Raw genomic sequence first — 57,671 nt, 5'->3', positions numbered from 1 at the left:
TAGCCATCATAATGCAGGATCTGCGGATCTTCGTGAAACCCCGCCCCGATGCCATGGCCACAGAAATCGCGTACCACCGAGTAGCCGTTGGCCTCGGCGTGCTGTTCGATGATCTTGGCGAGTTCCGATAGGCGCACGCCGGGGCGAACCAGGGCGATACTCTTGTACAGGCACTCCTGGGTGACGCGACACAGGCGCATTCCCTGGATGGTCTCGCCGATCACGAACATCATGCTGGTATCGCCGTGGTAGCCGTCCGCGGTCTTCACGGTGATGTCGATGTTCATGATGTCGCCCTTCTTCAGCTTCTTGTCGAAGTCGGGAATACCATGGCACACCACGTGATTGAGCGAGGTGCAGATCGACTTGGGAAAGCCGTGATAGTTGAGTGGCGCCGGCTGCGACCCCAGTTCGTGGACGATATATTCATGGCAGAGGCGATCGAGTTCGCCGGTGGAGACGCCGGCCTGCACATGGGGAATCAGCATTTCCAGTACGGAAGCTGCCTGACGACCGGCCTCGCGCATCTTGTCGATTTCTTCGGGCGTTTTGATGGGAACGTTCATGGAGTCTCGTATCAAGGAATGGGATGTGTCGCCAGCGGGGATCGGGCGTGCAAAACAATGGCGGCGACTTCATCTTGGCATCATTCTATGGTATAAAGCCGCGCGCTTTCCTGCAATCCGCGTTGTTGGCCCGAAAGGCTGGCCAGCAAATCATTGTCGAAAGCACAAGCTAGCGTAATGCCTTGAAAACACACATGCACCGGCACATGGTCCCGGGTGCCGCGAATCAGGTCGCTTCGGCGCATCGCGGTCGGATCCATGGGGTGTATGGAGGCCTAACCCGATATACCAGGAGTCATCCATGGCACAAGTCAACATGCGTGACCTGCTGAAGGCAGGCGCCCACTTCGGTCACCAGACCAAGTACTGGAACCCGAAGATGAGCAAGTACATCTTCGGTGCCCGCAACAAGATTCACATCATCAACCTCGAGCACACCCTGCCGGCACTGAACGACGCCGTTGCCGTGGTCGAGAAGATGGCGGCTTCCAACAACAAGATCATGTTCGTCGGTACCAAGCGTTCCGCCAGCAAGATCATCAAGGAAGAGGCCAGCCGCGCGGGTCAGCCGTTCGTCAACCATCGATGGTTGGGCGGCATGCTGACCAACTACAAGACCATCCGCCAGTCGATCAAGCGTCTGCGTGATCTCGAGACCATGCGTGAAGATGGTACCTTCGAGAAGCTGACCAAGAAAGAAGTCCTGATGGCGACTCGCGAGCAGGACAAGCTCGAGCGTTCCATCGGCGGTATCAAGGACATGGGCGGCCTGCCTGATGCCCTGTTCGTGGTTGACGTCGACCATGAGCGCATCGCCATCAACGAGGCCAACAAGCTGGGCATTCCGGTCATCGGTGTGGTCGATACCAACTCCGACCCCGATGGCGTCGACTACGTCATCCCCGGCAACGACGACTCGATTCGTGCCATCCAGATCTATGTCAGCGCAATTGCCGATGCCTGCGCCAAGGCGAAGGAAGGACGCCCCGACGAATTCGTCGAAGTGACCGAGAGCAACGAAGTCGCCGAGTGATTCCGGCATGCCTATCCTGGCTGTCATGTTTCTCGCCCACACTGGCGAGGGTGACGGTCGGGAGTTGGGCAAAGGGGGCCGCGGCCCCCTTTGTCACGCTGTGACGGTCACGCAGGAAGATCCCGTTTTCCGTATATCCGACGTCGAACATACCTAGAGGTTAACTATCATGGCAGCTATCAGCGCATCTCTGGTCAAGGAACTGCGCGAGCGCACCGGGCTCGGCATGATGGAGTGCAAGAAGGCACTCACCGAAGCCGATGGTGACATCGAGAAAGCCATCGAGGACCTACGCAAGAATTCTGGCCTCAAGGCCGCCAAGAAGGCCGGCCGTACCGCCGCCGAAGGCGCCGTCGTGACGCGTGTTGCCGAGAATGGCAGCTACGGTGTCATGCTCGAGGTCAACTCCGAGACCGATTTCGTGGCCCGTGACGACAACTTCAAGGCATTTGCCGAGAAGGTCCTGGCCAAGGTCTTCGAGAGCAAGTCCGAAGACATCGCCGCCATCATGGAAGGCGAGATGGAAGAGACCCGCCAGCAGCTGGTCCAGAAGATCGGTGAAAACATTTCCGTGCGTCGCGCTGTTGTCGTCGATGCACCGGAAGGTGGCGTGGTCGGCGAGTACGTCCACGGTGGTCGCATCGGTGTGCTGACCCTGCTCAAGGGTGGCAATGCCGACGTCGCCAAGGACGTTGCCATGCACGTCGCGGCAATCAATCCGGCCGTGGCACGCCCCGAGCACATGCCGCAGGAGCAGCTCGACAAGGAAAAGAGCATCATCCTGGCGCAGCCGGACATGGCCGGCAAGCCGGCGGAGATCGCCGAGAAGATGGTTCAGGGCCGTCTCAAGAAGTACCTGGCCGAGAACAGCCTGACCGAGCAGCCCTTCGTCAAGGACCCCAACACCTCCGTGGCCGACTACGTCAAGGCCAATGGCGGTGAGGTGGTCAGCTTCACCCGTTTTGAAGTGGGCGAAGGCATCGAGAAGGAAGAAGTCGATTTCGCCAAGGAAGTGATGGAACAGGCTCGTCGTAGCTGAGGTCCTAGCTTCTGGCTTTCGAGATGGCGTGCGCGAGAGCGCACGCCATCGTGTATCTGGCCATCGGCCACGCTCGTCAATTCCGCCGCCATCAGGAGATTACGCATGTCTGCCAATCCCGACCGTAATGCCAAGTCGAAGTACAAGCGCATCCTGCTCAAGCTTTCGGGGGAAGCGCTGATGGGAGACGGAGACTTCGGTATCGACCCCAAGGTGCTCGACCGCATGGCGCTGGAAATCGGCCAGTTGGTCGGTATCGGTGTCCAGGTGGGCATCGTCATCGGAGGCGGTAACCTGTTTCGTGGCGCGGCACTGCATGCCGCCGGCATGGAGCGCGTGACCGGCGACCATATGGGGATGTTGGCCACCGTCATGAACGCCTTGGCAATGCGCGATGCATTGGAGCGTTCGAATATCCGTTCGCGTGTCATGTCGGCAATTCCGATGAGCGGCGTGGTCGAGCATTACGATCGCCGTACGGCGATTCGCTACCTGACCTCTGGCGACGTGGTAATCTTTTCGGCCGGTACCGGCAATCCGTTCTTTACCACCGACTCGGCGGCCTGCCTGCGCGGCATCGAGATCGATGCCGACGTGATCATCAAGGCCACGAAGGTGGATGGGGTCTACGACAAGGACCCCGTCAAGCATCCCGAAGCCATCAAGTACGAGCAGTTGGGCTATGACGAGGTACTCGACCAAAAGCTGGGCGTAATGGATTTGACCGCCATCTGCCTGGTACGGGACCATGACATGCCGGTACGCGTATTCGACATGACCAAGCCGGGTGCGCTACTCAACCTGGTCGTGGGCGGAAAGGAAGGCACGCTGATAGACAGAGGGTAATACCGTGATCAACGACATCAAGAAAGACGCCGAAACGCGCATGAAGAAGAGCCTGGAGTCTTTACAGGCCAACTTCCACAAGATTCGTACCGGGCGTGCCCACCCCAGCATTCTGGATGCGGTCACCGTGGAATATTACGGCGCTCAGATGCCGCTCAACCAGGTCGCCAGCGTCAATGTCGAGGACGCTCGCACCCTGGCCGTGGTGCCTTGGGAAAAGCCCATGGTGCCCAAGATCGAGAAGGCTATCATGACGTCCGACCTGGGACTCAATCCGGCGACTGCAGGCACGGTGATTCGTGTTCCCATGCCGCCGCTGACCGAGGAGACGCGCCGCAACTACATCAAGCAGGCACGTGCCGAGGCCGAAAACGCTCGCGTTGCGGTGCGTAACGTGCGTCGTGATGCCAACAGCGACATCAAGGCGCTGCTCAAGGAAAAAGAAATCACCGAAGATGAAGAGCACCGCGCCGAGGACGATATCCAGAAGCTGACCGACAAGCATGTCGCCGAGATCGACAAGCTGCTGGAGTCCAAGGAGCACGACCTGATGCAGGTCTGAGCTGGAAACGGGCGGCATAGATGGCCGCCCGAATTGACTCATCCTCGCGAGTTAACATGACGTCACCGCAGTCTTCCCAAGTGCCGCGTCACGTGGCCATCATCATGGACGGCAACAACCGCTGGGCCCGGGCGCATGGAATGTCCGGCATCCGCGGTCACCACGCGGGTGTCGAGTCTGTCCGTGCCGTCATTCGCCGTGCCGTGGAGCGCGGCGTCGAAACCCTTACGCTGTTCGCTTTTTCCAGCGAGAACTGGAAGCGTCCGGCAGGCGAAGTCAGGGCGCTCATGGAGCTGTTCCTGATGGCGCTCAAGCGCGAAGTCAGAAAGCTGCACGAGCATGACATTCGCCTTACCATCGTCGGCGAGCGGGACGCGTTTTCCAAATCGATTCAGCAGCATATCCAAAGGGCCGAGGCGCTGACGCAGGACAATCGTGGTCTGCATCTGATTGTCGCTGCCAACTACGGCGGGCAGTGGGACATTGCCATGGCTGCCCGGCGGCTGGCAGCGCGGGTCGAGAGTGGAGAAATGCACGCCGCCGATATCGACGAGGCGGCCCTCGACCGGGAGATCATCACTAACAGTGCCCCGCCCGTGGACCTGTGCATTCGTACCAGTGGCGAGCAGCGAATCTCCAACTTCCTGCTCTGGCAACTGGCGTATTCCGAACTTTTCTTCTCGCCCCGGTTGTGGCCGGATTTCGACGCCGACGCCTTCGACGAGGCCATCGACGCCTTTGCCGGTCGTCAGCGTCGCTTCGGCAAGACCCAGGAACAGATCGAGGCTCAAGGTGCTTAAGCAACGCATATTGACGGCGTTGGTGCTCGCACCGCTGGCGCTGGTAGGCCTGTTCGGCCTTGTCGAAGGAGGCTTTGCCCTGTTCACAGGAGCCGTCGTGCTCTGGGGTGGCTGGGAATGGGCCAACCTCTCGGGGCTGGCCCGTCCTGTGCAGCGCCTGGCCTATGTCGTCGGTCTGGCCGTGCTGATGCTACTTGCCTGGTTGCTGGGTGTGGTGCAGTCGGCCTGGCCGCTGTGGCTGGGCGCAATCGGCTGGCTGACCAGCGGTTACTGGGTGGTGAGCTACCCCCGGACCAGTCAGCAGTGGCGTGCCCCTGCCACTCGCCTGGCCATGGGGGCATGGGTCCTGCTGCCTTGCTGGATTGGCTTCATCCACCTGCGTGCCATCGGTGGCGAGTGGCTGCTTTACGTGTTGCTGCTGGTCTGGGTCGCCGATATCGGCGCCTATTTTGCCGGGCGTCGTTTCGGTCGCCGCAAGCTGGCCCCGCGTGTCAGTCCGGGCAAGTCCTGGGAGGGCGTGTACGGCGGCATGGTCGCGACGGCGTTGCTCGCCATGCTCTTTTCGGCCTGGCTTGGCCTCGGGACGGCGCAAGCCATATGGCTGGTCGTCGCCACGCTGGTCGTGACGCTCGTATCGGTGCTGGGCGACCTGCTGGAAAGCATGCTCAAGCGGTTGCGCGGCATCAAGGACTCAGGCCGCCTGTTGCCCGGTCATGGCGGGATACTCGATCGTATCGATAGCCTGACTGCGGCCATTCCGTTGTTTGCGCTGTTCAGGCTATGGGTCTGAGGAAAGGTGATGCTGGATAACGACACATCGCATGTCCGCCAGTCGGTTACCGTCCTGGGAGCCACCGGATCGATCGGCACCAGTACGCTGGATGTCCTGGCGCGCCACCCCGAGCGTTACCGGGTCCATGCACTGACGGCTTGTACCCGTCGCGAAGCGCTGCGCGATCAGTGCCTGACCCATTGTCCGGCGGTCGCCGTGCTGGCGCATGAGCACGATGCAGCCTGGTTGCGTGACGAGCTTGGTCGTGCCGGCCTGGCGACCGAGGTGCGGTCCGGGGAGGGCGCCCTGCAGGATGTTGCCGGAGCGAGCGAGGTAGATGTGGTCATGGCGGCCATTGTCGGCGCCGCTGGCCTGTTGCCGACGCTGGCCGCAGTGCGCGCAGGCAAGCGCGTGCTGCTGGCCAACAAGGAGGCGCTGGTCATGTCCGGGGCGCTGTTCATGGACGAGGTGGAGCGCCATGGTGCCGTGCTGCTGCCCATCGATTCTGAACATAATGCCATCTACCAGTGTCTACCTCCCGGGCATCGTGGAGGTTTGGGCAGGTTCGGCGTATCCCAACTACTGTTGACTGCCTCGGGCGGCCCTTTTCGAGGTTGGGACGCCGTCCGGCTACAGGCAGTGACGCCGGAGCAGGCCTGTGCCCATCCCAACTGGGCGATGGGACGAAAGATCTCGGTAGATAGCGCCACGCTGATGAACAAGGGGCTCGAGTTGATCGAGGCCTGCTGGCTGTTCGATGCGCGTCCCGAGCAGATTCAGGTCGTCGTGCATCCGCAGAGCGTAATCCATTCGATGGTCGCCTACAGCGATGGCTCGGTCATTGCCCAGTTGGGTAACCCCGATATGCGTACGCCGATTGCCTATGGCCTGGCCTGGCCCGAGCGGATTGCCGCGGGTGTCGAGCATCTCGACCTGTTCAGTGTGGCCAGGCTCGACTTCGAGGCACCCGATGAAACCGCGTTTCCCTGCCTGCGCCTGGCGCGCGAGGCCATGGCGGCGGGAGGCACGGCACCAGCGCTATTGAATGCCGCCAATGAAGTCGCGGTCGAGGCCTTTCTGGCCGGCGGGGTGGGCTTTACACAGATTCCCGACGTCATCGAGGCCGTCATGCATACCTGTGACGTCAAGGCCGCCGATGAACTGGACGTCATACTTGCCGAGGACGCGCGCGCCCGCCGCGTTGCCGTGCGGCATCTGGCACGCTAAGCCGGGAGGTTAACGCAATGGGCGCACTACAGAATGTGCTGGCGGTCATCGTCGTTCTTGGCCTGTTGATCACGTTTCATGAATTCGGGCATTTCTGGGTCGCGCGGCGCTGTGGCGTCAAGGTGCTGCGTTTCTCCGTGGGCTTTGGCAAACCACTCTGGTCGCGCTTCGATCGTCACGGGACCGAGTTCGCCGTGGCAGCGATTCCCCTGGGCGGGTACGTCAAGATGCTCGACGAGCGTGAAGGGCCGGTCGCTCCCGAGGAACAGGATCGTGCGTTCAACCGCAAGAGCGTGTGGGCGCGGATTGCCATCGTCGTGGCTGGTCCGCTGGCCAACTTTCTGCTGGCCATGGTTGCCTACTGGCTGCTTTTCGTCGCTGGCACGTCGACGGTGGCCCCGGTCATCGGTAACGTGGCCCCCGGTTCACCCGCGGCGCAGGCTGGTCTGGCATCGGGACAGGAGGTCATGGCTATCCAGGGGGATAAAACCCGCTCCTGGGAGGACGTCAATCTCGAGCTGATCTCGCGGATCGGGCTCAGCGGCAGCCTGGACGTCAGCGTACGCGAGGGTCAGAGTACCGAGCCGCGGGTGCATCACGTCAGTGTGGACAACTGGCTGGCGCATCAGGACCCGCCCCAGCCCTTGCAGACGTTGGGTGTCACGCCATGGCGTCCCGAGATCCCGGCCGTGCTCGGCCAGGTGCTCGAAGGCGAGGCGGCCGCCCAGGCCGGGCTCGAGCCGGGAGACCGCATCGTGGCGGTCGATGGCACGCCCATCAAGGATTGGTTGGACTTCGTCGAGCGGATTCGCAATCGGCCGGGCGAGACACTGGCGTTGCGCGTCGAGCGTGACGGAGAGTTTCGCGACATGGGCCTGATGCCAGGCAGCCGGGAGGCTGAAGGCGAGACGATCGGCTACATCGGGGCCGGCGTCGAGCCGGTCAGTTGGCCGGAAGAGTATCGGCGCGAGATTCGCTACGGTCCCCTGGCGGCGGTCGGGCAGTCTGTGTCGCGCACCGTGGAAATGACCGTGCTGACCCTCGACTCGATCCGCAAGATGCTGGTCGGGCTGATCTCGCCGTCCAACCTGTCGGGCCCGATCACCATTGCCCGGGTGGCCGGCGATACGGCGCGCAGCGGCATGGAAAGCTTCATCAGTTTCATGGCGTATCTGTCGATCAGTCTCGGTGTGCTCAACCTGCTGCCGATTCCGGTACTCGATGGGGGGCACCTGGCCTACTACCTCATCGAAGCGATCCGCGGCCGCCCCGTTTCCGAGGCTGTCCAGGCCGTGGGGCTGCGGATCGGCCTGGCGCTGGTCGGGACGCTGATGCTGATGGCGCTGTACTTTGACCTGATGCGATTGTGACGCGATGCGGCTGCAAAAAACATGACGTTGCGTTGAAACTATCCGGCGCCTAAGGCGCCCCTCGGCCCGGAGCGGCATGGCCGGCAAGCGCCACGCTTGGCCTTGTCAGTCACCCCGGGAAATGTATAAGGTGCCTGTTCGGCGAGCGAGCAGAACAGATCGGGCGAAACGACTGCATGAAACTAAAGACCCTCGGATTGGTGGTAGTGCTGGCAACCAGCACCCAAGCGGCCATGGCGGCCGATTTCACGGTTTCGGACATTCGCGTGGAAGGGCTGCAGCGCGTTTCTGCCGCTTCGGTATTCAACGCCTTCCCGGTAAGCGCCAATGAAAGTGTAGACGATCGCGAACTGGCGCAAGCCGCCAAGCAGCTCTTCGCGACGGGCTTGTTCGAAGACGTTCGCCTGGCCCGGGACGGGGACGTCCTGGTGATCCATGTGGTCGAGCGGCCCTCGATCTCGCGCATCGAGATCGAGGGCAATTCGCAGATTGCCGAAGAGGATCTGCGCAAGGGCATGGCCGAGACCGGCCTGGCCGAGGGCCAGGTGTTGCAGCGTGCCTCGCTCGATGAAGTGGAGCGCCAGCTCGAACAGCTCTATCACTCGCAGGGGCGATACAGCGCAAGTATCGAGACGTCGGTGGAGCCGGTCGATCGCAACCGCGTTCAGGTCAACATCGACGTCAACGAGGGCGCTGTCGCCAAGATTCGCCAGATCAACGTCGTCGGCAACGAGGCGTTCGACGACGATACCCTGCGTGATCTCATCCAGCTCGAGGATCGCCCGGGCTGGTTCTTCGGCTGGTTTTCCGACGATGAATACTCGCGCGAGAAGCTCGCCGGCGATCTCGAAACCCTGCGCTCGTACTATCTCGATCGGGGCTACGTGAACTTCGCGATCACCTCGACGCAGGTGGCCATCAGTCCCGACAAGTCGAAGATCTATGTCACGATCAATGTTGACGAGGGGCGCCGTTACCGCATCGACGACATCCGTTTTGCGGGTGATCTGACCCTGCCCGAGAGCCAGGCACGATCGCTGGTCACGGCGGAGTCGGGCGATATCTATTCGCGCAGCGCACTGACTGAATCCGCCGAGGCCCTGCGCCAGGCGCTGGGGGCGGAAGGATTCGCCTTCGCCAACGTCGAAAGCGTGCCCGAGGTCGATGAAGGCGGCGATACCGTCGATGTCATCTTCCGGGTCGATCCCGGTCGTCGTGCCTACGTGCGACGGATCAACTTCGAGGGCAATACCACCACGCAAGACGAGGTGCTGCGTCGCGAAATGATCCAGATGGAAGGCGCGCCGGCCTCCACCGACAAGATCAGCCAGTCCAAGCAGCGGCTCGAGCGCCTGGGCTTCTTCCGCCAGGTCGATGTCGAGACCCGGCCCGTGGCCGGCGAGCCCGACCAGGTCGATGTCACCTACAATGTCGAGGAACAGCCATCCGGCTCGATCTCGGCCAGTATCGGCTACTCGCAGTCCGCAGGGGTCATCTATGGGGCCTCGCTGTCACAGAAGAACTTCCTGGGGACGGGCAACCGGGTCAATGTCGGCGCCCAGCGCAGCGACACCTACACCAACCTGAACTTCGGCTTCACTGACCCCTACTGGACCCTCGACGGGGTCTCGCGCGGCTATAACCTGTTCTATCGCGAGACCGACTACGAGGATTCCGATATCTCGACGTATTCCACCGATTCGTACGGTGGCAGCATCGATTTCGGCTACCCGATCAACGACCTCAGCCGCCTGAACTTCGGGGTCGGGCTCGAGGATCTGTCCATCGAGACCTATAACGATACGCCGGCCGAAATCATCGGATACGTCGACAGCCAGGGCAACGACGCGATGAGCTACAAGCTCACCGCCAGTTGGACGCGCAACAATCTCAACCGTGGCATCATGCCGACCGATGGCAGCTACCAGCGTGTGGCCCTGGAGACCGCCGTGCCGGGCTCCGATGCCGAGTACTACAAGCTGCGCTACAACGCCAGGAAGCTGTTCGAGTTCCGTCCTGACTGGTCGCTCAAGTTCAGTACCTCGCTGGGCTATGCCGATACCATCGGCAACGACCCGTATCCGTTCTATGAGAACTTCTACTCCGGTGGCCTGGGGTCGGTGCGTGGCTTTGCCGGCAATACGCTGGGGCCGGCCACCACGCCTCGCGGCGATGGTGACGACGATACCCTGGGCGGCAACGTGCTGGTCGAAGGCTCGGTCGAGCTGATCTATCCCTTCCCCTGGGTCGAGGACCGCCGCTCCCTGCAGACCTCGGTCTTCGTGGATGCCGGCAACAGCTATCTCACTGAATGCTACGACGTGTCCGATGTGTCCGGGGCGCCTGATTCCAATTGCGAAAGCGGTGTCGACCTGGGCGAGCTTCGCTACAGCGTGGGCCTTGGGCTGTCCTGGCTGACCCCGGTGGGGCCGCTGACCTTCAGTGTGGCCAAGCCGCTCAACGAGCAGGAAGGTGACGATACCCAGACCTTCCAGTTCTCCCTCGGCCAGACATTCTGACGATGCAGCCAGGGCAACGTGACAAGGAGAATTCGATGCGCAAGATGACAGGTGTCCTGTGCCTGCTTGGTATACTGTCGGTACCTGCCCATGCCACGGAAGTGGCCGTGCTCGACTGGCGTGAGGCGCTGATAAGTTCCGAGGCGGCGCAGCGCTCCATGAACGAGTTGCGCAACCAGACCGGCGAGCAGCGCCAGCGTGCCGATAGCCTGGGGCAGGAACTTCAGCAATTGCAGCAGCGGTTGCAGCAGGATGGCGACATCATGTCAGACGCCGAGCGCAGCAAGGTGCGCCAGGAACTGCGTCAGAAAGGCGGCGAGTTCCAGCAGTTGCGTGCCGAGATCCAGCGGGCCCAGCAGCAGGCTGAGCAAAAGTTCCTGCAGGCCGCCAAGCCGCAACTGGATCGCGCTATCGATCAGGTGGTGGCCGAGCACGACGTACAGTTGTTGGTCGACCGTGACTCTGTGGTACATATGGCCGACGGTCTCGACCTGACTCAGGAAGTGACCGATATTCTCAACGACAAGTGATCGTTCGGTGCGTCCACCCGGGCGCCCGCTCGCCGATGCCATGAAAATGACGACACCCTTTACGTGCTCCCTCGCCGAGCTGGCCCAGCGGCTGGGGGCGACCCTCGTCGGCGACGGTGAGCGCCGCGTGACCGGGCTGGCAACGCTCAGCGATGCCGGCCCGCAGGATATCAGCTTTCTGGCCAACAAGGCCTATCTCAAGTACCTCACCGAGACACGGGCAGCCGCTGTGCTCATCCACCCCGCGCATGCCGCCGACTGCCCCACGGCTCGCCTCGAACTCGATAATCCCTATCTGGGATATGCCCAGCTATCGCGGCTGTTCGATCCTTTCAATGCCCAGGTCACGGCCGGTATCCACGAGACGGCCTGGGTGGCCGAAGGCGTCTCGATAGGGCGCAACGTGAGCGTCGGGCCCCAGGCCGTCATCGAGGCGGGCGTGACGCTGGGCGACGATGTGGTCATCGGTGCAGGTAGCGTGGTGGGGTGTGATGCGGTGATCGGCAGTGGCTCGCTACTGCACGCCAACGTTACTGTCTACCACGGCGTGATCGTCGGTGCGCGAGCCATTCTCCACAGTGGCTGCGTCATTGGCGCCGACGGTTTCGGCTTTGCGCATGACGGCCAGGCCTGGCACAAGATCGCCCAGTTGGGTGGCGTGGTGCTGGGCGACGACGTCGAAGTGGGTAGCTGTTCCAGCATCGATCGCGGTGCCCTTGGCGATACGGTGATCGGCAATGATGTCAAGATCGATAGTCAGGTGCAGATCGCACACAATGTGCAGATCGGCGACCATACGGCACTGGCCGGTTGCGTGGGGATCGCCGGGTCGACCCGGGTAGGTCGCCACTGCATGCTGGGCGGTGGCGTCGGGTTGGCCGGTCACCTGACGATTGGCGACGGGGTCCAGGTGACCGGCATGAGCCTGGTCACCAACTCCATCACCGAGCCGGGCGTGTACTCGTCGGGGACCGGGGCCATGAACAACGCCCTATGGCGCAAGAATGCCGTGCGCTTCAAGCAACTCGACGACATCGCCAAGCGCCTGGCGCGACTCGAGCGTGACAATCGGGACGCGTGAACGGCTGTCAGCGCCGTAGCGTGACGCTATAATCCACCGCCAAGCCAAGTCAGCGGATATCCGCTCCAGAATGCCCACCCTGTCCGGTGGGCATTACGCACTTTCAGAGGTCGTATCGATGGTAATGGACATCAACGAGATTCGTGAGTATCTGCCGCACCGCTATCCGTTCCTGCTGGTGGATCGTGTGGTGGATATCACGTTGGGTGAGCGCATCGTCGCCTACAAGAACGTGAGCATCAATGAGCCGTTCTTCAATGGCCACTTTCCGCATCACCCGATCATGCCGGGTGTCCTGATCATTGAAGCCATGGCCCAGGCTTGCGGTATTCTGGGGTTCAAGACGGTCAACAAGCTGCCGCGCGACGGTTATGTCTATTACCTTGTGGGTAGCGACAACGTCCGCTTCAAGCGCCCGGTCATGCCTGGCGACCAGTTGTGCCTGGAAGCGCAAGTGGTGCGTGAGAAGCGCGGTATCTGGAAATTCGCCTGCCGCGCCACCGTCGCCAACGAACTGGCCTGTGAGGCTGAGATCATCTGTGCCGAGAGGAAGGTTGCTTGATTCATCCTACCGCCATCGTCGATTCTTCTGCCCGCCTGGCCGATGACGTCGAGGTCGGCCCGTTCAGCGTGATCGGACCGGATGTCGAGATCGGGGCCGGTAGTGTGGTGGGCCCGCATGTGGTGGTCAAGGGCCCGACACGCCTGGGCGAGCGCAATCGCATCTTTCAGTTCGCCTCGGTGGGCGAGGACTGCCAGGACAAGAAATATGCCGGCGAGCCGACACGCCTCGAGGTCGGCGACGACAATGTCATCCGCGAAGGCGTCACCCTGCACCGGGGAACCGTGCAGGATCGTGGTGTGACGTCGATCGGCAGCCGTAACCTGCTCATGGCCTACGCTCATGTGGGGCACGACTGCGTGATCGGCGACGACTGCATTCTCGCCAACCAGGCCACGCTGGGCGGACATGTCACCCTCGGTAACCATGCCATTCTTGGCGGGCTCTCCGCCGTACATCAGTTTTGCCATGTGGGCACCCATGCCATGTGCGGTGGGGGCTCGATCGTCACCAAGGACATTCCGGCCTACCTCATGGTCAATGGTAATCCCGCGCAGGCCCATGGCCTGAACTTGGTCGGCCTGAAACGTCGGGGATTTTCCCGGGAGGCGCTCAAGGCGCTCGCCGAAGCGTACAAGGTCGTCTACCGGCAGGGCCAGACACTGGAGCAGGCGCTGGAAACCCTGACAGCCCGCTACGCCGATATGCCCGAAGTCGAGGTCTTCATCGCCTCGTTGCGCAATTCGACCCGCGGCATTACCCGCTGAGAGTGACAGGACATGCGTGTCTACCTGGTGGCTGGTGAGCTGTCCGGCGATATTCTGGGCGCCGGGCTGATGCGCGCCCTCAAGTCGCGCCATCCCGATATCGAGTTCCGTGGTATCGGGGGGCCGCGCATGATCGCCGAAGGCTTCGTCAGCCTCTATCCGCTGGAAACCCTATCGGTGATGGGGCTGGTCGAGGTGGTCAAGCATCTGCCGGGGCTGATCCGTGTACGCCGGCATCTGCGCCGCGATGCGCTGGCCTGGCAACCCGACGTGATGGTCGGCATCGATGCACCGGATTTCACCCTGGGGCTGGAGCGTCAGTTACGCGATAGCGGCATCCCGACGGCACATTACGTCAGCCCTTCCGTCTGGGCCTGGCGGCAGGGGCGGGTCAAGGGCATTGCCCGCTCGGTGAATGTCATGATGACGTTTCTGCCTTTCGAAGCAGCATTCTACGAGCGCCATCAGGTGCCGGTGGCCTTCGTTGGACACCCTTTGGCCGATGAACTGCCGTTGGTCAATGACCGCCGCGCGGCGCGCCAGACGTTGGACCTGGCGGGCGACGGGCCGGTACTGGCCATGCTGCCAGGTTCGCGGGCCAACGAGATTCGCTTCCTGGGCCGCACCTTCCTCGATAGTGCCGTTAGGCTGATCGAGCGCATCGAGGGCTTGCAGGTCGTGATCCCGGCGGCGACCCCTCAGCGCCATGAGGAACTGGCTGCGCTGCTGAAGGAGTATCCGGCGTTGACGTCTCGGGTCAGGCTGGTGAATGGCCAGTCCCGTGAGGCGATGGTCGCCAGCGATGCCGTGCTGCTGGCATCGGGGACCGCTGCACTCGAGGCCATGCTCTGCCACCGGCCCATGGTCGTCGCCTACCGGATGGCACCGGCGACGCACTGGCTGGCGCAACGCCTGGTCAAGACCGAGTGGATTTCGCTGCCCAACCTGATCGCGCGCGAGACGCTGGTGCCTGAGTTGATCCAGGACGCGGCCACGCCCGAGGCGATCGCCGAACGGCTGGTGACCTGGCTTGGCGATTTTCAGGCCCGCCAGGCGATCGAGTCGCGCTTTGCAGCCATGCATGCGCAGTTGCAGCGCTGTGCCAGCGAGCGAGCCGCCGACACGGTGCTTGCCCTGGCCCAACGGCGATCATTGCCGCAGCAAGTGGCCCCTGGTGAGTTCGAGAAAGCGCCATGACCTTGACCAGCATTGATAGAAAGAGGGTAGGCAGGAAAACGGGAAAAAGGCCTTTGGGCGGCTTTCCCGAGCTGGTCATCGAGTACACCGGTGAGCGTCTGGCGGGGGTCGACGAGGTCGGCCGTGGACCGCTGGCGGGAGCCGTGGTTGCTGCGGCGGTGATTCTCGACCCGTGCCGTCCCGTCGAGGGGTTGGGCGATTCCAAGGCGCTGAGCGAAAAGCGCCGGCTGGAACTCGATGCTCTGATTCGTGAGCGCGCCCTGGCGTTTGCCGTGGCGCAAGCCTCACCGGCCGAGATCGATGAGTTGAACATCTATCATGCCACTCACCTGGCGATGCGACGTGCCATCGATGCGCTCGCGGTGGCTGCCGAATACCTGCTGGTGGACGGCAATTGCCTGCCGAGGCATCATCTCCCCGGTCAGGCGGTGGTGAAGGGCGATGCCCGCCATCCGGCGATCGGCGCCGCCTCGATCCTCGCCAAGGTCGCGCGGGATGCACAAATGGTGGCGCTCGATGCACGCTATCCCGAGTATGGCTTTGCCCGCCACAAGGGGTATCCCACGCCCGAACACCTGGCGGCGCTGGCTCGGCTGGGGCCGCTGGCCGAACATCGCCGGTCCTTTGCGCCGGTCAAGAAACAACTCGAGCTGTTCTGAGAAACGCCCAGCAGAATCGACTGTATTCCACCGCTCTCTGATACGCTGCGAGAGATGTCCCTCCGCAGCCGCCATTGCCCGAACAACTGCGAGTCCGATATGACCACGCCCTTCGTCCACCTTCGTGTGCATAGCGAATATTCCCTCGTCGACGGCCTGGTGCGCCTCAAGCCGCTGGTCCAGGCCACGGCCGAGGCCGGCATGCCGGCCGTCTCGGTCACCGACGAGGCCAACCTGTTCGGCCTGGTCAAGGTCTACAAGGCCGCCCAGGGGGCCGGTCTCAAGCCGGTCATCGGTGCCGACCTGTGGCTCGAGAACCCCTTCGACGAGGGGCACCCCTACCGGCTGACGCTGCTGGCCATGAACAACGATGGCTACCGCAATCTCACCGAGCTGATCTCACGTGGCTGGGTCGATGGCCAGCGCCAGGGTATTTCCGTACTCAAGAAAGCGTGGGTCTTCGCACAGAGCGACGGCCTGATCGCGTTGTCGGGCGGACGCGAAGGCGAAATCGGACGCTTTCTGCTTGCCGATCATCATGAGGAAGCCCGCGAACTGCTGGCCGAATGGCAACGCCACTTCCCGGAGCGTTTCTACCTCGAATTGACGCGCACTGGCCGCCAGCACGAAGAGGAGTGCGTTCATCTGTCGGTTCAGCTTGCCGCCGATACCGGTACCCCGGTGGTGGCGACCAACGATGTTCGCTTCCTGACCCGGGAGGATTTCTGGGCCCACGAAACGCGGGTATCCATCGGCGAGGGCAAGGCGCTCGACGACCCGCGCCGTGAGCGCCGCTACAGCGAGGAGCAATACCTCAAGAGTCCCGCAGAAATGGCCGAGCTGTTTGCCGATATTCCCGAGGCGCTCGAGAACAGCGTGATGATCGCTGCCCGTTGCAGCGTCGACGTGCGTCTCGGTGAGTACTTCTTGCCCGAGTTCCCGATTCCCGAGGGCATGACCCTCAACGAATATTTCCGCAAGGTCTCCCATGACGGGCTGACCGAGCGCCTCGAGCAGCTCTTCGACGGGCCCGACGCCATCTATGCCGGCCGCTCGCGCGCAGAGCACGAGCCAGCCTACCGCAAGCGCCTGGATTTCGAACTCGACATCATCATCCAGATGGGGTTCCCCGGTTACTTCCTGATCGTCATGGACTTCATCCAGTGGGCCAAGGACAACGATATCCCGGTAGGACCGGGGCGTGGCTCCGGGGCTGGCTCGCTGGTCGCCTATGCGCAGAAGATCACCGATCTCGACCCGCTGGAATACGACCTGCTGTTCGAGCGTTTCCTTAACCCCGAGCGTGTCTCGATGCCCGACTTCGACGTCGACTTCTGCATGGAGAAACGCGACCGGGTGATCGACTACGTGGCAGAGCGCTACGGGCGTAACGCCGTCTCGCAGATCGTCACCTTCGGCACCATGGCGGCCAAGGCGGTGGTACGCGATGTGGCCCGCGCCCAGGGCAAGCCCTATTCGCTGGGTGACAAGCTGTCCAAGCTGATCCCGTTCGAGGTCGGCATGACCCTGGCCAAGGCCCACGAGCAGGAAGAGGCGCTGCGCGACTTCCTCGCCAACGACGAGGAGGCCCAGGAAATCTGGGACATGGCGGTCAAGCTCGAAGGGATTACCCGCGGTACCGGCAAGCACGCCGGTGGCGTGGTCATCGCGCCGACCAAGCTTACTGACTTCTCGCCGCTATTGTGCGATGAGGACGGCAATGGCCTGGTGGTGCAGTTCGACAAGAACGATGTCGAGGAAGCCGGGCTGGTCAAGTTCGACTTCCTCGGCTTGCGCACGTTGACCATCATCGACTGGGCGCTGGAGATGGTCGATGCGGTGCGTGCACGCAGCGGCGAGGGTCCGCTGGACATCGCCAGCATTCCGCTCGACGACGTGCCGACCTTCGACATGCTCAAGAAGGCCGAGACCACGGCGGTGTTCCAGCTCGAATCGCGCGGTATGAAGGAGCTCATCAAGCGCCTGCAGCCCGACTCGCTGGAAGACATGATCGCTCTGGTGGCGCTGTTCCGTCCAGGGCCGCTGCAGTCGGGCATGGTCGATGACTTCATCAACCGCAAGCATGGGCGGGCGGAGATCTCCTACCCGCACCCCGACTACCAGCACGACCTGCTCAAGCCGGTGCTCGAGCCCACCTACGGCATCATCCTCTATCAGGAGCAGGTGATGCAGATTGCCCAGGTGCTGGCCGGCTACACGCTCGGCCAGGCCGACATGCTGCGTCGCGCCATGGGCAAGAAGAAGCCCGAGGAAATGGCCAAGCAGCGTGCCGGCTTCATGGAAGGCTGTGCGGCCAACGGCATCGACAAGGACCTGGCCGGCAATATTTTCGACCTGGTGGAGAAGTTCGCCGGCTACGGCTTCAACAAGTCGCACTCGGCCGCCTACGGCCTGGTGTCCTACCAGACCGCCTGGCTCAAGACTCACTACCCGGGGCCGTTCATGGCGGCAGTGCTGTCCACCGACATGGACAACCTCGACAAGGTGGTGCCGTTGATCGAGGAGTGCCGCAACCTGGGCCTGACGGTGACCCCGCCGGACGTCAATGTCGGCGACTACAAGTTCACCGTCGATGAGCAGGGCCGGGTAGTCTATGGCCTGGGCGCGATCCGTGGTGTCGGCGAAGGGCCGATCGGGGCCATCGTTGAGGCGCGTAGTGCCGATGGCCCGTTCAGCGACCTGTTCGATTTCTGCCGCCGGGTCGATGCCAAGCGCATGAACAAGCGCACCCTCGAGGCGCTGATCCGTGCCGGCGCCCTGGATAGCCTGGGGCCGTCGCGCGCCGTGCTGGCCGCCGCGCTCGATGATGCCATCAAGGCGGCGCAGCAGAGCACCACCAATGCCAACCTGGGCATGATGGACATGTTCGGTGAGGCCTTCGTCGAGCCCGAGGCCGGCGACGCCTATGCGGAATACCGCCAGGTGCGCGACTGGAGCGACAAGGAACGCCTGGCCGGCGAGAAGGATACCTTGGGTCTTTATCTGACCGGGCATCCCATCGACGAATACGAGAAGGAACTGGCGCGCTTCGTGTCGACGCGCATCAGCTCGCTCAAGCCGTCTCGCGAGCCCCAGCGTGTCGCCGGGCTGGTCGTGGCCATGCGGACCATGAAATCCAAGCGCGGTGACACCATGGCTTTCGTGACCCTCGACGACCGCACCGGGCGCATCGAGGCGTCGCTGTTCGGCGAGTTGTTCGACCAGGTACGTGCCACGCTCGGCCAGGACCAGGTGCTGATCGTCGAAGGTGAAGTGTCCAGCGACGACTTCTCCGGTGGCTTGCGCCTGCGCGGCAAGGAAATCACGATGATGGTCGATGCCCGCCGCCGCTATGGCGAGGCGGTAGAACTTTCCGTGGACGGTAACCGGCTGAATGGTCGCTTCATCTCGAGCCTACGCGACAGCCTCGATCCATGGCGCAGCAATGACGGCCTGCCGGTGCGCCTCAGGTACCGCAACGCCCAGGCCAGTGGCTGGCTCGAACTGGGCGACGACTGGAAAGTGGCGCCGGCCGACGAACTGATGGTCGCCTTGCACGAGGTCGAAGGACAGGACGGCGTCAGGCTCCGCTACCGTGGCTGAAACGATCCCTCTCGGAGCGACGTACCTTGCGTGTGCAGGCCAAGGTGCGATAATGCGCAGTCATTGTCATCGATTGCGCATTGTCGCGTTTCAGCCGTGGCCTCCAGGCTGTCTATTTCAAAAAGCGAAGCCCTATGAATCCCAACTACCTGGACTTTGAACAGCCCATCGCCGAACTTCAGGCAAAGATCGAGGAACTGCGCCTGGTCGGCAATGACAGCAAGATCAATATCAGCGACGAGATTACTCGTCTCGAGGAAAAGAGCCAGAAGCTCACCGAGTCGATCTTTCGCGACCTGACGGCATGGCAGGTGTCGCAACTGTCTCGCCACCCGCAGCGCCCCTATACCCTCGATTACCTGCAGCACGTGTTCACCGACTTCGACGAGTTGCACGGCGACCGTCACTTTGCCGATGACGCCGCCATCGTCGGTGGCGTTGCACGCCTCGACGACAAGCCGGTGATGGTGATCGGTCACCAGAAGGGGCGTGACGTCAAGGAAAAGGTCCGGCGTAACTTCGGCATGCCGCGTCCCGAGGGCTATCGCAAGGCGTGCCGTCTGATGGAGATGGCCGAGCGCTTCAGGATGCCGGTTCTCACCTTCATCGACACGCCGGGCGCCTACCCGGGTATCGATGCCGAAGAGCGCGGCCAGTCCGAGGCTATCGCCTACAACCTGGCGGTGATGTCGCGCCTGAAGACGCCTATCGTCTCCACGGTAATCGGCGAGGGTGGTTCCGGCGGGGCGCTAGCCATCGGTGTCTGCGATGAGTTGGCCATGCTGCAGTATTCGACCTATTCGGTGATCTCGCCCGAAGGCTGCGCTTCGATTCTGTGGAAGAGTGCCGAGAAGGCCCCTGAGGCTGCCCAGGCGATGGGGATCACCGCTGAGCGCCTGGAAGAACTGGGCTTCGTCGATACCTTGATCGAGGAGCCGCTGGGCGGTGCTCACCGCTATCCATCGGTCACCGCCGAGCGGGTCAAGGAGGCGTTGCTCGCCAGCCTCGACCGGCTCCAGGCCATGGACACCGATGCCCTGCTGGAACGGCGCTATGAACGGCTGATGAGCTATGGAGCTCCAGCATAAGCCGAGCATGTCGCTCCCAGCTGTGATTGATAACGCCCTGGCGACTGTTCCGCCGGGGCGTCCTGTCTGGATTGCCCTGTCGGGCGGTCTTGATTCCTGCCTGCTGCTGACGCTTGCCGTACAGGCGTCGCGTCGCTATCCCCACCCGATCTACGCCCTTCACGTGAACCACGGCCTGCAAACGGCAGCAGGCGATTTCGAGCGCCATTGTGGTGTGCTGTGCAGCCGCTTGGGCGTGCCGTTGTACATCGAGCGCGTACGGGTCGAAAGCCGGGGGCAGGGGCTGGAGGCCGCAGCACGCGAGGCCCGCTACGCAGCCTTTGCGCAACGGGTCGGTGCCGGTGAAACGCTGTGGCTGGCGCAGCACGCCGACGATCAGGCCGAGACCCTGCTGCTGGCAGCGCTGCGTGGTAGCGGAATTCGCGGCCTGGCCGGCATGCCGGCACAGCGCGACTGGCAGGGGCGACGCCTGGTGCGTCCGCTCCTCCCTTATACCCGCAGCGAACTGGAGCGCGAGGCACAGGCGCTACGTCTCGATTGGGTGGATGACCCGAGTAACCGGGACGTGACCATCGACCGCAATTATCTGCGATGCGATATTCTGCCTCGTCTTGCCGCGCGTTGGCCCGGGGCGTCTTCGTCCCTGGCACGCAGTGCCGTCCTGGCCGGCGAAGCCGATACCCTGCTCGATGAACTGGCGGCGCTGGATCTCGAGGCGGCAGGAGGCGATGCCGGTTGTCTGGCGCTGGTGCATGTCATATCTCTCTCTCCAGCGCGCCAGCGGCTGCTGATCCGCCATGCCTGCCAGCGACTGGCCCTGCCTACGCCGCCGGCAAGCCGTCTGGCCGCGCTACTTGCTCAACTCGATGCCCGTAGGGATGCCGGTGTTGTCGTCGCGTGGCCGGGCGGGGAGGCACGGCGCTGGCGCGGCATGCTCTACCTGCAGGCACCGCAGGTACCGGTGCCGGAGGACTGGCAAGCCGAGTGGAACGGCCATGCAGGGTTAAGCACTCCGGCAGGGATCGTCGACGTGAATCTCGCTTCGCACGAGGGTCGAGCCTGTCGATTGCGGCTGACCTGGCGACGGGGCGGGGAAACATTGCGTATTGCCGGGCGTGGCCGACGCGATGTCAAGCGCCTGCTCCAGGAAGCCAACATTCCGCCGTGGCGGCGCGACCGCCAACTCCTGGCCTGGCACGGCGACACGTTGGTCGCCGTGCTGGGGGTCGCCGTGGCCGAAGGTTGGAAAATGACCTACGCCTGATCAGGCGTCGACCGGGGCCGACTCGAGTTCGAAGTTGAATCCTGCCGCCTGCTGCAGGGCCATCTCCTGCTGCAGGTCGTTGACCAGCAGGGCCTGCTCGGCGAGCGGATCGGGCAGGGCGAGTCGCAGCGCTTCGCCCTCGGCGGTCAGGGTAAAATCAACGACAGGCTGCTCGGGGCGCGAGTGATTCAGGATCACCGCCACGCGCAGCAGGCGTGCCAGCCGGGCGTAGCGCTCGCGCAGCGACTCAGGCAGTGCCTCGAGTTCCTTGACGGGAAACTTGCGCCGATGAGCCCGAACCAGGAATGCCAGGCAACGCTGTTCTGGACGAGAGAACCCCGGCAGATCGGAATGTTCCAGAAGATAGGCGCCGTGGCGGTGGAACTGGCTGTGCGAGACGGCTTGGCCCATTTCATGGATCTGGGCAGCCCAGCCGAGGAACTGTTTCTGCTCGTCGTCGAGTTTCCAGGCGTCTCGCACCTGGTCGAAGGCACGGCGGGCACTGGCCGCCACGTTATCGGCCTGGCGGGTTTCGACGCCATAGCGGCGCTGCAGGGCGCCCAGTGTCTGCAGGCGGGAGTCCTCGGGCGTGTTGCGGCCGGCTAGGTCGTAGAGCACGCCTTCACGCAGGGCACCGTCGGAGTAGCGCATGTAGGTCAGGTCGAATGCCTCGAAGATGGCGCTCAGGATAGCTACGCCGGCTGGAAAGACCCGGGCGCGATCGGCCTTGAGCCCCTCCATGGCGACCTTGTCGAGTCGCCTGGTCTTGATCAGCTGCTTGCGTAGCTTCATCAGGCCTTCGCGGTGGATCAGCCCATCCGGACTGTCGCCAGTGGCGGCAAGCACAGCAGCCACGGCCTTGATGGTGCCGCTGGAGCCGACCGGGTCGGTCCAGCCCAGTTCGAGGTAGGGCCGGCGAATATTGGCCAGTTCCGATAGCGCAGCCAGTTCGGCCTGACGGAAGCGTTTCTCGGTAATCTCGCCCTCAGCGAAGAAGCGGCTGGTATAGGCTACGCAGCCCATGTGCAGGCTTTCCAAGGCCAGTGGCTCGAAATGCTCGCCAATGATGAACTCGGTGGATCCACCGCCGATGTCGACGATCAGGCGCTTGCCATGCACGTCGGCCAGGGCATGGGCGGCCCCCAGATAGATCAGACGGGCTTCCTCTCGCCCGGCAATGATTTCTATCTCATGGCCGAGCAGCGCTTCGGCGCGATGGATCAGCGCCTCGCTGTTGACGGCATTACGCAGTGCATTGGTGCCCACGACACGCAGGTTGCGCGATGGCACGTCTGCGATGAACGGAGCGAACCGGGCCAGGCAGTCGAGCGCACGCTGGATGGCATCCTCGCCGAGATTGTCATCCTCATCGAGGCCGGCAGCCAGTTGCACTTTTTCGCCCAGCTTGGCGACGACCTGCAACTGCTCTTCGTGATAGTTGGCTACCAACAGGTGGAAGCTGTTCGACCCCAGATCGATGGCCGCCAGGCGGCGAGGAGTCCGTGTTTCCGCAGGCGTCCCGCTCATGCGCAATTCCTATGCTGTTCTGCGTTAAGGTTGTCGGGCGTCCGGATGCTTGTCAATCGCGTTCTGGCAGCGTCCAATGGGAACGGTAACTGCGAAGGAGCAAACGATGGCCGATACGTCCATGGAGTGGCTGACGGACGAGGGAATGGAAGATCTGCTGGCCCAGCCGGGCATGGCGCTGGTCGTGTTCATGGCGCAGTGGTGTCAGCCCTGTCAGACGCTGGCGTCGCGTCTCGACAGGCTAGCCAGTCGCCACTCCGCCCAGTTGGGCTGCTACCTGGTCGATGCCGACCAGTACCCCGCTTCGGCGCAGAAGTACGGCATTCGCGGCCTGCCGACTCTGGTGCTGTTCGTGGACGGCGATCTCGAGGCAACCCGGGTCGGGGCGCTGGATGACGATCAGTTGGACGCGTTCATCGATGCCGCCCTGTGACTGTGACAGGCACAGCCGGAGCGGGGCATGGCCTGCCATGAGGTACGGGGGACTTGCGTTTGTCGCCCGGCTTAACTACCATCCAGACGTTCGCCTGTTCCAAAAATGCTTTCCGGGCCGCCACGCGGTCAGATTCCAAGCCGTCAGTAAGCCCGCTGTTTCACTTCTACAGTGAATGTCAGGCGACAAGGAACAGCGCCTCCCTCGATTCCGATACGCTTCTGACCTCCCCATGGGAGTCGTCGTCCAACGGCTATCTTCGGCGAGAGGAAATCCCAGGGCCCTGAACGCACCGCGCGGCGCATCGTCACCGCCTCCTGTCCTATATCAGCTCACGCTGCCACGCTGACAAGAGCAATTTCTGACAAACCGATGAATCTTACCGAACTCAAGCAAAAATCCGTGCCGGAACTGCTGGAAATCGCCCAGGAAATGGGGATCGATAACCTGGCACGTTCCCGCAAGCAGGACATCATCTTCGCCATCCTCAAGAAACATGCCAAGAGTGGCGAAGACATCTACGGCGATGGCGTGCTGGAGATCCTCCAGGATGGCTTCGGCTTCCTGCGCAGCGCCGACAGTTCCTATCTTGCCGGCCCGGACGATATCTACGTATCGCCTTCCCAGATTCGCCGCTTCAACTTACGCAAGGGCGATTCGATCTCCGGCAAGATTCGTCCGCCCAAGGAAGGCGAACGCTACTTCGCGCTGTTGAAGGTCAACCAGATCAACTTCGACAAGCCCGAAAACGCCAAGCACAAGATCCTCTTCGAGAACCTCACCCCGCTGTTTCCTCAGGAACGCCTGGTCATGGAGCTGGGCAACGGCTCCACCGAGGATCTCACCGCCCGCGTCATCGATCTTACCGCCCCCATCGGCAAGGGCCAGCGTGGCCTGATCGTCTCGCCGCCCAAGGCCGGCAAGACGCTGATGCTGCAGAACATTGCCACCTCGATCACGCGCAACAATCCCGAGTGCCACTTGATCGTGCTGCTGATCGACGAGCGCCCGGAAGAAGTGACCGAGATGTCGCGCACCGTGCGCGGCGAGGTGGTGGCCTCGACCTTCGACGAGCCGCCGGCACGTCACGTGCAGGTTGCCGAGATGGTCATCGAGAAGGCCAAGCGCCTGGTCGAGCACAAGAAGGACGTGGTGATCCTGCTCGACTCGATCACTCGCCTGGCTCGTGCCTACAACACCGTGGTGCCGTCCTCCGGCAAGGTGCTCACCGGGGGCGTCGATGCCCATGCCCTGGAAAAGCCCAAGCGCTTCTTCGGCGCGGCGCGCAACATCGAGGAGGGCGGTAGCCTGACCATCCTCGCCACTGCGCTGGTCGACACCGGTTCCAAGATGGACGAGGTCATCTTCGAGGAGTTCAAGGGCACCGGTAACATGGAAGCTCATCTCGACCGCAAGCTGGCCGAGAAGCGTGTCTATCCGGCGCTCAACATCCGCCGCTCCGGGACCCGTCGCGAGGACCTCATTGCCTCCGAGGACGAAATGCAGCGCATGTGGATCCTGCGCAAGCTGCTCAATCCGATGGATGACGTGGCGGCGACGGAATTCCTGATCGATCGTCTGAAAGATACGAAGACCAATATTGAGTTTTTCGAGGCCATGAAGCGCCGCTAGAAAACATCGAATAACCTACTGCACTCCACATCTCGCACCCGGGCGGTGCGCGGAATCCTCACATACTCCGTGTATGCTCCGGTTCCTGTGCTCCGGCCGGACACGACCTGTGTTCGCTCGTAATGGTTCTCGATGCTTTCTTCTGCACGGAGCGTCGGAAGCGGCACTGCAAAGGGGCGGCATGATATGCTGCCCCTTCTGTCGTTGGGGAGAAGGGTTTAGCGCATGAAGTACAAGGACTTGCGTGAGTTCATTGCGGCGCTTGAGGAGTCCGGCGAACTCGTGAGGGTACGTGCCGAGGTGGACCCTTACCTGGAAATGACCGAGATCTGCGACCGGACGCTGCGGGCCGGTGGTCCGGCACTGCTGTTCGAGAACGTCAAGGGGCACAGCATGCCGGTGCTGGGTAACCTGTTCGGCACTCCCCGCCGCGTGGCGCTTGGCATGGGGCAGGACTCGGTGGAGGCCTTACGCGAGGTAGGCGAGCTCTTGGCCTTTCTCAAGGAGCCGGAGCCGCCCAAGGGGTTCCGCGATGCCATCGACAAGCTGCCGGTGTTCCGACAGGTGATGAGCATGGGCCCCAAGACGCTGCGCAAGGCGCCGGTGCAGGAGGTCGTACTCGAAGGCGATGCGGTCGATCTCGATCGCATTCCCATCCAGCACTGCTGGCCGGGCGACGTGGCACCGCTGGTGACCTGGGCGCTGGTGGTCACCAAGGGCCCGCACAAGACGCGCCAGAACCTGGGCATCTACCGGCAGCAGAAGCTTGGCAGGAATCGCCTGATCATGCGCTGGTTGTCGCACCGAGGCGGAGCGCTGGATTTCCAGGAGTGGCAGCAGGCCCACCCCGGTGAGCCTTTCCCGGTGGCCGTGGCGCTGGGTGCCGACCCGGCAACCATTCTCGGCGCAGTGACACCGGTGCCCGACACGCTCTCCGAGTACGCCTTCGCCGGGCTGCTGCGAGGCTCGCGCACAGAACTGGTCAAATGCGGGCATGCCGACCTCGAGGTGCCGGCGTCCAGCGAGATTGTACTGGAAGGCTTCATCTATCCCGACGATACTGCCCCGGAAGGCCCCTACGGCGACCACACCGGCTATTACAACGAGGTCGAGACCTTCCCGGTCTTTACCGTTGAGCGCATCACGCATCGCCGCGACCCCATCTACCATTCGACCTATACCGGTCGTCCCCCGGACGAGCCGGCGATCCTGGGCCTGGCACTCAACGAGGTCTTCGTGCCGATTCTGCGTAAGCAGTTTCCCGAGATCGTCGATTTCTACCTGCCGCCTGAGGGGTGTTCCTACCGCATGGCGGTGGTGACCATGAAGAAGCAGTATCCCGGGCATGCCAAGCGGGTGATGATGGGCGTATGGAGCTTCCTGCGTCAGTTCATGTATACCAAGTTCGTGATCGTGCTCGATGACGATGTCGACGCCCGTCAGTGGGAGGATGTGATCTGGGCCATCACCACGCGCATGGACCCGGCACGTGATACGGTAATGGTGGAAAATACCCCCATCGACTATCTCGACTTCGCATCACCGGTGGCGGGGTTGGGCTCGAAGATGGGCCTCGATGCCACCACCAAGTGGCCCGGCGAGACCGAGCGCGAATGGGGAACGCCCATCGTCATGGATAGCGGGATCAAGGCCCGTGTCGATGACCGCTGGGATGAGCTGGGTATTCCGCTGCCTGCGGTGCTGCATCGCTGATGCTCCCCCCTGACCAAGCCATTTGAGGAAAGCATGACGCCTAGGACCCTGACCTGCCAGGTGATCTCGGTAGAGGACCTGACGCCCGACGTCTTTCGCGTGCAGCTGGAAGGCCGCAGCGAGGCGGTTGCCCATGCTCCCGGTCAGTATCTCGAGCTGTTGCTCGACGATGAAACCTGGGTGCCGTTCTCCATTGCCAATGCCCATCGCGGCGATGGCACCATCGAATTGCATATCCAGCACTGGCCGGAGCGCTCCAATTCGCAGCGCCTGCGCGAAATGATCCAGCAGTCGCAGCGCCTGACCCTGCGCATGCCCAGTGGCGAGTGTGTACTGGACGAGACGAGTGGCCGACCGTTACTGATGGTGGCCGCCGGCACCGGCTTCGCCCAGATGAAAGCCCTGCTCGAGGCGGCCTTCGCGGCCAATCACGACCATCCGGTCTCGTTCTGGTGGGCGGTGCGCGAGCGGCGCGACTTCTATTTGGAAAGCCTCGCCCGCCAGTGGGCCGAAACGCACCCCAACTTCGCCTTCCATGCCGTCTCGGAAACTCCGCTGGGTGGCACGTTCGCCGGGCCTCGCATACACGTCCACCTGGGGCGTATCGACGAGGCGCTGGCCGCCACGCTCACGGATGTCTCCGGCTATGACGTCTACCTTTCTGGGTCGCCGGGCATGGTCTACGCCTGTATCGATACTTTAGCGCCGCTCGGGCTCGATGCGACCCGGGTACACTCTGACGTGTTTGCCTATGCACCACGTGACCCACTGATTCCAGAATCCGGCGATGCTAGAACACAGGGCGATAATGCCACGCCGGAGAACGGATCATGAGCGCCTCGCCAATTCTGATCACCGGCGGCGCCCAGCGTCTGGGGCGCCATTGTGCCGAGCGGCTGGTTGCCGACGGGCATGAGGTCATCGTCACCTACCGCCGCGAGCGTCCTGAAATCGATGCGCTTCGCCAGCAGGGGATTGGCACGCTGTCGGCGGATTTCTCCAGCGAAGCCGGCATTCTCGACTTCATCGACCGATTGAAGGCCCAGGTACGTTCGCTGCGTGCCATCGTACACAATGCCAGCGACTGGGCGCCGGATTCGAGCGGCGATGATGCTGGAAGCAACTTCGAGCGCTTGTTCCGGGTCCACATGCAGGCGCCTTACTTGATCAACCTGCACTGTCGTGAATTGCTGGATGCCTGCAGCGAGCCGCAGCGCGATATCGTGCACATGACCGACTACGTCGCCAGCAAAGGTTCGAAAAAGCACGCTGCCTACGCGGCCACCAAGGCGGGGCTGGACAATCTTACGCTGTCGTTCGCGGCCATGTACGCACCAGACATTCAGGTCAACGCCATCGCACCGGCGCTGATCATGCTAAACGAGGGCGATGACGAGGCCTACGCCGCCAAGGCTCGGGCCAAGTCGGCAATGGCCATGGTGCCCGGGCCGGGCGTGATCTACCAAAGCCTGCGCTACCTGCTCGACAACCGTTACGTGACCGGCATCACCCTGCCCGTGGATGGTGGGCGGCATCTGCGCTGACACTGCAGCCGTTGGCGGAACACGCTAGAATGCAGGCCAATCTGTCCCGACGACGACAACAAGGTGAGGAGACAACGACATGGCCGAGTACGACCCCAATTTCAAGGATACCAGCGGATTCATGTCCCTCTTTTTGGGGCTGGTCGTGGTGGTCGGCATGAGCTGCCTGCCGGCAACCATTATCTGGATCAAGTACTTCGGGCTGTAACGTTGACGCTGGCAGGGTTGTCAAACGGCAGCTTCCGTGTAGGATGAAAGAACGCTGCTTTGTGACAGGTCGCAGCCCATCGATATCGGAGACAACCATGAGCGCCATGCCTCTTACACACACGAGTGCTTTCCGGCAGTTGCCGGGTGCGGTACGTGCGTGTCGTTGGGCAGGTTATGGCTATTGGTACTGGTTTAGTCGCGGTGCGCCCGTTGGCCCGGCCGAGACGGCCTGAGCCAAGAGGCGCACCCTGACCAGCAGGGTTGCCTCCACTGAAACCCCCGGTCGGCAACCCCGACCGGGGGTTTTTCGTTGCACCGTACACATTTCATTGCTCGACAAGGAGCCAGACAAATGACCACCGCACCCATCGCCTTCACTGCCTATGGCAAGAACGATTACGGTTATGGTGCAGGGTATTGGCGATTTAGCGTCGCCCGGTCGGTCCAGTCTGCCGCCTCCGGCCGGGGCATCCTGGGTGGCACACGACAATCACGATGTCTTGATAACCAGTGACGCTCGCCGCTGCGAGCCAGCCAGGAAACGAACACCATGACTGCTACAGTGCCCCAGCTCGACCCCCAACGTGCTTCCGCACCGGCCCGCCAGGCCGGAAATTCCCTGCCAACACCCGCCGAATTGCGTCGGCAGCTCCCGCTCGATCAAGAGTTAATGCGTTCCATCGCCCAGCAGCGCGAGGCCATTCGGGCCATCCTCGATGGCGATGACGACCGCCTGCTGGTCGTGGTCGGCCCCTGTTCCGTCCATGATCCGCGCGCCACACTAGAGTATGCCGAACGTCTGGCAGCGCTGGCCCGGCGCGTCGAGGACCGCCTGTTGCTGGTGATGCGCGTCTACGTCGAGAAGCCGCGCACCACGGTCGGCTGGAAGGGGCTGGCCTACGATCCCCACCTGGATGGCAGCGACGATATGGCCCACGGTCTGGCCTTGTCGCGTCGTTTGATGCGCGATGTCGCAGCCTTGGGCTTGCCGGTCGCCACCGAACTACTCCAGCCTATGGCTGCGGCCTACTTCGATGACCTGCTTGCCTGGGCGGCAATCGGGGCGCGGACTACCGAGTCGCAGATTCATCGCGAGATGGCCAGCGGGCTCGAGGCAATTGTGGGATTCAAGAACGCCACCCACGGCGGGGTCGGGGTTGCCATCGACGCCATGCGTGCTGCCGCCCAAGGACACCGGCATTTCGGCATGGACCTGTACGGTCGGCCGGTCATGCACGAGACGCAGGGCAATGCACATACCCACCTCGTCCTGCGTGGCGGCCATGGCCGGCCCAACTACGATGCCGAAAGCGTCGCAGAAAGCCGTCGTCAGTTGGAAGAGGCAGGTCTGCGGCCCAATCTCATGGTCGATTGCAGTCATGCCAATTCCCGCAAGGATCATCGTCGCCAGAGCGAGGTGCTGCTCGATGTGCTGGCGCAGCGCTTGGCCGGAGAATCTGCGCTGATCGGCGTCATGATCGAGAGCCATCTCAACGAAGGCAAGCAGCCACTCGACAAGGCGGCGTTGCGCTACGGCGTCTCGGTGACCGATGCCTGCCTGGGCTGGGAAACTACGGAACACTTGCTCGATCTCGCCGCAGCCCGGCTACGCGATCAATGACCTGTTTGACCTGAAGGAGACTGTCCGGCATGCGTTTTCGCTTCGAAGCCCACGATCCCGAGCAGTATCGCCGCAAGGCGAAAACCATGACGGTGATCGTGGCCGGGCAGTTCATCATCTTTGGCCTGCTGTTCTCACAGTTGCTGACGTCGCAGTTCGGCTCCAGCCTGGGCATGAACGCACTGGGTGTACTGCTCGGGCTACTGGCGACCAGCGTCGTTGTCGCTGTGCTACGCGACCGGCCAGGGATGCGTGACCAACGCTACGCCTGGGAACTCAAGCGCCAGCTGTCCCGGGTCAGTGCTCACTTGCCGGCGTTGCGGCAGGCGGGACTCGAGCGCCACGATCCGCAGGCGCTCGACCTGCTGGCCTTTTACCACCAGGGCATGCAGCAACTTGCCGATCTCAACGGCCGCACGTTCGATGACGACAGCGAGCGGCTGGCCGAACGCTTACGGGTCCGCCAGGCACGCGAGGAATGCCGGCTACCGGTAGAGGTCGATAGCGTCGATCTCAGGGCGTTGGATACTTTCCGCAGTAATTGAGTTAAAGCCTGTCATGGTCATGACTTTAATCGTTAACCAACTTGTCATTTTGTAGGCTTAACGTCGTCCCCGTTCGATTGGCAATCACGACAGAATTTGAGAACTGCCATTCAATGAGGGGACCATGAGCAAGGAAATCGAAAATCACTATATCTTGAACCGCAGCGGTAACGAGCCGTTCTCTTATATTCTGGAAAAGCACGTCTCGCGCCGCGGTATCATGCAGGGTGGTCTGGGCGTCGCTGCGATGACGGTGCTGGGCGGTTTTGGCCTGACAGGTTGCAGCAATCTCGGCAGTGACGGCGAGGTCCCGAAGGGAGAGTTGCCTGAAAAGACGGCCCTGGCCCTTGCCTTCGAGTCGATTGCGGGCTCAATGACCGACGCTGTCGTCGTGCCGGAAGGGTACACCGCTCAGGTCCTGATACCCTGGGGGACGCCGCTGAACAGCATGGCGCCCAACTGGAGTGCTGACCGTCAGATGACGCCGCAAATTCAGGCCAATAGCGTCGGCATGCATCATGACGGTATGTACCATTTTCCGCTGAATGATGCCGATGCATCCAGCGATTTCCTGCTCTCCCTGAACAACGAATATATCGATCAGGGCGCACTTTGGGCACCGCAGGGCGGTGCGACTAATGCCAGCAGTGGCGTACGCCCTGCCGACGAAGTGCGCACGGAAATCAATGCGCATGGCGTGACGATTGTCCGTGTACAGAAGCAGTTAGACGGGACCTGGACGCACATTCCCAACTCTCCTTACAACCGTCGATTCACCTCGGCTACGCCGATGGAATTGAGTGGGCCGGTGGCGGGCAGTCAGTATGTTGTTACCGCTTATTCAACCGATGGCACGAAGACGCGCGGCACTAACAATAACTGTGCCAGTGGCTACACACCGTGGGGCACTTACCTGACGTGTGAAGAGAACTGGCCGGAAGTCTTCGTCAAGGATAACGGCCGTGAAGCTGACGATAATCGTCTGGACATACCGACAGGACGCGGACGTTATGGGTGGGAAACCGCTGCCGGCGACCCCAGTGAAGTGGGTGGTGAATTCGCACGTTTCAATGCCACGCCCAGAGGTGCTACTGCAGCCGACGACTACCGCAACGAACCGCGCACCTTTGGCTATATCGTAGAGATCGATCCCTATACCAACACACGTGCCGTCAAGCGCACAGCGTTGGGTCGTTTCCGCCACGAAGGGTGCTGGCCGGGCAAGCTGGTCGAGGGCGAGCCCGTGGTCTTCTATTCCGGTCACGACTCACGCAACGAATATATCTACAAGTTCGTCTCCGATGCTGTCTGGGATCCGGCCGACGCCAATCGGGCTGGCGGCAACTATGACCGTCTGGCCATTGGTGCCAAGTACATGGACCAAGGCACGCTCTACGTTGCCAAGTTCAATGCCGATGGCACTGGTGAGTGGCTGCCGCTGACCGCCGATGCCACGACGCAGGATGGACAGCGCCTCTCCAGCGCTCTGGGGTTGGCCGACGACGACCTGGCCGGGGTCATAATACACACCTGTGACGCCGCGGACCTGATGGGTGCCACGCCCATGGACCGCCCGGAATGGGGAACTGTCGATCCGGTTTCCGGTGAGGTCTACATGACCCTGACCAACAATACCGACCGTACCGCAGAGGGCACCGATCCGACCTATTCCAACGGCGGCAGCGATATCGACGGGCTGGGCGTGGGTTACGCTTCTGCACCGGTCAATGCGCCCAATCCGCGTGCCGACAACGAAGGCGGTCAGGTCATTCGATGGCGCGAGCCGTCACCGGAAGAGACGACATTCGAGTGGGAAGTGTTCGTCTTCGGAGCGGCGGCCACGGATTCCGACAACCTGTCCGGCCTGACCGAGCTCAACCAGTTCGCCAGCCCCGATGGTCTGTGGTACGACGATCGCGGCGATGGTCAGGGCATCCTGTGGATCGAAACCGATAATGGCTACGATGGTGTCGCCAGCTACACCAACGACCAGGTCCTGGCCGTGGTGCCGTCCTCGGTCAGCATGAATGAAGGCGATGCCGCCGTGATCGATGCCAGCGACCAGGCGCAGCTCAAGCGCTTCGCGGTGGGCCCGAACGGCTGCGAAGTGACGGGCATCTTCGCCACGCCGGACAAGACGGCGCTGTTCATCAACATCCAGCACCCGGGCAACTGGCCGGCCGATCCCGGGGCCATCATGCAGCCAGCCACTAACGCAGCCAGCGGCGATGTGCGTCCGCGTGCTTCGACGGTAGTGATCCAGAAGGCCGATGGCGGCCAGATCGGCGTCTAAGGCCAGGAGGCTGGCATCGGCCAGCCTCCTTTCCGTATTACAAGGACAAGTAAAACCCACGGCCTCCGCCGTGGGTTTTCGCATCATCAGGCGGCGTCAGGATTTCGCTGCATAGGCATAGAGCAGCGTTTCCTGGGCACTGATGGGCGCAGCCTCGCCGGACTCGTTGCGCTGGTAACTGCCATCCTCGCGCAAGATCCAGCTCTGGCAGTTGTCGACCAGATAGGTTTCCAGGTCCTTGCGCACGCGCTGGGCCAGCTTCTTGTCGAGAATGGGAAAGCAGGTCTCGACACGGTGGAACATGTTGCGTTCCATGAAGTCCGCGCTCGAGGCCCAGACTTCCGGTTTGCCGCCATTGGCGAAGTAGAATACCCGGGTATGTTCCAGGAAGCGGCCGATGATAGAGCGTACCCGGATGTTCTCGGATATCCCCGGTACGCCGGGGCGCAGGCAGCACATGCCGCGAATGATCAGGTCACACTGCACGCCGGCCCGCGAAGCGTTGTAGAGGGCGCGGATCAGCTTGGGTTCGGTCAGCGAGTTGCACTTGATGATCAGGTGGGCGCGCTTGCCTTTTTCGGCAAGTCGGGTTTCGCGCTGGATCATCTCGATGAGCTTGCCGTGGAGCACGAACGGGGCGTGCAAGAGGGTCTTGATATTGCGTGGCTTGCCCATGCCCGACAGCTGCTGGAAGACCATGTGCACATCCTCGCACAGCGTTTCGTTGGCCGTGAGCAGGCTGTAGTCGGTATACAGCTTGGCCGTCTTGGAATGGTAATTGCCGGTGCCCAGATGCACGTAATAGCGCAGTTCTCCGCTTTCGCGACGCACGATGTGCATCATCTTGGCATGGGTCTTGTAGGCCATGACACCATAGATAACGATGGCGCCGGCTTCCTGGAGACGCGATGCCAGCGCCAGGTTATCGGCCTCGTCGAAGCGTGCACGCAGCTCGATCACCACGGTGACTTCCTTGCCGTTGCGCGCCGCCTCGACCAGGGCGCTGACGATCGGTGATTCCGCCCCGGTACGGTAGAGGGTCTGCTTGATGGCCAGCACCGACGGGTCGCGGGCCGCCTCGCGCATCAGATCCTCGATGGGCGTGAACGACTGGAAGGGGTGATGGAGTAGCACATCGCCCTGGCGAATGATGTCGAACAGGCTGGAGTCGGGCTTGAGGTTCCTGGGCAGGCCGGGGGTGAACGGGCGATAGTACAGGTCAGGGCGTTCCACATCGTCGAGCATCGCCATCATGCGGGCCAGATTGACCGGACCATGAACGCGATAGAGATCCTGCGGCTCCAGTTCGAACTGCTTGAGCAGGAAGGCCGCCAGGTCATCGGGGCAATTCTCGGCGACTTCCAGGCGGACCCCGTCGCCATAACGGCGAGCCAGCAGCTCGCCACGCAGCGCCGAGGCCAGGTCGGACACCTCCTCGGGATCGACCGACAGGTCGGCGTTGCGGGTCAGGCGAAACTGATAGCAACCACGCACCTGCATGCCCGGAAACACTTCCTGGGCATGGGCATGCATCATCGACGACAGGAAGAGGTAATCCGTATAGCCTTCGCCGGCCAGTTCCTGAGGCAGGCGAATCAGACGTGGCAGCGAGCGTGGTGCAGGCAGAATCGCCAGGCCGCCTTCGCGACCGAAGGCGTCGGTCCCCTCGAGTTCGACGATGAAGTTGAGACTCTTGTTGACCAGTCGCGGGAAGGGATGCGAGGGATCGAGCCCGATGGGGCTGATCACCGGCATGATCTCCTCCTCGAAATAGTCGAGAACCCAGGCGCGCTGGGCCTGGGTCCACTGGTTGCGTCGGATGAAGCGGATGCGCTGTTCTTCCAGGGCCGGAATCAGCGACTCGTTGAGAATGCGGTACTGGCGGTCCACCTGATCGTGGGCGATGCGCGAGATCTCGGCTAGCACCTTGCGAGGCGTCAACCCGTCGGCACCGGTGTCCTCGCGCCCCAGCATCAATTGGTGCTTGAGACCGGCAACACGAATCTCGAAGAACTCATCGAGATTCGACGAAAAGATCAGCAGGAACATCAGCCGGTTGGCCAGCGGATGCGAAGTATCCAGCGCCTGCTCGAGCACGCGGATATTGAATTGCAAATGCGAGAGTTCGCGATTGAAATACAGCGTTGGGTCGTTGAGATCGGCTTCCGGCGAGGGCGTCGGTTTGGCATGAATGCCGGTGCGGGTCCGGTTGACCCGCAGCGGAGCATCATTGGCCGATTCGGTATTGAGCGACTCCTGACCGTCTTCCTGATTGCCTGACGGTTCCTGGGCACGCGACTCTTCCATCGCGAAGACTCCTGCGTCGATAGGAGAGTCGGGGCAGCTCTCCCGTTATTGGTTCAACAACTGTGCCGCGCGCTTGGCGAAGTAAGTCAGCACGCCATCGGCGCCGGCCCGCTTGAAGCACATCAATGATTCGAGAATCACGCTGTCGGCGTCCAGCCAGCCGTTTTCGAAAGCGGCCATGTGCATCGCGTACTCGCCACTGACCTGATAGGCGAAGGTCGGCACCTTGAGTTCCTGCTTGACGCGGCGAACCACGTCCAGATAAGGCATGCCGGGCTTGACCATGACCATGTCGGCGCCTTCGGCAAGGTCGAGAGCAACCTCATGGACGGCCTCGTCGCTATTGCCTGGATCCATCTGGTAGGTGCACTTGTCGGCCTTACCGAGATTGCCTGCCGAGCCCACTGCATCGCGGAATGGCCCGTAGTAGCGTGACGCATACTTGGCCGAGTAGGCCATGATGCGTGCGTTGTGCAGGTTTTCCTGTTCGAGTACCGAGCGGATCGCACCGATCCGGCCATCCATCATGTCCGACGGGGCGACCACGTCAGCCCCGGCCTCGGCATGCGATAACGCCTGCTTGAGCAGGGTCTCGACGGTACGGTCGTTCATCACGTAGCCCTGCTCGTCGAGGATGCCGTCCTGGCCATGGCTGGTATATGGGTCGAGAGCCACATCGGTAATCAGACCCAATTCGGGGCAGGCGTCCTTGAGCGCGCGCACCGTGCGCTGGACAAGACCGCTGGCGTTGTAGGCCTCCTCGGCCAGTTCGCTTTTCTGGCTGGCCTCGATCACCGGAAACAAGGCGAGGGCGGGAATGCCCAGCGACGACGCTTCGCGCGCTTCCTCGATCAGCAGGTCGATCGACAGGCGCTCGACACCGGGCATCGAGGCCACGGCCTCGCGGCGGTTGTCACCGTCGAGGACAAAGACCGGCAGAATCAGGTCGTCGGGCGTCAGCGTGGACTCGCGCATCAGGCGGCGCGAAAAATCGTCCTTGCGCATACGGCGCATGCGGGTCGCGGGATACTGACGTGAAGTGAGTTGACTCAAAACGCATTCTCCAGTCGTTGGGGCGCGACCGCCGTGGCATCGAGTGTGCGCCAGATCGATGACAATACGATGACAACGGCGGCAAAAGGGCTGCCAGTATAGCAACGGTGCGGCACAGGATGCTTTCGGCGCCTTGTCGCACCTTAGGCGACATTCTAGATTGTAATTTCGCCGTGCACTCCGGCATGGTGGCTTTCCGATAGTGAAACGGCAAGATGCCGACAACGACAAGGAGAACGGCATGAGCAAACGGGTTGCGGTGATACTTTCGGGTTGCGGGGTGCATGATGGCTCGGAACCCCATGAAACGACCCTGACGCTGCTGCGCCTGGATCAACTGGGTATCGGCTATCGCTGTTTTGCGCCCGATATCGAGCAGCGCCAGAGCATCAATCACCTGACCGACGAGCCGATGCCCGAGGAGGCGCGCAATGTGCTGGTCGAATCGGCCCGACTGGTACGTGGTGAGGTCGCTTCGCTGGAGACGCTCGATCCCGGCGAATACGACGGTCTCGTGCTGCCCGGCGGGTTTGGCGTGGCCCGCAACCTGTCGGATTTCGCCGAGGCTGGGTCCGACATGAGCGTTTTGCCACTGCTGCGCGACAAGGTCATGCCATTCTTCGAGTCCGGCAAGCCTATTGGCCTGATGTGCATCGCTCCGGTTCTGGTTCCCCGGCTACTGGGGCAGGCCATTCCGATCACGGTGGGACAGGACGCGGGTGCCGCTGGCGCAATCAGCAGCATGGGGGGGCTGCACAAGAGCTGCAGTGTCGAAGACGTGGTCATCGACCGCGAACACCGCGTGATCACCACGCCGGCCTTCATGCTGACCGATCGGATCAGCGAAGCGGCCAAGGGCATCTTCAAGCTGGTCGACAAGCTCGTCGACATGATGGATTGAGTAAAAGACATCCTTGCCAAGCAACGAGCCCGCCAATCGGCGGGCTCGTTGTGTCAGGCATCCTGGACGTCGTCCTGCTCGCGCTTGCGCTGGCGGCGTCGCACCAGGCGTCCGAACACGATGCCAATCTCATAGAGTAGCCACATGGGGATGGCCAGCAGGCTCTGTGAAATCACGTCCGGCGGCGTCATTAGCATGCCGATGACGAAGCAGCCCAGAATCACGTAGGGGCGCTTCTTCGACAGGCTCTCCACGGTCGTTGCGCCGGTCCAGATCATCAGGAACGTGGCGATCGGGATCTCGAAGGCGATACCGAAGGCGAAGAACAGCTTGAGAACGAAGTTGAGATACTGGTTGATATCCGTCATCACTGCGACATTCTCCGGGCCGGTATGCACGAAGAAGTCGAACAGCAAGGGGAACACCACGTAATAGGCGAAAGCCGCCCCGCCGTAGAACAGCCCCACGCTCGAAACTAGTAGCGGTATCGCCAGTATCTTCTCGTTCTCGTATAGGCCGGGCGCAATGAAGGCCCACATCTGGTGCAGCACGAAGGGAATGGCCACGAAGACGGCCACCACCAGTGTCAGCTTGAAGGGTGCCAGGAACGGTGAAGCCACTTCGGTGGCGATCATCTGAGAGCCTTCCGGCAAGAGCGCCATCAGCGGGTCGGCAACGAAAGCATAGATATCGTTCGAGAACGCGTAGAGCGCCAGGAAGATGACCACGATGGCGATCACGGCACGCATCAGGCGCGAGCGCAGCTCGATGAGGTGCTCGATCAGCGGGGCCTGGGCGTGTTCCTGTTCCGGCGGCTTGTTACGCGGGGAGGGGGCTGCACTCATCGCGACGGGTAATCCTTGTCATCGGCCGTGGAGGATGACGGCGTGGGAGGCGCGACCGGTTCGTGCTCGGCCGGCTCGGCATGGGCGATGCCGGTGCGTGCCTCGGCGTGCTGGATCTGAGCGTCGCCGCCGCTGGCGACGGTGCCGTCAGGCGAGGCTTCGGGCCTGGTCTTCTTCGCCTCGGGCGTGTCGGCGTAGCTCTCGACTTCGCGCCGCGCCTTGTCGAGACCCTCGTTGAGCTTCTTCTCCTGCTCGCTGAGTTTCTGGCGCAGATCCTCGGCTTCCAGCTGCGCATTGATCTCGCGCTGCATGTTGGCCACCGTGCGCTTGGTCTTGCCGATCCACAAGCCCACGGTACGAGCGGCCTTGGGCAGCCGCTCGGGACCGAGCACCAGCAGGCCCACCACACCAATGATCAGCAGTTCAAGAAAGCCGATATCGAACATGGCGGGTTATTTCCGCTCTTCCTTGTCTTCGACGCGCTGCTCGGGCCTGACATCGTAGGTCTCGCCCTTGGCGTCGGTGTCGTGCTGCACCTGGCGCTGCGTCGTGTCGTCCTTGTCCGTGTTGGTGTCGTCGTCGTTCATGGCCTTCTTGAAGCCCTTGACTGCACCACCCAGGTCACCGCCCACATTGCGCAGTTTCTTGGTGCCGAAAATCAGGATGATGATGCCGAGTACGATCAGCAGTTGCCAGATACTGATACCACCTAACATATGTCGTTCTCCCGTCGGGCCGGAACCCAATTATTTCGTTGTGCGGGCGGCCTTCTCGTCCAGCCCGGATATGCCGAAACGGCGTGCCAGTTCATCGAGCACATCCTGCGAGTCTATGCCCAGATGCGACAGCATCACCAGACTATGAAACCACAGGTCAGCAGTTTCGGCGACCACTGCCTGGCGCTCGCGCTCAACGCCGCTTTCGGCGTCCTTGGCGGCAAGGATGGTCTCGGTCGCTTCCTCGCCGACCTTTTCCAGAATCTTGTTGAGTCCCTTGGAGTGCAACGACGCCACATAGGAGGATTCCGGGTCGGCATGACGGCGCTGGTCGAGAACCTCGGCGAGCTGGTGAAGAATATCGCTCATCGATGACAATCCTGAGTCAGTGTAGAAGAAAGCAAGTGACGTCAATAGGTTAGTTTCAGCCTAACGCCACGCGAGCAGAACAAGGCCCAGGGCCGCGGCGGCCAGCACCGGCCAGGGCTGCTCCTGGGCCCACGCCGCCAGAGGCTGCCATGCCAGCGCCAGGGCCAGGATCAGCAGCCCGAGACGCAGGCGACGGCCACTGCGCCCCGCCCTGGCCAGTTGCTGGTCGAGCCGGGTCATTGCCTCGGCCTGCTGGCGGCGCTGGCGCAGGTCGCTATCCGCGCGGGACAGGGCCTGGTGCGCCAGGGCCGGTAGCTCGGGCAACTGCTGGCTGAGTTCGGGGGCCTGCTTCTGCAGCGAAGCCCAGAAGCCACGCGGGCCGGCGCGATCCTTCATCCAACGTTCGAGGTAAGGGCGGGCGGTGGTCCACAGGTCCAGGTCGGGATAAAGCTGGCGACCCAGGCCCTCGATGTTGAGCAGGGTCTTCTGCAGCAGCACCAACTGCGGCTGGACTTCCATATGAAAGCGCCGCGCGGTCTGGAACAGTCCGAGCAGTACCTGGCCAAAGGAAATCTCCTTGAGCGGGCGCTCGAGGATCGGCTCGCAGACGGCGCGGATTGCCGCGGCGAACTCGTTGGCCCGAGTGCCTTCGCCGACCCAACCCGACTCGATGTGCAGCAGCGCGACTTCGTAATAGTCCTGATGGAAGAAGGCCAGAAGATTGCGTGCCAGGTAATCCTGATCCTCGCGGGTCAGGCTGCCGACGATGCCACAGTCGATGGCGATGTACTGCGGGTCGTCGGGATTCTCGCGCGACACGAAGATGTTGCCCGGGTGCATGTCGGCATGGAAGAAATTGTCGCGGAATACCTGGGTGAAGAAAATTTCCACGCCGCGCTCGGCCAGCTTGCGCAGGTCGGTGCCTTGCTCGGCGAGTTGCTCCATGTCGGCCACCGGGACGCCGCAGATACGCTCCTGGACCATAACCCGCTGGCGGGTCAGCGGCCAGTGTATCGCGGGAACGTAAAGCAGGGGCGAGTGCTTGAAGTTACGCTTGAGCTGCGAGGTGTTGGCAGCCTCCTTGCGCAGGTCAAGCTCATCGAACAGCGTCGCTTCATAGTCTGCTACCACCTCCACCGGACGCAGGCGGCGTGCCTCGGGCACGCGCTTGAGCAGGTGAGCGAAAGCGTACATCAGGCTGATGTCCTGGCGCATGACATGCTCGATGCGCGGGCGAATGACCTTGACCACCACCGCCTCGCCAGTATGCAGGCGTGCGGCGTGCACCTGGGCGATGGAGGCCGAGGCCATCGGCGCGGTGTCGAACTCGGCGAAGCACTCGTCGATGGTGCGTTCGAGTTCGTCCTCGATCAAGGCGCGTGCCTGATCGCCGGGAAACGGCGGTACCTGATCCTGAAGGCGCTTGAGCTCGTCGGCGATATCCGGGGGTAGCAGGTCTCGGCGTGTCGACAGCATCTGGCCGAACTTGATGAACACCGGCCCCAGTGACTCCAGGGCCAGGCGCAGTCGCTGGCCGCGCGAATGGCCCCGGGTGGGGAGTAGGCGCAGCGGCGACAGCCGGAACGCCAGGCGCAACAGGGCAGGCAAGCGCTCGAACGGGATCAGGGTATCCAGCCGATAGCGGGTCACCACCCACAGAATGCGCAGCAGACGCAGGCTCACTCGCTGGCCTCCTGGCGAGGAGCTAGCTTGCGCTGCAGGCGGGTCAGGCGCGCCTCGAGCCGGTCGGTGGCAACCTCGAGTTCGGTCAGGTGATCGCGCAGGGTTTCGCGCTGGGCATGGCCCGGCAGCAGGCGTGCCTCCTCGAAGATGTACTCGGCGAGATCGGCCCGCAGCTCGCGCTGGCTGCGCATGCCGAAGCGGCTGAAGCGGCGCAGGCCCTCTGCCAGGCTATGGGCAGGCATGTCGCCGAACCATTCGGCCAGCGCGCCCTCCCAGTCGAGGTCGAGATCCATGAGCAGGGCGCGGGCGTCCTCGAGCAGGTGCGTCTGACCACGAATGGACAGGCGGCCATTGAACATCAGGTGCTCGAGCGACTCCCCGGCCAGCAAGTTACCCAATGCCTCGCTGTCGACCTCGACGATGGCGTTGGCGTCACCTTCCTCGGCATGCGGGTGGCGCATCAGACCTAGGCCATGCTCGTGGAACGCGACCAGCAGATCCACTCGCGGCCGCTCCAGGCGCAGCAGCAGCCGCTTGCCGGCCAGCCGGCGCAGGCGAGTCGGGGCAGCCGGGTCGCGCAAGAGCATGGCGTTGAGACATTTTTCGGCACAGGCCAACAACAGTGTCGGTGTCAACGACATGAAATCCTCACAGCTTGATGCCGCGATGCAGGGCGACGATGCCCCCCGTCAGGTTGGTGTACTCCACCCGTTCCAGCCCGGCATTTTCCATCATTGCCTTGAGCGTTTCCTGGTCGGGGTGCATGCGGATCGATTCTGCCAGATAGCGGTAGCTGTCGGCATCGTTGGCCACCAGCTTGCCCATGCGTGGCAGCACATTGAAGGAGTAGTTGTCGTAGACCGTCGACAGGACCGGATTGACGGGCTTGGAGAATTCCAGCACCAACAGGCGGCCGCCCGGCTTGAGTACGCGTGCCATCGATGCCAGCGCAGCGTCCTTGTCGGTCACGTTGCGCAGGCCGAAGGCAATGGTGATGCAATCGAAGGTGTTGTCGGGGAACGGCAGGCGTTCGGCATTGGCCTGGACGTACTCGACATTGTCGCCCACCCCGTTGTCGAGCAGCTTGTCGCGGCCGACCTGAAGCATCGACTGGTTGATGTCGGCCAGGACCACGCGACCGGTCGGGCCGACCAGGCGCGAGAACTTCAGCGTGAGGTCACCGGTGCCGCCGGCGATGTCGAGCACGCTATGGCCGCGTCGCACCCCCGCACGTTCCAGGGTCAGGCGTTTCCAGAGGCGATGAATGCCCAGCGACATCAGGTCGTTCATGATGTCATAGCGGGCCGCCACCGAGTGAAAGACATCAGCCACTCTGGCGGCCTTCTCTTCGACCGGTACCTCCTGATAGCCGAAGTGAGTCGTACGCTTTTCCATGTTGGTCGTCGATCCTTGTCGGGCCCGGGCGGGATAAAAGAACTGGGCGACATTGTAGCGTCGCCCAGTAGCGTTTGTCTTTTTCGTCTCGGCGGCGTCAGCGGTTTTGACGCACCCGTGTGAATACCGCCGCTACACCTGCTTGACGGGAATGCCCAGCGGCTCGCGCGAGGCGCCGGCCTGTTCCAGGCGCTGCAGGTAATGTTCCCAGTAGGCATCGTGGTGCGTCGCCAGGTCGTAAAGGTACTCCCAACTGTACAGGCCCGTATCGTGGCCGTCGTCGAAATGCAGCTTGAGCGCGTAGCGACCGGTCTGGCTGATGTTCTGCAGGCCGACGTATTTCTGCCCGGTCTGCAGCACTTCGGTGTCGGGCCCGTGGCCTCGCACCTCGGCCGAGGGCGAATAGACACGCAGATACTCGGCACTCAGCCGGTAGGTCTCACCGTTGGCGTAACCCAGCTCGAGTTCGCGGGCCTGCTTGTGGTAGTGCACACGGGTGGGAATCGGGGCGCTCATGACTGTCTCCTGGCTGCGCACATGGGGCGATGCGCACCGGTGGCCCGGTACGCATCGAGCATGGCTTAAAGGATATACCGCGAAAGGTCCTCGTCCATCGCCAGTTCGCCGAGCTGCGAGTTGACGTACTCGGCATCGACGACCAGCGGCCCCTGCATATCGCCGCCTTGGAATGAGGCTTCCTCGAGCAGGCGCTCCATGACCGTATGCAGGCGGCGGGCGCCGATGTTCTCGGTACCTTCGTTGACCTGCCAGGCGATCTCGGCGATGCGTGCGATGCCATCGTCGGTGAACTGGATTTCCAGGCCCTCGGTAGCCATCACCGCCTGGTACTGCTTGGTCAGCGCGGCGGACGGCTCGGTGAGGATGCGCTTGAAATCGTCCGGCGACAGTGCCTCGAGCTCGACACGGATCGGCAGGCGGCCCTGCAACTCGGGAATCAGGTCGGACGGCTTGGAAAGGTGGAAAGCCCCGGAGGCGATAAACAGGATGTGATCAGTCTTGATCATGCCGTGCTTGGTCGACACGGTCGAGCCTTCGATCAGCGGCAGCAGGTCGCGCTGCACGCCTTCGCGGGAGACATCGGTGCCGCTGGTCTCGCCACGCTTGGCGACCTTGTCGATCTCGTCGAGGAACACGATGCCGTTCTGCTCCACGGCCTCGACGGCACGCCGCTTGATCTCCTCGTCGTTGACCAGCTTGGCGGCTTCCTCGTCACGCAGCAACTGCCAGGCATCCTTGACCGCCACGCGCTTGGTCTCGGTCTTCTGCTTGCCCATGTTGGAGAACAGGCTCTGCAACTGGCTGGTCATCTCCTCCATGCCCGGCGGGGTCATGATATCGATGCCGGCGGCCTGCGGGGTCACCTCGATATCGATTTCCTTGTCGTCGAGCTGCCCTTCGCGCAGTTTCTTGCGGAACATCTGGCGGGTCGAGGAATCATCGCGGGCATGGTCGTACTCGCTGCCACGCGGGCGGGGCAGCAGCGCGTCGAGAATGCGGTCCTCGGCGGCATCGTCGGCACGGTGACGCACCTCTTCCTTGGCCTGCTCGCGAACCATCTTGATCGCCATCTCGACCAGGTCGCGAACGATCGACTCGACGTCACGGCCAACGTAGCCGACCTCGGTGAACTTGGTGGCCTCGATCTTGATGAACGGCGCGCGGGCCAGCTTGGCCAGGCGACGTGCGATCTCGGTCTTGCCCACCCCGGTCGGGCCAATCATCAGGATGTTCTTGGGCGTGACTTCCTGGCGCATGGTCTCGTCGAGCTGCATGCGGCGCCAGCGGTTGCGCAGGGCAATGGCGACGGCGCGCTTGGCATCGTGCTGGCCGATGATGTACTGGTCCAGCGCATGGACGATTTCACGGGGCGTCATCTGGGATTGGGACATGGCTCCGGACTCTTTGCTCACAGCTCTTCGAGCGTGATGTGATGATTGGTGTAGACGCAGATATCGGCGGCGATGTTCAACGATTTCTCGGTGATGTCGCGAGCGCCCAGGTCGGTATTCTCGAGCAGGGCCAGTGCGGCCGACTTGGCGTAATTGCCACCGGACCCGATGGCGATGATGCCGCGCTCCGGTTCGAGCACGTCGCCGTTACCAGTGATGATCAGCGAGGCGTTCTTGTCGGCGACAGCCAGCATGGCCTCGAGGCGACGCAGGGCGCGATCGGTACGCCAGTCCTTGGCCAGCTCGACGGCGGCCTTGACCAGATGACCCTGGTATTTTTCCAGCTGGGATTCGAAACGCTCGAACAGGGTGAAGGCATCGGCAGTACCGCCAGCGAAACCGGCCAGGACATGACCGCGATACAGGCGGCGGACCTTGCTGGCATTGCCTTTCATTACCGTATCACCCAGTGATACCTGGCCGTCACCGGCGAGTGCGACCTGTTCACCGCGACGCACGGATACGATCGTCGTCATGTGAATAAACTCCCTGGGGGCAGGCGGGGCCCACCCGATGAATGGGGGCGCGTACCGTCGCGGCACGTGCCCGATCCGAAATCATTGACAGGAAGTGTGGGCGCAACGCCCGGAAATCAAGCGTGCAGCGTGTGCTTAGTTCTGCAACTTGATGCGCAGGGGCTCGATGCCCTGGGTCATCATCAGGTCCTGGGCGCGGTTGAGTTCGCGCGTATCCTGATAGGGGCCGACCTGAACCCGGTGCCAGGTCTGGTTGCCCTGGGCCTTGACCTCGGTGATCTTGGCCAGCAGGCCGAAATCCTGCAGGCGTCCGGCGAGCCGCTTGGCATCGGCCGCCTCCTTGAACGAGGCGGCCTGCAGCATGTAGCTCGCCTGGCTTTCGGAGGGCGCCGGCGCGGCCGGCTTCTTGGTCGCCGTGCTGGCCGGGGCGCTGGCCTCGACGACATCGGCGACCGCCGTGGTGGCCGGTGTACTCTGCACGTCTTCCACCTTGGGCGCGATGACCTCGGATTCCGGCAGCAGCGTATAGAACTCGAAGGTGGGCATGCGCGGCTCTTGGGGGGCCGATGCCTGCTGTGGCTTGCCTCCGCTCGATTCCGCCGCCTGCTGCGCGCTGGGCGGCTTGGGCACCACGGTGGCCAGCGGCGGTGCCGTTTCCTGCAGGTACTGCGACAGTGCAAAGCCGGCCATCAGGCCGGCCAGCCCCCACAGCCAGCCCGGTACGCTGCGGCGCTCCTTCTGGCGTGGGGCGCGACGGGCCGTGGCGCCCTTGGGCGGGGCGCGACGAGCGGAACCTTGCGAGGCGCTGCGGCGGGCCATGGCTTACATCTCCTCGGGTGCGCTGACGCCCAGCAGGTCCAGGCCATTGCGAATCACCTGGCGGGTGGCCAGGCCCAGGGCCAGACGCGCATTGCGCAGGGCAGCGTCCTCGACCATCACCTTGACCGCGTTGTAGCAGGTGTGGAAATCCGCGGCGAGGTCCTGCAGGTATTGGGCGATCTGTTGCGGTTCACGACTGAGTGCGGCGTGCTCGACCACCTCGGGAAAGCGCGCCAGACGGTTCATCAGTGCCTTTTCCTGGTCGGCCTCGAGGCTGGCCAGGTTGGCGAAGCCGAGCTCGCGGTCGAAGGGCAGGCCGTCGGCCTCGGCCTTGCGCATCACGCTGCACAGGCGGGCGTGGGCATACTGCACGTAATAGACCGGGTTGTCGTTGGACTGCGAACGCGCCAGGTCGATATCGAAGGTCAACTGCGAGTCGGCGCGCCGGGCCGCCAGGAAATAGCGGGTGGCGTCGCGGCCGACCTCGTCGATCAGGTCGCGCAGGGTCACGTAGCTGCCGGCACGCTTGGAGAGCTTCACTTCCACGCCGGAACGGGTCACCAGCACCATCTGGTGCAGCACGTAATCCGGCCAGCCCTGGGGGATCTCGGCCTCGAGGGCCTGCAGGCCGGCACGTACGCGAGTCACCGTGGAGTGGTGATCGGCACCCTGCTCGTTGATGACCTGCTTGAAGCCGCGCTGCCACTTGTCGAGGTGATAGGCGACGTCGGGCAGGAAATAGGTATAGCCGCCGTCGGTCTTGCGCATCACCCGGTCCTTGTCGTCGCCGAAGTCGGTGGTGCGCAACCACAGGGCGCCGTCCTGCTCGTAGGTGTGGCCGTTGTCGATCAGGCGCTGCACGGCCTCCTCGACCTTGCCGTCGCGGTACAGCGAGGACTCCAGGAAGTAGACATCGAACTCGACGCCGAACGCCTTGAGGTCGAGATCCTGTTCGCGGCGCAGGTAGGCCACGGCAAACCGCCGAATGGCCTCGAGGTCCTCGGGATCGGCGGCGCCGGTGACGTGCTGGTCGTCGGCATCCACGGTGTTGCCGGTCATGTAGCTGTCGGCGACATCGGCGATGTAGTCGCCACGGTAACCGTCGGCGGGCCAGCTCGGGTCCTCGGGCGTCAGTCCCTTGGCGCGGGCCTGGACCGACAGCGCCAGGTTGCTGATCTGGGCGCCGGCATCGTTGTAGTAAAACTCGCGGGTCACGTCATAACCGGTGGCCTCGAGCAGGCGGCACAGGCAGTCGCCGATCGCCGCGCCACGGCCATGGCCGACGTGCAGCGGCCCGGTGGGATTGGCGGAGACGAATTCCACTTGCACCTTCTCGCCAGCGCCTTTCAGGCTGCGGCCGAAGGTATCGCCGTTGTCGAGAATGGTCGGCACGATCTGCGCCACGGCATCGGTGGCGGCGAAGAAATTGAGAAAGCCGGGGCCAGCAATTTCCACCTTGCGCACAGCATCGGTGGACGGCAGGGCCTCGATCAGCGCCTCGGCCACATCGCGGGGCTTCTTGCCGGCAGGCTTGGCGAGCATCAGTGCCAGGTTGCTGGCGTAGTCGCCGTGGGCCTTGTCCTTGGTCGGATCGACCTTGAAGGCGGGAGAAACGTCGTCGGGCACGAGGCCTTGCTGCTTGAGCGAGGCCAGCGCCTCATCGAGCAGTGCGGAGATGGTGTCTTTCATGGATATGCGTGCTTGTCCTGTGGCCCTGGCGGCGCGCGAGCGAGTGGCAGTCGAGGCTCTCGCGGCGGTGCAGCGGCGTCAATACGTCGCTCATCTTTCGAGCATGGCCGCACATTATCGGCAATTGCGGCTCGGCTTTAAACCTCTGTCGATGTCGCGTCAACTCAACGTCTGGGGATCGATATCGAGATTCCAGCGTGCGCGCCGCGCCAGTGGCGACTGTTCCATCCAGGCGGTCAGCCAGGCGCTGGCCTCGTGCAGCGAACTGCGCCTGGCCGCCGACAGCATCACCTGCACGTGATAGCGCCCCTGGCGACGCTCCATGGGCGCCGGCACCGGTCCCAGGCAGTCCACCGCCAGTTCGCGGGCCTGCAGCCACTGGCGCAAGGCGCCGGCCGCTTCGCCGGCCAATGTCAGGCCGTCAGCTTCGCGCGGGCTTTCCAGACGCAGCAGGGCCATGTGGCGGTAGGGTGGCAGGCCGGCGATGCGCCGCTCTTCGAGCAGGTTTTCGGCCAAGGCGTCATAGCCGCTCTCGGCGAGCAGGCGCAGGTGCGGGTCGTCGGGGTGCAGGGTCTGAACCAGCACCCGGCCGGGGCGTTCAGCGCGACCGGCTCGGCCGGCAACCTGAATCAATAGCTGGGCACTGTGCTCCAGGGCACGAAAATCGCTGGCATACAGTCCGGCATCGGCATTGACCACCACTACCAGCGTAACGTGAGGCAGGTGGTGTCCCTTGGCGAGCATCTGGGTGCCGACCAGCAGGCAGGGCTCACCACGGCGTATCTCGTTCAGCGTGGTTTCGAAGGCGTCCTTGCGCCGGGTACTGTCGCGGTCGATGCGGTGCACGCAGACATCGGGAAACAGCTCGCCAAGGCTCTCCTCGCTGCGCTCGGTACCGGTGCCCAGCGGGCGCAGGTCGGCGCTGCCGCAGTCGGGGCAGGCATCGGGAATGCTGCGCTGGCGCTCGCAGTGGTGACAGGTTAGCTGCGGCGGCTGGCGGTGCAGGGTCAGGCGGGAATCGCACCAGTCGCACTCCGCCAGCCAGCCACAGTTGTGGCAAGCGAGGGTGGGCGCGAAACCGCGCCGGTTGATGAAGACCAGTACCTGGCCACCGGCGCCTAGCGCCCCTTTGATGGCATCGATCGCTGGCGGGATCAGCCCGCCCTGGCGTGAGCGACCGCGTAGATCGATCAGCTCCAGGCGGGCCGGGGCGTGTGAACTGGCGCGCCGCGTCAGGCGCAGGTGACGGTAATTGCCGGCGCGCGCCTGGACCAGGCTTTCCAGCGATGGCGTGGCGCTGCCCAGCACAATGGGAATGCGGTGCTTGTGGGCGCGGGCGATGGCCAGGTCGCGGGCGTGATAGCGCAGGCCATCCTGCTGCTTGTACGAGCCGTCGTGCTCCTCGTCGACGATGATCGCCCCGGGCCGGGCCAGTGGCGTGAAGATCGCCGAGCGCGTGCCGATGACGATAGGTGATCGGCCGGCACGGGCGGCTTCCCAGGCATCCAGCCGCTCGGCATCGGTCAGCCCCGAGTGCAGCGCCACCACCGGCACCCGGAAGCGTCGGCGAAAGCGCGCCAGGGTCTGCGGTGTCAGACCGATCTCGGGTACCAGCACCAGTGCCTGGCGTCCCTGGGCGACGATGGCTTCGATCAGTTGCAGGTAGACCTCGGTCTTGCCACTGCCGGTTACCCCCTGCAACAGGCAGGGATGGTAGCGATCGAGCCCCTGATGCAGTTCGCTCAGCGCCGTGGCCTGTTCGCGGTTCAGCGTCAGTGCCGGCTCGGCGAGCAGGGCGCTGCCGGGAGTGGATGGCGCCGCGGTCAACGGCTCCTCGCGGCACTCGGCCAGGCCTTTTTCGGCCAATGCCCTGAGCTGGGCGCGGGTAAAGCCTTGGGCACTGATCACCGAGCCCACCACGCCGCGTGGATGCTGGCGCAATAGTTCGAGCAGTTCGGCCTGACGCCGGGCCCGGCCGAGACTGGCGGCATCCGCAGCCTGGCCGGTGGCGGTCAGTTGCCAGCGTTCCCGGGTACGGGCCTCCAGTGGCCGGCCCTGGCGCAGCAGCACCGGCAGCGCTTGATGGAGGGCGTCGCCAAGGGCGTGCTGGTAATAACGCGCCGTGAAGCGGCACAGCCACAGCCAGTCCGCCGGCAACGGCTGGCTATCCAGGCAGGCACTGACCGGCTTCAGCGAGGCAAGGCCGAAATCGCTGGTGTCACGGCACTCGACGATGATGCCCACCACCTCGCGGCGCCCGAACGGCACCCGCACGCGCATGCCCGGCTGCCAGCCGGCAGAGGGACCCGGTTGGCAGGGGCGGTAGTCGAACAGCTTGCGCAGTGGGGTGGGGACGGCAACGCCCAGCACCTTGGGTGCGGGCGGTGTGGCAGGCGATGAAGGCAATTGGACTCCCGTGGCGGCTCTGCTATAATGCCCGGCCTTCCTGAACGACGCTGCACGTTCGCGCCGTGGGAGGACACCGGTTCACTCAACCCGTGTGCGGTGCCTGGCCTCATCATCGCTTTCAGGATCAGGTGGCGGCACACAGCTTCATGAGGCATCAAGATGAAACAAGGTATCCATCCGGAATACAAGAAGGTCACGGCGACCTGTTCCTGTGGCGCTGTTCACAACATCGGCAGCACCGCTGGCGAAGACATGTCACTGGACGTTTGCTCCAACTGCCACCCGTTTTACACCGGCAAGCAGAAGCAGGCGACCACCGGCGGCCGTGTCGAGCGTTTCAACAAGCGTTTCGGTGCCGCTATCAAGCGTGGCTAATCTCGCTTGACGCCAAGAACCCGCCCAAGTGGCGGGTTTTTTATTGCCCGAAATCTGCCGGCAATAAGCTGGTGCTTATGCTGGAAATGGTAGGCATAAGTTGCAACGAATATCTGGAAACGTTTTCAAACGAGCGGCTAAAAGTCAGCAAAGACAGGAACTTGGCTCAAGTTGTTCGGCTGTGCTTTTTTCTATATTCTTGCTGGACATCTCAACGATCATACCGGATTAGACGCATGACAGACGCGAAGAAGCAAGCGGCGCTGGATTATCATTCCCAGCCGATTCCCGGCAAATTGTCCGTTGAAATCACCAAGCCGACATCGTCCGCCAAACACTTGGCCCTGGCCTACAGCCCCGGGGTGGCCGAGCCGGTTCGCGAAATCGCCAAGGACCCGGAAAACGCTTACCTCTACACCGGCAAGGGCAACCTGGTCGCGGTCATTTCCGATGGCAGCGCCATTCTTGGCCTGGGTAACCTGGGCGCATTGGCCAGCAAGCCGGTCATGGAGGGCAAGGGCCTTCTGTTCAAGCGTTTCGCCGGTATCAACTCCATCGATATCGAAGTCAATGCCGAAAGCCCGCAAGCGTTCATCGATACCGTGGCGCGCATTGCCGATACCTGGGGTGGCATCAACCTCGAAGACATCAAGGCACCGGAGTGTTTCGAGATCGAGCGCGCCCTGGTCGAACAGTGCAACATTCCGGTTTTCCATGACGACCAGCACGGCACCGCCATCGTCACGGCGGCAGGCATGCTCAACGCGCTGGATATCGCCGAGAAGAAGCTCGAGGACGCCCGCATCGTCTGCCTGGGCGCCGGCTCTGCCGCCATTGCCTGCATGAAGCTGCTGGTCGCCTGCGGCGCCAAGGCCGAGAACATCTACATGCTCGACCGCAAGGGCGTCATCCACAGCGGGCGCGACGATCTCAACCAGTACAAGGCGATGTTCGCCACCGAGACCGATCTGCGCACCCTGGACGAAGCCATCGAAGGCGCCGACGTGTTCATCGGCCTGTCCGGTCCCAACCTGCTGAGTCCCGAGCAGCTCAAGAAGATGGCCGACAACCCGGTGGTCTTCGCCTGCTCCAATCCGGATCCCGAGATTCATCCGGACGTGGCCAACGAAACGCGCCCCGACGTGATCATGGCGACCGGTCGTTCCGACTACCCCAACCAGGTCAATAACGTGCTTGGTTTCCCGTTCATCTTTCGCGGTGCGCTGGACGTTCGTGCCACCCGCATCAACGAGGAAATGAAAGTTGCTGCCGTGCACGCGCTGAAGGACCTGGCCCGGGAGCCGGTGCCGCAGGACGTCCTCGATGCCTATGAGGTCGACGCACTGGAGTTCGGTCGTGGCTACATCATCCCCACGCCGATGGATGCGCGCTTGCTGGATCGCGTCTCATCCGCCGTGGCCCAGGCCGCCGTCGATACCGGCGTGGCACGTCGTCCGTACCCGTCGCATTACCCGCTGACCCGTGTGGAAGACGTCTACGGCGGTTGAGCCCTGGCGTAAGCACTGACACGAAAACGGCAGCTGTTATCAGCTGCCGTTTTTGTGTCGTTACAGGTTGTGGGGGTGTTCAGGACGAGCCGCTGCTGCCGCTGTTACCGCCACTATTACCGATATTGCCCTGATACGAGCCGGATTGCTCGATATCGCTCTGTGAATACGGCAGCACTAGAATCCAGTCTGGATTGACCCAACCCATCTCGGTCGGAATCCAGTAGTTATCGGTTTCCATGCCATCGGGGTCTATGATCGCACTCGTCACCTGCCCCTGATCGTTCACGACCAGATCCTCGATTTCCGCATAGGCCGAGTCTTCGACCTGTACGCCCATACCCAGCATCGCACTGGCGCTGAACTGATTCTGGCCGAAAAGCTCCTGTGGGGAGAGCGTGGACTGCTGATTACCGAATTCTGATGGCTGCTGATCGATAGAGAGCAGCACATCTTTCGGCTCGAACAGTTTGACGGGCCACTCGGTGGTATAGAAGCCGCGCTCTACCGCATTGCCATTGGAGTAGACCAGCAGCGACTGGATGTTGCCCTGGGCGTCGAGTATCACATCGGCGACTTCACCGACCTCGGTATTCTCGCCGGCAATCACGTCATCGCCGAGCAGTTGCGTGATTGTCCAAGCCGTTGAAGGATCGCTGCGCTGGTTCTGCCAGTCGCTCAGGTTTTCGGGGGCTGCCATCGCCGTCAAAGGCAGGGCAGCGGCACAGAGCGGGATCAAGCGATGTAACTGTTTCATGGCGAGCCTTTCTCCTGACTTCCGTGTTGAAAGGGATCGATGCGATGAGATTGCTGTTTGCAACGTAGAAGCTAGGGCAGGGCTCGTCAAATTGTAAGGCCTGCTGGTTTATTGAAAGGGCTGAACGTTATGCCACTACTACTAATTAATCGGCTAAAGAGAAATTCAGGTGGCTTTAAATAATGCACGCAAATAACGTGGCCGGTTCGTTGGTACGAACCGGCCCATGAAGCCTGTTTTTTTATCAGGCCAGTGAGGGAAGTTACAGTGATAAATCGGCGCGTGGCGTTACTGGGTCAGTATTTATAATGTGGTTTCAACTTTTACCTTGAAACGAAACAACAGCCGTTCATAGATTACCCAAGTGTGAAACACCATGAAAACGACAAGGAAATCGATGGCCGTAACCTTGAGCACCTCCATAAGGTAGATCTGTTCCATCAGGAATTCGGCACTCGTCACCGTCAGGTAGGTCTGTGAGCCGAACAGGCCCCACAGGCTGAGGGTGGCCAGTACCAACGAGGTATCACGAAAGCGATACCCCAATCCTCGGCGTTTGGGATTGCTGATGATCATTGAGCCAAGCTTGTTATTCACGAAAGGCTTCTCCTCTATCGGGACTACTCCAGATGGCGAGCTGACCGCGGCGACGTACCACGGCTTTGGGGAACGCGATGACAGCGGTCATCATGTTCAATATCCAGTAAAAGTAGGGATACCAGATGCTCCAGAACAGGCAGTTGACAATGGTCCGGTCGTATCGGCTGTCGATATAGAAGCTGACACTGAACTGGATCAGGCAAAGGAAAATAAGCAGGCCTCCCGACCAGCCCAGGACATCCTCGGCCGCTTCCCAGCTCGGGACCGTCAAGATCAGGTCGATTACGCCCAGCAACATTAAGGTGATTATCGAGTAGCACCAGACGATGCTGACGATATATTCGGCGAGTAGCGGCCAGAAGCGACGGTTGCGCCAGTGAATGGCCTTGCTGAAATGGCGCAGGAAAGCTTCGGCGCCGCCTTGTGCCCAGCGAAGACGCTGACGGAACAGGCCCCGCAGGGTTTCCGGCATCAATACCCAACACATGGCATGAGGCTCGTAACGGACCTGCCATCCGGAAAGCTGAAGTTTCCAGCTGACATCGATGTCCTCGGTGATCATGTCCGTGCTCCAGCCATTGATCTGCTCGAGCGCGCTGCGGCGAAAGGCACAGATGACCCCCGAGATGGTAAAGACCATGCCGTAGATGCGTTGGGCGCGCTTGATCAGTCCGATGATCGATGAGAACTCGCCGGTCTGAATCTTGCCGATCGCCGTGGAGCGGGTACGGACTCGTGGGTTGCCGGTAACGCTGCCGACACGTGAGCTGCGCAGGAAGTGTTCGACCATCCAGCCTACGGCGTCGTAATCGAGCACCGCATCGCCATCGATACCGACAATGATCTCGCCGCTGGCATGCGCCAGGCCATTGTTCATGGCGCTGGCCTTGCCCTGATTGACCTGATGCAGGACCTTCAGCGTCGGGTTCTCGCGGGCTAGTGCATCGAGGCGTTCACCCGTGTCGTCACGGCTTCCATCATTGATGGCAATGATCTCGAGATTGAGATAGTTCTGCCGGAACAGATGCCCAATGGTCTCGTCGATGTTCGGGCCTTCGTTATGGCACGGCACCAGCACCGTCACCCGCGGGGCATTGGGATCATTGGCCGAGGTCGGCCGTGTTGTCTGTTTTCGCTCCCAATGGAAGTAATAATAGATACCGCCACAGATCCATACGGTCGCCATCAGGCTGGGGTAACCGATGGCAAACAACGCCAGTATTTCCATTGCATTCATCACGCGTCCCCCAAGTGAGCCGTCAGCGAGAAGTGGCGCCGAAGCACACCGATATCGGGATGACCTGTAATGAAGTCATCGGGATAATAGCCGTAGTTATAGATGCCTTCGTTGCGTATCAACTGCATCCAGTGCGCCAGTGTCTCGCTGGGCACCGGCGAGTCATTACGCCAGTCGATCGCTTGAAGCTCGAAGACGAGACGCTCAGCGGGAACATGCCGCAATGCCTCGTTGGCAAGACGTTTCAGCCAGAGATTCGCATCATTGGCGCCTTCCATGTAGGGCATGGCCATGACAGCGGTGTAATCATAGGCCTTGCCGAACTTTTCGAGATCCTGAGCGAACCATGTCTCGCTTTGGGGATCGAGGATTACCGGGGCATAAATATTGCGGGCAATCAGGAAGCGCTTGTTGTCGTACTGGCGATAATGATCGGCAACGTCACGCAGTTCATAGGTAAAGTCGATCAGAAACTGCGTCTTGTGACGGGTCCACTCGCTCATGGACCGCTCGTCCTGACGGATCTGGCTCACGCTGGCAGGCAGCCCCCACTCACGGGCATACCATTGAAGCGCTTGCGGGCTGGCATCCTCGAAATCGTTCAGAAGCCCATCGTCGTGAAACAGCAGGCTGTCGAACTTGGTCAGGCGCCCGAGATCCTCGTAGATGTCGCGAATGATCTGGCGATTCGCCTCGTCATAGGGTGACAGACGACGATAGTAGCTCGGGTTGGGGCGGCCATGACGCATGTCCTGAACGTATGTGTGGCCCTCGCCGAGGTCGAACGCCATGACCGGCATCCAGGCATAGACCTTGACCCCGGCACGCTTCTTGAGCTGCCAGGCGACCCGGTTGAACAGGTCGGCCTTCATCGGCATGTGACGGTTGGGAAAATAAAGGGCTTCGGCAACGCCATCGCCATCGGCATCGGCGTAGGCCTGTAGATAGACGGTGCTGGCGCCCTGTTTCTTGACGCGATCAAGCAGCATATCCAGGTTCCGTCCTTGCTGGGCCTCGTCCTCGTCGTAGACGTAATCGAGGTCGACATGCACGATACGCTCGACCTTGCGCTCCCAGGTACGGTCGGAAACGATTTCCTCGATGGTTTCCATGGAGGTTTCCTGGTCGATCAGGTAGCGCCCCATCTCTCTCGGGCTTTCGTTCACGTTGTTGACATGCTCGAGCAGGCTGAAGGTGTGCGGCATGCCCGCTTCGGCGGCGAGCTTCAGGGTGGCATTGCTGTAGGCACCGTAGGGCCAGATCATGATGCGTGGCCCATTGCCCAGTTCCTCCTGGAAGCGCTGGCGCGTCATCTGCATGTCGTTGCGTACGCGATCCACATAGGCGCTTTCACTCTCGTAGCCGGAAGGCGACCAGGCACTCGTGGTGGCGGCCGGCTGCTGATTGCCGAAGGGGTTGCCGATGATGCCCTTGTGCAGGTCGTAGGTATGCGAGGCGACTTCGACCAGGGGCGATTGCTGCATTTCGCGCAGTTGCTCCCAGGTCATGAAATGGTCTCGGGGCAAGGAGGTATCGCCGTACGGCACCTGCTGTCCGGCAGGCACATCCAGCCAACTACCGACCACGGCGGTGACGGCAGGATAGTCATAGAGCTTGAGCAGCGGATAGACGATGTCGTAGAAGCTGCGATATCCGTCGTCGAAGGTCAGCAGTATCGCCTTCTCGGGCAATGGCTGTTTGCCTTCTCGCGCATCGATGATCTGCTGATAACTGACCGGGTGATAGCCGAGTTCGGCGAACAGGTTGAAATGCTGGACCAGCAGGTTGCGGGTGATGGTCTGTGGATAGACCTTCTCGTTCGGGGTCTGGTCGAGATCGACCACGTCGTGATAACTGATTACGCTGAACTCGCCGGGATCACGCCCCGGGTCTCGTCCCGTATCGCGCGCCACACTCGCAGCCGCAATAGCCGGCATGGCCAGGGACAAGGCCAGCAGCACCGTTAACCATTTGCTCACAGGAACCTCCATTCAACACCGGCAGAGATGAAGTTGCCGTACTCGGGAACACCGTCGTAGACGGATTTCTGACGGTTGATGCCATATTCGAAGATGACGTTGGGTTCGAACTCCCAACCATGCCGGTAGCCAATGGACCAGGTTGCATCGCTGCCATAGTCTTCCTGCCAGTAACTGCCGCCGCCCACCGACAGGGTCTGGATGAAGGTCTTGCGGTAGCCCAGTGGCAGCGTATAGCCGACTTCGAGCTCGCCACTGACACTGGCGTCTCGACGGGGATTGAAATAGCTGGCCTCGACGTCGTCATTCTTCGAGGCCCCGGCGAACAGTTGGCCGGTGATGGCCCATTCGTCGTGGTCGTAGAGCTCTTCGGTCCAGTAGCCCGAAATGGCACGGCGAAGATTGCCATCATCCAGGTCCATGAGGGCCAGCCCGGCGCCGCCCATGCCGGATTCATCGCGCCGGTAGCGGCCTTCGAACCGATAGAGATTGGCATTGATGCCGTCGCGCAAGGCGCGCAGGGGCGTCTCGTCGCTATTGATCTTGGCACTGACGATGCCCGTCCAGCGATCCGAGAAGGCGTAAGCGAATTCTCCCCAGATCAATGGGTCGTCATTGAGCTGGGCGCCTTCCCCGATCGCGACCTTCAAGGTGGCGGGATACAGGTTGAATTCGTAACCAGCGGCGGTGTAGGCGGCATGCAGCGCATCGTCATCGAACTCGCCGAACAGGCCGATGCGTTGGGCAAAGAACCGGGAACCTGCATCATTGCGCGGCGCCTCCAGCAGGGCTTCGTAGCGCCAATCGCGTGAACTCTGTACGCCGGATCCTGTGCTGTCCCCTCGGGTCCCCTTGACGGTCAGCCGGCCCGCTCGCTGTTCCCGCAATTGCCGGGTCAGGCTATCCAGCGAGACACTGGGGGGATCCTCTTCGACATGCTGCTCAATGGCCGCGACGGTGCCACGCCAGTCGCCTCGATCGAGCCGCGACATGAGAATCCCGTAGGCGGGGACGTTTCGTGCGTCCGGTGCCGAAAGCTGGGCAGCTCGCCGATAATCCTCCTCGGCCTGGCGCGGCCAGCCGCGCCAGCGGCTGAGATCGCCCTTGACACGCCATAGCGAGGCATTGGCCGGGGCGCGTTCGATCAGGTCATCGAGGCGCTGTGAGGCGACATCTTCATCACCGCGCCATGCCGAGAGCATGACATCCAGATGATGCACACGCTCATAGTTGGGATTGTTGATGCGCTGTGTAGTGGTTCAATAAAACTGGACACCTATGTAGGTGGTACGCTTGCCACCCCTAGCGAGGTGTCTGATGACCAGAAAACGACGATCTTTCACGCCGGAGTTCAAGCAGGAGGCTGCTTGTCTGGTACTGGATGAGGGATATTCCATCACCGAAGCCAGCCGTTCGCTCGGCGTTGTGGAAAGCGCGCTGCGACGATGGGTAAGGCAGCTCGCGGAGGAGCGTGATGGTGTCACGCCCAAGTCCAAGGCACTGACGCCGGAGCAGCAGCGGATACAGGAACTGGAAGCCCAGGTCCATCGTCTGGAGCGGGAAAAAGCAATATTAAAAAA

General features: G+C 62.3%; 54 protein-coding genes (1 of these 54 running past the window's edge). 32 read left to right on the top strand and 22 right to left on the bottom strand.

Annotated features, from left to right (window positions below):
• Positions 1 to 566 carry the 5' portion of a type I methionyl aminopeptidase gene (map, locus tag BM194_RS15275; protein ID WP_092848484.1) on the bottom strand. It extends 226 nt beyond the left edge of the window, so the window shows 566 of its 792 coding nt (coding positions 1–566); the start codon lies at positions 564 to 566; its stop codon lies off the left edge, out of view.
• 301 nt (positions 567 to 867) lie between these two features.
• Here map and rpsB point away from each other — a divergent pair, with 301 nt between their 5' ends.
• From rpsB to tilS, 18 genes are all read left to right on the top strand, one after another.
• Complete coding sequence (gene rpsB / locus BM194_RS15270; protein WP_092848482.1) at positions 868 to 1,599, top strand: 30S ribosomal protein S2; 732 nt, start codon at positions 868 to 870, stop codon at positions 1,597 to 1,599.
• A gap of 169 nt (positions 1,600 to 1,768) precedes the next feature.
• The gene (gene tsf / locus BM194_RS15265) at positions 1,769 to 2,638 is read left to right on the top strand and encodes a translation elongation factor Ts (protein WP_092848480.1); all 870 of its coding nucleotides are present in this window, start codon (positions 1,769 to 1,771) and stop codon (positions 2,636 to 2,638) included.
• A 105-nt stretch (positions 2,639 to 2,743) separates the two neighbouring features.
• Entirely contained in the window at positions 2,744 to 3,484 is a 741-nt protein-coding gene (gene pyrH / locus BM194_RS15260; RefSeq protein ID WP_092848477.1) for a UMP kinase, read from the top strand.
• A 4-nt stretch (positions 3,485 to 3,488) separates the two neighbouring features.
• Positions 3,489 to 4,046 carry a ribosome recycling factor gene (gene frr / locus BM194_RS15255; protein ID WP_092848475.1) on the top strand — a complete coding sequence of 186 codons (558 nt, stop codon included), beginning with the start codon at positions 3,489 to 3,491 and terminating at the stop codon, positions 4,044 to 4,046.
• Positions 4,047 to 4,102: 56 nt separating this feature from the next.
• Complete coding sequence (uppS, locus tag BM194_RS15250; protein WP_092848473.1) at positions 4,103 to 4,846, top strand: polyprenyl diphosphate synthase; 744 nt, start codon at positions 4,103 to 4,105, stop codon at positions 4,844 to 4,846.
• On the top strand, positions 4,839 to 5,636 hold the full coding sequence (locus tag BM194_RS15245; RefSeq protein WP_092848471.1) for a phosphatidate cytidylyltransferase: 798 nt from the start codon (positions 4,839 to 4,841) through the stop codon (positions 5,634 to 5,636). The genes uppS and BM194_RS15245 overlap by 8 nt, the downstream gene beginning before the upstream one ends.
• Before the next feature lie 9 nt (positions 5,637 to 5,645).
• Positions 5,646 to 6,845 (top strand): 1-deoxy-D-xylulose-5-phosphate reductoisomerase, encoded by a 1,200-nt coding sequence (gene ispC, locus BM194_RS15240; protein WP_092848468.1) that lies wholly within the window; start codon positions 5,646 to 5,648, stop codon positions 6,843 to 6,845.
• Between the two features lie 17 nt (positions 6,846 to 6,862).
• Entirely contained in the window at positions 6,863 to 8,215 is a 1,353-nt protein-coding gene (gene rseP / locus BM194_RS15235; protein WP_092848465.1) for a sigma E protease regulator RseP, read from the top strand.
• Between the two features lie 176 nt (positions 8,216 to 8,391).
• The gene (bamA, locus tag BM194_RS15230; protein ID WP_244890985.1) at positions 8,392 to 10,734 is read left to right on the top strand and encodes an outer membrane protein assembly factor BamA; all 2,343 of its coding nucleotides are present in this window, start codon (positions 8,392 to 8,394) and stop codon (positions 10,732 to 10,734) included.
• A gap of 35 nt (positions 10,735 to 10,769) precedes the next feature.
• Positions 10,770 to 11,264 carry an OmpH/Skp family outer membrane protein gene (locus tag BM194_RS15225; RefSeq protein WP_092848462.1) on the top strand — a complete coding sequence of 165 codons (495 nt, stop codon included), beginning with the start codon at positions 10,770 to 10,772 and terminating at the stop codon, positions 11,262 to 11,264.
• A gap of 40 nt (positions 11,265 to 11,304) precedes the next feature.
• Complete coding sequence (gene lpxD, locus BM194_RS15220) at positions 11,305 to 12,345, top strand: UDP-3-O-(3-hydroxymyristoyl)glucosamine N-acyltransferase (protein ID WP_092848667.1); 1,041 nt, start codon at positions 11,305 to 11,307, stop codon at positions 12,343 to 12,345.
• A gap of 118 nt (positions 12,346 to 12,463) precedes the next feature.
• A complete protein-coding gene (gene fabZ, locus BM194_RS15215) occupies positions 12,464 to 12,907 on the top strand; it encodes a 3-hydroxyacyl-ACP dehydratase FabZ (RefSeq protein ID WP_092848460.1) in 444 nt (147 codons plus the stop codon).
• Positions 12,904 to 13,674 (top strand): acyl-ACP--UDP-N-acetylglucosamine O-acyltransferase, encoded by a 771-nt coding sequence (gene lpxA / locus BM194_RS15210; RefSeq protein WP_092848457.1) that lies wholly within the window; start codon positions 12,904 to 12,906, stop codon positions 13,672 to 13,674. Before fabZ ends, lpxA begins: the two co-directional genes overlap by 4 nt.
• A 12-nt stretch (positions 13,675 to 13,686) precedes the next feature.
• Complete coding sequence (gene lpxB, locus BM194_RS15205; RefSeq protein ID WP_092848454.1) at positions 13,687 to 14,871, top strand: lipid-A-disaccharide synthase; 1,185 nt, start codon at positions 13,687 to 13,689, stop codon at positions 14,869 to 14,871.
• Positions 14,872 to 14,924: 53 nt separating this feature from the next.
• A complete protein-coding gene (rnhB, locus tag BM194_RS15200) occupies positions 14,925 to 15,530 on the top strand; it encodes a ribonuclease HII (protein ID WP_244890984.1) in 606 nt (201 codons plus the stop codon).
• Between the two features lie 99 nt (positions 15,531 to 15,629).
• Entirely contained in the window at positions 15,630 to 19,133 is a 3,504-nt protein-coding gene (gene dnaE / locus BM194_RS15195) for a DNA polymerase III subunit alpha (protein WP_092848449.1), read from the top strand.
• A gap of 134 nt (positions 19,134 to 19,267) precedes the next feature.
• Entirely contained in the window at positions 19,268 to 20,221 is a 954-nt protein-coding gene (accA, locus tag BM194_RS15190; protein WP_092848447.1) for an acetyl-CoA carboxylase carboxyl transferase subunit alpha, read from the top strand.
• Positions 20,222 to 20,228: 7 nt separating this feature from the next.
• A complete protein-coding gene (gene tilS, locus BM194_RS15185; RefSeq protein ID WP_244890983.1) occupies positions 20,229 to 21,485 on the top strand; it encodes a tRNA lysidine(34) synthetase TilS in 1,257 nt (418 codons plus the stop codon).
• Here the strand turns inward: tilS and ppx are convergent, their stop codons facing one another.
• The gene (gene ppx / locus BM194_RS15180; RefSeq protein WP_092848443.1) at positions 21,486 to 23,012 is read right to left on the bottom strand and encodes an exopolyphosphatase; all 1,527 of its coding nucleotides are present in this window, start codon (positions 23,010 to 23,012) and stop codon (positions 21,486 to 21,488) included.
• A 106-nt stretch (positions 23,013 to 23,118) separates the two neighbouring features.
• On the opposite strand from ppx, the gene BM194_RS15175 reads away from it, so the two are divergent.
• The 10 genes from BM194_RS15175 (at position 23,119) to BM194_RS15140 (ending at position 33,003) form a co-directional block, all read left to right on the top strand.
• The gene (locus BM194_RS15175) at positions 23,119 to 23,445 is read left to right on the top strand and encodes a thioredoxin family protein (RefSeq protein ID WP_177223428.1); all 327 of its coding nucleotides are present in this window, start codon (positions 23,119 to 23,121) and stop codon (positions 23,443 to 23,445) included.
• A gap of 372 nt (positions 23,446 to 23,817) precedes the next feature.
• Positions 23,818 to 25,077, top strand: a complete 1,260-nt coding sequence (gene rho, locus BM194_RS15170; protein WP_092848436.1) for a transcription termination factor Rho — start codon at positions 23,818 to 23,820, stop codon at positions 25,075 to 25,077.
• A 225-nt stretch (positions 25,078 to 25,302) separates the two neighbouring features.
• Entirely contained in the window at positions 25,303 to 26,790 is a 1,488-nt protein-coding gene (gene ubiD / locus BM194_RS15165) for a 4-hydroxy-3-polyprenylbenzoate decarboxylase (protein ID WP_092848434.1), read from the top strand.
• Positions 26,791 to 26,823: 33 nt separating this feature from the next.
• Entirely contained in the window at positions 26,824 to 27,624 is an 801-nt protein-coding gene (locus BM194_RS15160) for an NAD(P)H-flavin reductase (RefSeq protein WP_092848432.1), read from the top strand.
• Positions 27,621 to 28,334: a dihydromonapterin reductase gene (gene folM / locus BM194_RS15155; RefSeq protein WP_092848430.1), complete on the top strand. Its 714-nt coding sequence runs from the start codon at positions 27,621 to 27,623 to the stop codon at positions 28,332 to 28,334. Before BM194_RS15160 ends, folM begins: the two co-directional genes overlap by 4 nt.
• A gap of 79 nt (positions 28,335 to 28,413) precedes the next feature.
• The gene (locus BM194_RS21030; protein ID WP_280522553.1) at positions 28,414 to 28,542 is read left to right on the top strand and encodes a hypothetical protein; all 129 of its coding nucleotides are present in this window, start codon (positions 28,414 to 28,416) and stop codon (positions 28,540 to 28,542) included.
• A gap of 354 nt (positions 28,543 to 28,896) precedes the next feature.
• A complete protein-coding gene (locus BM194_RS20660) occupies positions 28,897 to 29,058 on the top strand; it encodes a hypothetical protein (RefSeq protein ID WP_177223427.1) in 162 nt (53 codons plus the stop codon).
• A gap of 36 nt (positions 29,059 to 29,094) precedes the next feature.
• A complete protein-coding gene (locus BM194_RS15150; RefSeq protein ID WP_092848428.1) occupies positions 29,095 to 30,165 on the top strand; it encodes a 3-deoxy-7-phosphoheptulonate synthase in 1,071 nt (356 codons plus the stop codon).
• A 29-nt stretch (positions 30,166 to 30,194) separates the two neighbouring features.
• A complete protein-coding gene (locus BM194_RS15145) occupies positions 30,195 to 30,710 on the top strand; it encodes a DUF3087 family protein (protein ID WP_092848426.1) in 516 nt (171 codons plus the stop codon).
• A 124-nt stretch (positions 30,711 to 30,834) separates the two neighbouring features.
• Entirely contained in the window at positions 30,835 to 33,003 is a 2,169-nt protein-coding gene (locus BM194_RS15140) for a PhoX family protein (RefSeq protein WP_092848424.1), read from the top strand.
• 96 nt (positions 33,004 to 33,099) lie between these two features.
• Here the strand turns inward: BM194_RS15140 and ppk1 are convergent, their stop codons facing one another.
• Together ppk1 and hemB are read right to left on the bottom strand one after the other, a co-directional pair.
• Positions 33,100 to 35,310 (bottom strand): polyphosphate kinase 1, encoded by a 2,211-nt coding sequence (gene ppk1 / locus BM194_RS15135; RefSeq protein ID WP_092848422.1) that lies wholly within the window; start codon positions 35,308 to 35,310, stop codon positions 33,100 to 33,102.
• 45 nt (positions 35,311 to 35,355) lie between these two features.
• On the bottom strand, positions 35,356 to 36,363 hold the full coding sequence (hemB, locus tag BM194_RS15130; RefSeq protein WP_092848419.1) for a porphobilinogen synthase: 1,008 nt from the start codon (positions 36,361 to 36,363) through the stop codon (positions 35,356 to 35,358).
• A gap of 241 nt (positions 36,364 to 36,604) precedes the next feature.
• Between hemB and elbB the strand changes: the two genes are divergently transcribed.
• On the top strand, positions 36,605 to 37,264 hold the full coding sequence (gene elbB / locus BM194_RS15125) for an isoprenoid biosynthesis glyoxalase ElbB (protein ID WP_092848416.1): 660 nt from the start codon (positions 36,605 to 36,607) through the stop codon (positions 37,262 to 37,264).
• Positions 37,265 to 37,317: 53 nt separating this feature from the next.
• Here the strand turns inward: elbB and tatC are convergent, their stop codons facing one another.
• From tatC to BM194_RS15060, 13 genes are all read right to left on the bottom strand, one after another.
• Positions 37,318 to 38,109 (bottom strand): twin-arginine translocase subunit TatC, encoded by a 792-nt coding sequence (gene tatC / locus BM194_RS15120; protein WP_092848414.1) that lies wholly within the window; start codon positions 38,107 to 38,109, stop codon positions 37,318 to 37,320.
• Entirely contained in the window at positions 38,106 to 38,555 is a 450-nt protein-coding gene (gene tatB / locus BM194_RS15115) for a Sec-independent protein translocase protein TatB (RefSeq protein WP_092848412.1), read from the bottom strand. The genes tatC and tatB overlap by 4 nt, the downstream gene beginning before the upstream one ends.
• Before the next feature lie 6 nt (positions 38,556 to 38,561).
• On the bottom strand, positions 38,562 to 38,825 hold the full coding sequence (gene tatA / locus BM194_RS15110; protein WP_092848410.1) for a Sec-independent protein translocase subunit TatA: 264 nt from the start codon (positions 38,823 to 38,825) through the stop codon (positions 38,562 to 38,564).
• A 30-nt stretch (positions 38,826 to 38,855) separates the two neighbouring features.
• On the bottom strand, positions 38,856 to 39,194 hold the full coding sequence (locus tag BM194_RS15105) for a phosphoribosyl-ATP diphosphatase (protein WP_092848407.1): 339 nt from the start codon (positions 39,192 to 39,194) through the stop codon (positions 38,856 to 38,858).
• Positions 39,195 to 39,254: 60 nt separating this feature from the next.
• Positions 39,255 to 40,877 carry a ubiquinone biosynthesis regulatory protein kinase UbiB gene (gene ubiB / locus BM194_RS15100; protein ID WP_092848405.1) on the bottom strand — a complete coding sequence of 541 codons (1,623 nt, stop codon included), beginning with the start codon at positions 40,875 to 40,877 and terminating at the stop codon, positions 39,255 to 39,257.
• The gene (locus BM194_RS15095; RefSeq protein ID WP_092848402.1) at positions 40,874 to 41,518 is read right to left on the bottom strand and encodes a ubiquinone biosynthesis accessory factor UbiJ; all 645 of its coding nucleotides are present in this window, start codon (positions 41,516 to 41,518) and stop codon (positions 40,874 to 40,876) included. Before BM194_RS15095 ends, ubiB begins: the two co-directional genes overlap by 4 nt.
• Before the next feature lie 7 nt (positions 41,519 to 41,525).
• Positions 41,526 to 42,272, bottom strand: coding sequence for a bifunctional demethylmenaquinone methyltransferase/2-methoxy-6-polyprenyl-1,4-benzoquinol methylase UbiE (gene ubiE, locus BM194_RS15090; RefSeq protein WP_092848399.1), 747 nt, complete (start codon positions 42,270 to 42,272; stop codon positions 41,526 to 41,528).
• 132 nt (positions 42,273 to 42,404) lie between these two features.
• Positions 42,405 to 42,788: a gamma-butyrobetaine hydroxylase family protein gene (locus BM194_RS15085; RefSeq protein WP_092848396.1), complete on the bottom strand. Its 384-nt coding sequence runs from the start codon at positions 42,786 to 42,788 to the stop codon at positions 42,405 to 42,407.
• 65 nt (positions 42,789 to 42,853) lie between these two features.
• The gene (hslU, locus tag BM194_RS15080) at positions 42,854 to 44,182 is read right to left on the bottom strand and encodes an ATP-dependent protease ATPase subunit HslU (protein ID WP_092848394.1); all 1,329 of its coding nucleotides are present in this window, start codon (positions 44,180 to 44,182) and stop codon (positions 42,854 to 42,856) included.
• A gap of 17 nt (positions 44,183 to 44,199) precedes the next feature.
• Entirely contained in the window at positions 44,200 to 44,718 is a 519-nt protein-coding gene (gene hslV / locus BM194_RS15075) for an ATP-dependent protease subunit HslV (protein ID WP_092848391.1), read from the bottom strand.
• Between the two features lie 135 nt (positions 44,719 to 44,853).
• Positions 44,854 to 45,537, bottom strand: a complete 684-nt coding sequence (locus BM194_RS15070; RefSeq protein ID WP_092848388.1) for an SPOR domain-containing protein — start codon at positions 45,535 to 45,537, stop codon at positions 44,854 to 44,856.
• A 3-nt stretch (positions 45,538 to 45,540) separates the two neighbouring features.
• Entirely contained in the window at positions 45,541 to 47,226 is a 1,686-nt protein-coding gene (argS, locus tag BM194_RS15065) for an arginine--tRNA ligase (RefSeq protein WP_092848384.1), read from the bottom strand.
• A 159-nt stretch (positions 47,227 to 47,385) separates the two neighbouring features.
• Positions 47,386 to 49,632: a primosomal protein N' gene (locus BM194_RS15060; protein WP_092848380.1), complete on the bottom strand. Its 2,247-nt coding sequence runs from the start codon at positions 49,630 to 49,632 to the stop codon at positions 47,386 to 47,388.
• A gap of 162 nt (positions 49,633 to 49,794) precedes the next feature.
• Here BM194_RS15060 and rpmE point away from each other — a divergent pair, with 162 nt between their 5' ends.
• Both rpmE and BM194_RS15050 read left to right on the top strand, forming a co-directional pair.
• Positions 49,795 to 50,010 (top strand): 50S ribosomal protein L31, encoded by a 216-nt coding sequence (gene rpmE, locus BM194_RS15055; protein WP_092848378.1) that lies wholly within the window; start codon positions 49,795 to 49,797, stop codon positions 50,008 to 50,010.
• A gap of 236 nt (positions 50,011 to 50,246) precedes the next feature.
• The gene (locus BM194_RS15050) at positions 50,247 to 51,518 is read left to right on the top strand and encodes a malic enzyme-like NAD(P)-binding protein (protein WP_092848375.1); all 1,272 of its coding nucleotides are present in this window, start codon (positions 50,247 to 50,249) and stop codon (positions 51,516 to 51,518) included.
• A gap of 79 nt (positions 51,519 to 51,597) precedes the next feature.
• Here BM194_RS15050 and BM194_RS15045 read toward each other — a convergent pair whose 3' ends face one another.
• The 5 genes from BM194_RS15045 to pgaA all read right to left on the bottom strand — a co-directional run bounded on the left by BM194_RS15045 (position 51,598) and on the right by pgaA (position 57,311).
• Entirely contained in the window at positions 51,598 to 52,275 is a 678-nt protein-coding gene (locus BM194_RS15045) for a PRC-barrel domain-containing protein (protein WP_092848373.1), read from the bottom strand.
• A 303-nt stretch (positions 52,276 to 52,578) separates the two neighbouring features.
• Positions 52,579 to 52,872: a hypothetical protein gene (locus BM194_RS15040; RefSeq protein WP_143097601.1), complete on the bottom strand. Its 294-nt coding sequence runs from the start codon at positions 52,870 to 52,872 to the stop codon at positions 52,579 to 52,581.
• Positions 52,865 to 54,112, bottom strand: a complete 1,248-nt coding sequence (gene pgaC, locus BM194_RS15035) for a poly-beta-1,6-N-acetyl-D-glucosamine synthase (protein WP_092848369.1) — start codon at positions 54,110 to 54,112, stop codon at positions 52,865 to 52,867. The genes BM194_RS15040 and pgaC overlap by 8 nt, the downstream gene beginning before the upstream one ends.
• Complete coding sequence (gene pgaB, locus BM194_RS15030) at positions 54,112 to 56,091, bottom strand: poly-beta-1,6-N-acetyl-D-glucosamine N-deacetylase PgaB (protein ID WP_092848367.1); 1,980 nt, start codon at positions 56,089 to 56,091, stop codon at positions 54,112 to 54,114. The genes pgaC and pgaB overlap by 1 nt, the downstream gene beginning before the upstream one ends.
• Positions 56,088 to 57,311: a poly-beta-1,6 N-acetyl-D-glucosamine export porin PgaA gene (gene pgaA / locus BM194_RS15025; protein ID WP_244890982.1), complete on the bottom strand. Its 1,224-nt coding sequence runs from the start codon at positions 57,309 to 57,311 to the stop codon at positions 56,088 to 56,090. Before pgaA ends, pgaB begins: the two co-directional genes overlap by 4 nt.
• Positions 57,312 to 57,408: 97 nt before the next feature.
• On the opposite strand from pgaA, the gene BM194_RS15020 reads away from it, so the two are divergent.
• Positions 57,409 to 57,671, top strand: a 263-nt coding sequence (locus BM194_RS15020) for a transposase (RefSeq protein WP_143097600.1), incomplete at its 3' end; no start/stop codon positions are given.

The sequence above is a fragment of the Modicisalibacter xianhensis genome, assembly GCF_900113605.1.
GTDB classification, from domain to species: Bacteria; Pseudomonadota; Gammaproteobacteria; order Pseudomonadales; family Halomonadaceae; genus Modicisalibacter; species Modicisalibacter xianhensis.
Note: the sequence above shows the minus strand (reverse complement) of the source record. Positions and strands in the feature narration are given on the sequence as shown.

Excerpts from the sequence above, each read along its gene's own strand:
- ppk1 (WP_092848422.1), bottom strand. The coding sequence starts at position 35,310 with ATGGAAGAGTCGCGTGCCCAGGAACCGTCAGGCAATCAGGAAGACGGT.
- BM194_RS20660 (WP_177223427.1), top strand. The coding sequence starts at position 28,897 with ATGACCACCGCACCCATCGCCTTCACTGCCTATGGCAAGAACGATTAC.
- tatA (WP_092848410.1), bottom strand. The coding sequence starts at position 38,825 with ATGTTAGGTGGTATCAGTATCTGGCAACTGCTGATCGTACTCGGCATC.
- BM194_RS15105 (WP_092848407.1), bottom strand. The coding sequence starts at position 39,194 with ATGAGCGATATTCTTCACCAGCTCGCCGAGGTTCTCGACCAGCGCCGT.
- BM194_RS15225 (WP_092848462.1), top strand. The coding sequence starts at position 10,770 with ATGCGCAAGATGACAGGTGTCCTGTGCCTGCTTGGTATACTGTCGGTA.
- BM194_RS15140 (WP_092848424.1), top strand. The coding sequence starts at position 30,835 with ATGAGCAAGGAAATCGAAAATCACTATATCTTGAACCGCAGCGGTAAC.
- BM194_RS15145 (WP_092848426.1), top strand. The coding sequence starts at position 30,195 with ATGCGTTTTCGCTTCGAAGCCCACGATCCCGAGCAGTATCGCCGCAAG.
- uppS (WP_092848473.1), top strand. The coding sequence starts at position 4,103 with ATGACGTCACCGCAGTCTTCCCAAGTGCCGCGTCACGTGGCCATCATC.
- ispC (WP_092848468.1), top strand. The coding sequence starts at position 5,646 with ATGCTGGATAACGACACATCGCATGTCCGCCAGTCGGTTACCGTCCTG.
- rho (WP_092848436.1), top strand. The coding sequence starts at position 23,818 with ATGAATCTTACCGAACTCAAGCAAAAATCCGTGCCGGAACTGCTGGAA.
- dnaE (WP_092848449.1), top strand. The coding sequence starts at position 15,630 with ATGACCACGCCCTTCGTCCACCTTCGTGTGCATAGCGAATATTCCCTC.
- BM194_RS15095 (WP_092848402.1), bottom strand. The coding sequence starts at position 41,518 with ATGTCGTTGACACCGACACTGTTGTTGGCCTGTGCCGAAAAATGTCTC.
- ppx (WP_092848443.1), bottom strand. The coding sequence starts at position 23,012 with ATGAGCGGGACGCCTGCGGAAACACGGACTCCTCGCCGCCTGGCGGCC.
- argS (WP_092848384.1), bottom strand. The coding sequence starts at position 47,226 with ATGAAAGACACCATCTCCGCACTGCTCGATGAGGCGCTGGCCTCGCTC.
- BM194_RS15085 (WP_092848396.1), bottom strand. The coding sequence starts at position 42,788 with ATGAGCGCCCCGATTCCCACCCGTGTGCACTACCACAAGCAGGCCCGC.
- accA (WP_092848447.1), top strand. The coding sequence starts at position 19,268 with ATGAATCCCAACTACCTGGACTTTGAACAGCCCATCGCCGAACTTCAG.
- BM194_RS15175 (WP_177223428.1), top strand. The coding sequence starts at position 23,119 with ATGGCCGATACGTCCATGGAGTGGCTGACGGACGAGGGAATGGAAGAT.
- hslV (WP_092848391.1), bottom strand. The coding sequence starts at position 44,718 with ATGACGACGATCGTATCCGTGCGTCGCGGTGAACAGGTCGCACTCGCC.
- BM194_RS15150 (WP_092848428.1), top strand. The coding sequence starts at position 29,095 with ATGACTGCTACAGTGCCCCAGCTCGACCCCCAACGTGCTTCCGCACCG.
- BM194_RS15050 (WP_092848375.1), top strand. The coding sequence starts at position 50,247 with ATGACAGACGCGAAGAAGCAAGCGGCGCTGGATTATCATTCCCAGCCG.
- tilS (WP_244890983.1), top strand. The coding sequence starts at position 20,229 with ATGTCGCTCCCAGCTGTGATTGATAACGCCCTGGCGACTGTTCCGCCG.
- lpxD (WP_092848667.1), top strand. The coding sequence starts at position 11,305 with ATGAAAATGACGACACCCTTTACGTGCTCCCTCGCCGAGCTGGCCCAG.
- tsf (WP_092848480.1), top strand. The coding sequence starts at position 1,769 with ATGGCAGCTATCAGCGCATCTCTGGTCAAGGAACTGCGCGAGCGCACC.
- pyrH (WP_092848477.1), top strand. The coding sequence starts at position 2,744 with ATGTCTGCCAATCCCGACCGTAATGCCAAGTCGAAGTACAAGCGCATC.
- folM (WP_092848430.1), top strand. The coding sequence starts at position 27,621 with ATGAGCGCCTCGCCAATTCTGATCACCGGCGGCGCCCAGCGTCTGGGG.
- ubiD (WP_092848434.1), top strand. The coding sequence starts at position 25,303 with ATGAAGTACAAGGACTTGCGTGAGTTCATTGCGGCGCTTGAGGAGTCC.
- BM194_RS15045 (WP_092848373.1), bottom strand. The coding sequence starts at position 52,275 with ATGAAACAGTTACATCGCTTGATCCCGCTCTGTGCCGCTGCCCTGCCT.
- elbB (WP_092848416.1), top strand. The coding sequence starts at position 36,605 with ATGAGCAAACGGGTTGCGGTGATACTTTCGGGTTGCGGGGTGCATGAT.
- BM194_RS15070 (WP_092848388.1), bottom strand. The coding sequence starts at position 45,537 with ATGGCCCGCCGCAGCGCCTCGCAAGGTTCCGCTCGTCGCGCCCCGCCC.
- tatC (WP_092848414.1), bottom strand. The coding sequence starts at position 38,109 with ATGAGTGCAGCCCCCTCCCCGCGTAACAAGCCGCCGGAACAGGAACAC.
- bamA (WP_244890985.1), top strand. The coding sequence starts at position 8,392 with ATGAAACTAAAGACCCTCGGATTGGTGGTAGTGCTGGCAACCAGCACC.
- pgaC (WP_092848369.1), bottom strand. The coding sequence starts at position 54,112 with ATGAATGCAATGGAAATACTGGCGTTGTTTGCCATCGGTTACCCCAGC.
- rseP (WP_092848465.1), top strand. The coding sequence starts at position 6,863 with ATGGGCGCACTACAGAATGTGCTGGCGGTCATCGTCGTTCTTGGCCTG.
- rpmE (WP_092848378.1), top strand. The coding sequence starts at position 49,795 with ATGAAACAAGGTATCCATCCGGAATACAAGAAGGTCACGGCGACCTGT.
- fabZ (WP_092848460.1), top strand. The coding sequence starts at position 12,464 with ATGGTAATGGACATCAACGAGATTCGTGAGTATCTGCCGCACCGCTAT.
- tatB (WP_092848412.1), bottom strand. The coding sequence starts at position 38,555 with ATGTTCGATATCGGCTTTCTTGAACTGCTGATCATTGGTGTGGTGGGC.
- BM194_RS15160 (WP_092848432.1), top strand. The coding sequence starts at position 26,824 with ATGACGCCTAGGACCCTGACCTGCCAGGTGATCTCGGTAGAGGACCTG.
- ubiE (WP_092848399.1), bottom strand. The coding sequence starts at position 42,272 with ATGGAAAAGCGTACGACTCACTTCGGCTATCAGGAGGTACCGGTCGAA.
- BM194_RS21030 (WP_280522553.1), top strand. The coding sequence starts at position 28,414 with ATGGCCGAGTACGACCCCAATTTCAAGGATACCAGCGGATTCATGTCC.
- rpsB (WP_092848482.1), top strand. The coding sequence starts at position 868 with ATGGCACAAGTCAACATGCGTGACCTGCTGAAGGCAGGCGCCCACTTC.
- hslU (WP_092848394.1), bottom strand. The coding sequence starts at position 44,182 with ATGTCCCAATCCCAGATGACGCCCCGTGAAATCGTCCATGCGCTGGAC.
- lpxB (WP_092848454.1), top strand. The coding sequence starts at position 13,687 with ATGCGTGTCTACCTGGTGGCTGGTGAGCTGTCCGGCGATATTCTGGGC.